The following is a 57,671-nucleotide window of genomic DNA, read 5'->3' on the forward strand; positions in this document are numbered from 1 at the left end:
CCCGACTTCATCTCACTCCAAGCGCGCGACCTCGACGCCTCGCAGGCGTTCTACGAGCAGTACCTCGGCCTCGTCCGCTCGCAAGCCGGACCTCCGCACGCCGTCGTCTTCGAGACGAAGCCGATCGCGTTCGCACTCCGCGAGGTCGTTCCCGGCACCGATCTCGCATCCGTTGCCCAGCCCGGCATCGGTGCCGCGATCTGGCTCCACGCCACGGACGTCCAGGCCATTCACGATGCTCTCGTGGCCGACGGTCACACCATCGTCTCCGCACCGATCGACGGCCCCTTCGGTCGGACATTCACCTTCGCCGACCCCGACGGCTATCAGGTCACCCTCCACGACCGCGCCTGATACGCGCCCGGACCGGTGCGGTCATCGATCAGGACCGGCTGCCCTCGGCCTGGACCGCATCGTTGGCGGTGTTCCAGGACAGCGGTGCCCGCACTCGCCGCAGCGGTAGCGGCGCACCGTGACCGGCAGAGTCGTCGGACGCGGACGGAACCGCCGACTTGGTCGAAGCAGGCGTTCAAGAAAAGGCTCTCGCCGCAGGAGCCGACCTGGCGCCAGGCTGTGGAAGTAGTCGCCCTGGGTACGTTCACCGGGTTCAAGACGACCACCGCCGAAGAGCTGCCTCACGCGACAGCGGTGATGGCCCCTCCACGTCATGCGCCTGGGCGGTGACGCTCCGGGCCGGTGCCGGCAGCGCGTCGTGCAGGTCCTGGGGCATACGCGCCCGGTCCGGTCGCTGGCCGGCAGACACCGGTCGGCACACTCTCTTACGGCAACTGCCATTCCGCGGACGGCTGTTCAAGTCGCTGCCTCGCCGCGCTCCTCAGGCGACGGTACGGACATCCGGGGCCGCATCAGAGGTTCACGCGCTTGAGGTAGACCCGGCGGCGGTGGGGGATGGTCTGGTACCAGGCCAGTAGGTGTTCGTCCTCGTACGTACGCAGCCGCATCGGGTGCGGGTCCTCGTACAGGCTGCCGTCCTTGGGGTCGATGGACATCGACGCGAGGTCGACCAGGCCGTCCATGACCGCGGCGACGAGCTGCTGCCGCTCCGCCGGCATGTCACCCAGCACCCACACCCGACTGGGATCGCACTCCCAGGCCCAGCCGGCGTCGTTCTCGACGCCCTCCCCCCTCAGGACCACTGACCGATCTCCCGCTGGGCCTCGGCGAGGATGCGGCTGCTGGTCTCCATGGCGACCCGGAACTGCTCCTCCGTCGCCTGGGGGTCACCCGCGATGCGTTCTGCTTCGTGCAGCGCCGCGGTCCGCGCCGGCCACCGGTGGATCGCCACGTGCGTGGCCCACTTGATCAGGAAGAACCGCAGGGGATTGATCGCCCCGGTCTCGGCCGCCCGGTCGAACGCTTCGTTGCACTCCCTGTCGAGCACGGCGAGGCTCGCCATGTCGATCCGGCGCACGGCGTCCCGCAGCGCTTCGCGCGTCATGGCCGGCTGGGGGATGAGGGGGCCGGGGCCTTCCACCTGCTGTGCTGTCATCGTGTCCTCCAGGGGAACGCGGCCAGGATACCCAGCCGGCCTGGAAAACTGTCCCTAAACGCAGAAAAGCCCCGCACCAGTTACCTGGTGCGGGGCTTTCCCACAATGATTGTTCGGCGGCGTCCTACTCTCCCACAGGGTCCCCCCTGCAGTACCATCGGCGCTGAAAGGCTTAGCTTCCGGGTTCGGAATGTAACCGGGCGTTTCCCTAACGCTATGACCACCGAAACACTATGAAGATATCAACCGGATGACAACACGGTCGTTACTTCAGAACTAACACAGTGGACGCGAGCAACTGAGGACAAGCCCTCGGCCTATTAGTACCAGTCAGCTCCACCCGTTACCGGGCTTCCACATCTGGCCTATCAACCCAGTCGTCTACTGGGAGCCTTACCCTCTCAAGGAGGTGGGAATACTCATCTTGAAGCAGGCTTCCCGCTTAGATGCTTTCAGCGGTTATCCCTCCCGAACGTAGCCAACCAGCCATGCCCTTGGCAGGACAACTGGCACACCAGAGGTTCGTCCGTCCCGGTCCTCTCGTACTAGGGACAGCCCTTCTCAATATTCCTACGCGCACAGCGGATAGGGACCGAACTGTCTCACGACGTTCTAAACCCAGCTCGCGTACCGCTTTAATGGGCGAACAGCCCAACCCTTGGGACCGACTCCAGCCCCAGGATGCGACGAGCCGACATCGAGGTGCCAAACCATCCCGTCGATATGGACTCTTGGGGAAGATCAGCCTGTTATCCCCGGGGTACCTTTTATCCGTTGAGCGACGGCGCTTCCACAAGCCACCGCCGGATCACTAGTCCCGACTTTCGTCCCTGCTCGACCCGTCGGTCTCACAGTCAAGCTCCCTTGTGCACTTACACTCAACACCTGATTGCCAACCAGGCTGAGGGAACCTTTGGGCGCCTCCGTTACCCTTTGGGAGGCAACCGCCCCAGTTAAACTACCCATCAGACACTGTCCCTGATCCGGATCACGGACCGAGGTTAGACATCCAGCACGACCAGAGTGGTATTTCAACGACGACTCCACAACCACTGGCGTGGCCGCTTCAAAGTCTCCCACCTATCCTACACAAGCCGAACCGAACACCAATATCAAACTGTAGTAAAGGTCCCGGGGTCTTTCCGTCCTGCTGCGCGAAACGAGCATCTTTACTCGTAGTGCAATTTCACCGGGCCTATGGTTGAGACAGTCGAGAAGTCGTTACGCCATTCGTGCAGGTCGGAACTTACCCGACAAGGAATTTCGCTACCTTAGGATGGTTATAGTTACCACCGCCGTTTACTGGCGCTTAAGTTCTCAGCTTCGCACGCCCGAAAGCGCACTAACCGGTCCCCTTAACGTTCCAGCACCGGGCAGGCGTCAGTCCGTATACATCGCCTTACGGCTTCGCACGGACCTGTGTTTTTAGTAAACAGTCGCTTCTCGCTGGTCTCTGCGGCCACCCCCAGCTCACGGAGTAAATCCGATCACCAGTGATGGCCCCCCTTCTCCCGAAGTTACGGGGGCATTTTGCCGAGTTCCTTAACCATAGTTCACCCGAACGCCTCGGTATTCTCTACCTGACCACCTGAGTCGGTTTAGGGTACGGGCCGCCATGAAACTCGCTAGAGGCTTTTCTCGACAGCATAGGATCATCCACTTCACCACAATCGGCTCGGCATCAGGTCTCAGCCTTAATGAGGGACGGATTTGCCTACCCCTCGGCCTACACCCTTACCCCGGGACTACCACCGCCCGGGCTGGACTACCTTCCTGCGTCACCCCATCGCTTACCTACTACAAGTCTGGTTCGTCGGCTCCACCACTTTCCTTTCCCCGAAGGGTCCGGAACGGCTTCACGGACTTAGCATCGCCTGATTCGATATTGGGCGTTTCAAAGCGGGTACCGGAATATCAACCGGTTGTCCATCGACTACGCCTGTCGGCCTCGCCTTAGGTCCCGACTTACCCTGGGCAGATCAGCTTGACCCAGGAACCCTTAGTCAATCGGCGCACACGTTTCTCACGTGTGTATCGCTACTCATGCCTGCATTCTCACTCGTGAACCGTCCACAACTAGCTTCCGCTGCTGCTTCACCCGGCACACGACGCTCCCCTACCCATCACAGCGGGCGTTGGCCCTATTGCTGCAATGACACGACTTCGGCGGTACGCTTGAGCCCCGCTACATTGTCGGCGCGGAATCACTTGACCAGTGAGCTATTACGCACTCTTTCAAGGGTGGCTGCTTCTAAGCCAACCTCCTGGTTGTCTCTGCGACTCCACATCCTTTCCCACTTAGCGTACGCTTAGGGGCCTTAGTCGATGCTCTGGGCTGTTTCCCTCTCGACCATGGAGCTTATCCCCCACAGTCTCACTGCCACGCTCTCACTTACCGGCATTCGGAGTTTGGCTAAGGTCAGTAACCCGGTAGGGCCCATCGCCTATCCAGTGCTCTACCTCCGGCAAGAAACACGTGACGCTGCACCTAAATGCATTTCGGGGAGAACCAGCTATCACGGAGTTTGATTGGCCTTTCACCCCTAACCACAGGTCATCCCCCAGGTTTTCAACCCTGGTGGGTTCGGTCCTCCACGAAGTCTTACCTCCGCTTCAACCTGCCCATGGCTAGATCACTCCGCTTCGGGTCTAGAGCGTGCAACTCAATCGCCCTATTCGGACTCGCTTTCGCTACGGCTTCCCCACACGGGTTAACCTCGCTACACACCGCTAACTCGCAGGCTCATTCTTCAAAAGGCACGCAGTCACGACTGTATGTGCAAGCACATACAGCGACGCTCCCACGGCTTGTAGGCACACGGTTTCAGGTACTATTTCACTCCGCTCCCGCGGTACTTTTCACCATTCCCTCACGGTACTATCCGCTATCGGTCACCAGGGAATATTTAGGCTTAGCGGGTGGTCCCGCCAGATTCACACGGGATTTCTCGGGCCCCGTGCTACTTGGGAGATTCTTAAGCAAGCCGCTGATGTTTCGTCTACGGGGGTCTTACCCTCTACGCCGGACCTTTCGCATGTCCTTCGACTACATCAACGGTTTCTGACTCGCCGACCGGCCGGCAGACCGATCAAAAGAATTCCCACAACCCCGCATGCGCAACCCCTGCCGGGTATCACACGCATACGGTTTGGCCTCATCCGGTTTCGCTCGCCACTACTCCCGGAATCACGGTTGTTTTCTCTTCCTGAGGGTACTGAGATGTTTCACTTCCCCTCGTTCCCTCCACACTGCCTATGTGTTCAGCAGTGGGTGACAGCCCATGACGACTGCCGGGTTTCCCCATTCGGACACCCCCGGATCAAAGCTCAGTTGGCAGCTCCCCGGGGCCTATCGCGGCCTCTCACGTCCTTCATCGGTTCCTGGTGCCAAGGCATCCACCGTGCGCCCTTAAAAACTTGGCCACAGATGCTCGCGTCCACTGTGTAGTTCTCAAGCAACGACCAGCCACCCATCACCCTCACTTACAAGAAGTGAAGTTCACTGGGGCCGGCATCGCGAAGATAAGACCTTACGGCCGTACCTTCAGATACCCAACAACGTGCCAGGCACGATCCCCCGTCAGTGACTCACTTTCCACGCCGAAGCAGTACTCGTGATCCATCCAGGAAACCGTGCCAAATAATCAACGTTCCACCCATGAGCTGACCGTGCAGAACATTTGTCTGCAATCGGTACTGTGCTCCTTAGAAAGGAGGTGATCCAGCCGCACCTTCCGGTACGGCTACCTTGTTACGACTTCGTCCCAATCGCCAGTCCCACCTTCGACAGCTCCCTCCCTTACGGGTTGGGCCACCGGCTTCGGGTGTTACCGACTTTCGTGACGTGACGGGCGGTGTGTACAAGGCCCGGGAACGTATTCACCGCAGCAATGCTGATCTGCGATTACTAGCAACTCCGACTTCATGGGGTCGAGTTGCAGACCCCAATCCGAACTGAGACCGGCTTTTTGAGATTCGCTCCACCTCACGGTATCGCAGCTCATTGTACCGGCCATTGTAGCACGTGTGCAGCCCAAGACATAAGGGGCATGATGACTTGACGTCGTCCCCACCTTCCTCCGAGTTGACCCCGGCGGTCTCCTGTGAGTCCCCATCACCCCGAAGGGCATGCTGGCAACACAGGACAAGGGTTGCGCTCGTTGCGGGACTTAACCCAACATCTCACGACACGAGCTGACGACAGCCATGCACCACCTGTATACCGACCACAAGGGGGCACTATCTCTAATGCTTTCCGGTATATGTCAAGCCTTGGTAAGGTTCTTCGCGTTGCGTCGAATTAAGCCACATGCTCCGCTGCTTGTGCGGGCCCCCGTCAATTCCTTTGAGTTTTAGCCTTGCGGCCGTACTCCCCAGGCGGGGAACTTAATGCGTTAGCTGCGGCACCGACGACGTGGAATGTCGCCAACACCTAGTTCCCAACGTTTACGGCGTGGACTACCAGGGTATCTAATCCTGTTCGCTCCCCACGCTTTCGCTCCTCAGCGTCAGTAATGGCCCAGAGATCCGCCTTCGCCACCGGTGTTCCTCCTGATATCTGCGCATTTCACCGCTACACCAGGAATTCCGATCTCCCCTACCACACTCTAGCTAGCCCGTATCGAATGCAGACCCGAGGTTAAGCCTCGGGCTTTCACATCCGACGTGACAAGCCGCCTACGAGCTCTTTACGCCCAATAATTCCGGACAACGCTTGCGCCCTACGTATTACCGCGGCTGCTGGCACGTAGTTAGCCGGCGCTTCTTCTGCAGGTACCGTCACTTTCGCTTCTTCCCTGCTGAAAGAGGTTTACAACCCGAAGGCCGTCATCCCTCACGCGGCGTCGCTGCATCAGGCTTTCGCCCATTGTGCAATATTCCCCACTGCTGCCTCCCGTAGGAGTCTGGGCCGTGTCTCAGTCCCAGTGTGGCCGGTCGCCCTCTCAGGCCGGCTACCCGTCGTCGCCTTGGTGGGCCATTACCCCACCAACAAGCTGATAGGCCGCGGGCTCATCCTTCACCGCCGGAGCTTTCAACCCCCACCCATGCAGGCGGGAGTGGTATCCGGTATTAGACCCCGTTTCCAGGGCTTGTCCCAGAGTGAAGGGCAGATTGCCCACGTGTTACTCACCCGTTCGCCACTAATCCACCCCGAAGGGCTTCATCGTTCGACTTGCATGTGTTAAGCACGCCGCCAGCGTTCGTCCTGAGCCAGGATCAAACTCTCCATGAATGTTTACCCGTAATCGGGTGCACACGCACTTAGAGCGGGTCAGTCATGTCGGAATAAGACCGACTGACCACTGCGTCCTCGCTGTGTAATTGCCTGCAAGCATCACCCGAAGGCGACCTCACAGGTCTTTTTCAAAGGAACCTCATCCACCGAAGTGGACGGGGTATCAACTTCTGGCGTTGATTTTTGGCACGCTGTTGAGTTCTCAAGGAACGGACGCTTCCTTTGTACTCACCCTCGCGGGCTTTCCTCCGGGCTTTCGTTCTTCGTTCTTGCGTTTCCGACTCTATCAGATCCTTTCGGGCCTGACCCCCAGTCAGCGGGGTTTGTCTTCCGGGCTGTTGGGCCCTTCCGACTCCCAGAACTCTAGTGGATTTCCCGACCGATTCATAATCGGCCTTCGGAAATCAATTCGGGCATGCCGAATTCGTTCCCGGTGGGAGATCGTGCTGAGTTGGGTGCCGCAACGAGGCGGCGGATTTTGTTGTCGCCAAAACCAGGTGGCTCAGGGACAACTCGAAGAACCTTACGGACTCGGCGGGGCGGTGTCAACCCCACCGTTGGGGCCTGCTCAGCTGGGCGACTGGAGGTCTTCCACGCGGTCCAGCAGGCGGGTCAGCATGTCGCCGAGTACCCCGCGCTCCGCCGTGGAGAGGTCCTGGAGGAGGTCCTCCTCGAAGACCGTCGCCGCGCGCATCGCGTCGAGCCACTTGCTGCGGCCCTCGTCCGTGAGCTCCACGATCACGCGGACCCGGTTCGACTCGTCCCGCTCGCGGGTGACCAGGCCCTCCGCCGTCATGCGGTCGATCCGGTGGGTCATCGCCGCCGGCGTGAGGCCGAGCTGCTTCGCGAGCTCGCTCGGGCCCATCCGGTACGGGGCTCCGGAGATGACGAGGGCCTTGAGGACCTCCCACTCCGCGTTGCTGATGCCCAGGGCCGCGGTCTGGCGTCCGTACGCGACGTTCATACGGCGGTTCAGGCGGCTCAGCGCCGAGACCACCTTCTCGACCTGGGGGTCGAGGTCCTGGAATTCGCGCTGGTAGACGGCGATCTGCTCGTCGAGGGTCGGCTCGTGGACGGGCGTAGTGCCGTCGGGGGTGTCACCCATGGGTCGAAGTATCGCATGAAGCCGTTGGCGTCTAACTCCTTCGATGTGTAGAGTTAAGCATCGAACTTTAGGTATGAAGTCTTCAGGCTTCAGCTATCAAGGCAGGTGAGAAGTGACCAAGGTGATGGGCGCCGCGATGCGGCGGATCCAGGCCGGCAACGCGCTGACCGCGTTCGGCATCGGCTTCACGGTTCCGTTCCTCTACATCTACGTGGCGCAGGTGCGAGGTCTGGGCTCCATGGCCGCCACGAGCGCGTTCGTGGCCTTCGCCCTCGGCGCTCTCGTCGCGCTGCCCTTCACCGGCCGGGTCATCGACCGGCGCGGTCCCGTCCCCGTGGTGCTGGGTGCGGCGGTCGCCGCCTCGGCGGGGGCGCTCTCCCTCGGTCTCTCCACCGGGATCCCGGCGATCCTGCTGTCCGCCCTGGCGCTCGGCGCCGGGCAGGCCGTGATGCAGCCCGCGCTCGCCACGATGATCGTGTGGTGCTCGACGCCCGCCACCCGGACGCGGTCCTTCGCCATGCAGTTCTTCATGCAGAACTTGGGTCTGGGCATCGGCGGCCTCATCGGCGGCCAGATCGTCGACGAGAACCGGCCCGGCAGCTTCACCCTGCTGTTCGGCATCGAGGCCGTGATGTTCCTGGTGCTGGCCGCCGTCATCCTCACCGTACGGATGCCGCACGCGCCGGTGATCAAGGACGCCTTGCCGCGCGACCCCGCTCAGGCGGGCGGCAGCGGCTGGCAGCGGCTGCTGCGGCACAAGGCCATGGTGAAGCTGCTGGTTCTGGGCTTCGTGATCTTCTTCGCCTGCTACGGACAGTTCGAGTCCGGTCTCGCCGCCTTCGGCACCGAGGCCGCGGGGATCTCGCCGTCCACCCTCGGGTTCGCGCTCGCCGCCAACACCGGTGCGATCGTGGTCGCGCAGTTCGTCGTGCTGAAGCTCGTCGAGAAGCGCCGCCGGTCCCGTGTGATCGCGCTGGTCGGTCTGATCTGGACCGTGGCGTGGGTCATCGCCGGGTTCTCGGGGCTGGGGCACGGCAGCGCGATGATGGCCGCCGCCGCGTTCATCTCCACGTACGCGCTCTTCGGCATCGGCGAGGCGATGCTGTCCCCGACGCTGGCCCCGCTGGTGGCCGATCTGGCTCCGGAGGGTTCGGTCGGGCAGTACAACTCGGCGTTCGCCCTGGTCAAGCAGATGGCGCTGGCGCTCGGCCCGCTCGGGGTGCCGCTGGGCGCGGGTGTGCCGATGCTCTACATCGGGACCTTCGTCGTCGTTTCGCTGGGCATCGCGGCGCTGGCGCTGCGGCTCGGCAAGCAGCTCAGCCCGGCGCAGGACAACCCGTCGCTGGTGGGCAGCCGGATCGTGGCGCAGGGCCCGGCGGCCGGCTCCAAGGTCGGCGAACCCGTCGCCGCGTAGGACGATGTACTCGCGCACGTGCTGAAGGCCCCGGTCCTGTGACCGGGGCCTTCAGCACGTGCGGGCTACTTGTCCGGGAGGGCGAACTCGCACCAGACGGCCTTGCCGCCGCCCGGGGTGCGGCGGGAGCCCCAGGAGGAGGCGATGGTCGCGACGATCGAGATGCCGCGGCCGGTCTCGTCGGCCGGTTCGGCGCGGCGGCGGCGCGGGAGGTGGTCGTCCCCGTCGGTGACCTCGATGATCAGGCGGCGGTCGGTGCGGCGCAGCCGCAGCCGCATGGGCGGGGTGCCGTGCTGGAGGGAGTTCGCGACGAGCTCGCTGGCGGCGAGGACGCCGAGGTCGCACAGCTCGACCGGGAACCGCCAGGAGGCGAGGACTCCGGACGCGAAGGCGCGGGCGCGCGGGGCGGCCTCGACCCCGCCGAGGAGTTCCAGCGCGGCGTTGTGGAAGAGCTCGGCATCGGCTCCGGTGCGGGCCGGCTGCTGGAGGACCATGACGGCGACGTCGTCGTCGTGGTCGGCATCGACCCCGAGGGCGCGCATCAGGCGGTCGCAGATGACGGCCGGGGTGCCCTGGGCGCCGGAGAGGGCGCGTTCCAGGGCGGCGACGCCCTCGTCGATGTCCTCGCCTCGGCGCTCGACCAGGCCGTCGGTGTAGAGGACGGCGGTGGAGCCGGGGCCGAGGGCGATGGTGCCGGAGGTGTGGAGCCAGCCGCCGGTGCCGAGCGGCGGGCCGGTGGGGTCGGCGGCGCGGCGGACGGTGCCGTCCTCGTCGCGGACGAGGATCGGGAGGTGGCCGGCGGAGGCGTAGGCGAGCAGTCCCTCGTTGGGGTCGTGGACGGCGTAGACGCAGGTGGCGATCTGGCTGGCGTCGATCTCGGCGGCGAGGCCGTCGAGGAGCTGCAGGACCTCGTGGGGCGGGAGGTCGAGGCGGGCGTACGCGCGGACGGCGGTGCGGAGCTGGCCCATGACGGCGGCGGCGCGCACGCCGCGCCCCATGACGTCGCCGATGACGAGGGCGGTGCGGCCGGCGCCGAGGGTGATGACGTCGTACCAGTCGCCGCCGACGGCGGCCTCGGTGCCGCCGGGCTGGTAGGTGGCGGCGATGCGGAGGTCGTCGGGCTGTTCCAGTTCCTGCGGGAGGAGGGAGCGCTGGAGGGTGACGGCGGCCTCGCGCTGGCGGCGCTCGCTGGCGCGCAGGCGCTCGACGGCTTCGGCGTGGTCGGTGACGTCGGCGAGGTGGATCAGGACCCCGGTGTGGTGGGGGTCGGGGTCGGTTCCGGGGGCGGCCTTGGGGAACTCGACGGGGGTGCAGGTGACGGTGTACGAGCTGCCGCCGGGCGCGGTGCGGTTCTTGGCGGTACGGGGCTTGCCGCTGCGCTGGACCTGGTCGAGGAGCGGGAGCAGGCCGAGCTCGCCGAGTTCGGGGAGGGACGCGTGGGCCGGGGCGCCGGTGGTGCGGGTGCCGAATCCGGCGGTGTAGGCCTCGTTGACGTAGGCGACGCGGTGGTCGGGGCCGTGCACGAGGGCGACGAGGGCCGGGAGCAGGCCGAGGACCTCCCCGAGGGAGAGTTCGTCGAGGGAGGGCACGACGGTGGGGGCCGGGGGGCTCGCTCCGGCCCCCGCCGCGGTGCCCGAGCCCGTGCCGCAGACGGTGGGGTCGGCTGGGCGCCCGTCCGGCGTGACGGCGGGCCCGGCGGCGCCGCGGGCGGCCGGGACCGAGCCCTCACCCCGCTTGGCCTGGGCGGCGGCGTGTTCGGACCGGGCGGCGGCGCGACGCTGCGTTCCGGGGAACCGGGCGCTCCAGCGCGTGAAGTTCACTGCGTTCAAGCCTCGTGGTGTCGCTCGTGGTCGCTGTGTCTCCCCCAGCGGCCTCCCCCGGCTGGCGCTGGGGTTTCCCCCGGAAGTGTCCGGGTTCGGCCGCTGGACGGTGTCACTCTGTGCAGGTGTGAGCCCACCTATGGTCACACGTCCAGTGTGGTCGACGGCACTGACAACGTCAGCCTCCGTTCTTCTTCGGGGGGTCCTTCGGCCTCCCGCCTGCGGCGAGTTCGAATTCTGCCCTGGGGTGTTCGAGGGACCCGAGGGACACGATCTCGCGTTTGAAGAGACCTGAGAGGGTCCATTCGGCGAGGACGCGCATCTTGCGGTTGAAGGTGGGGATCCGGCTGAGGTGGTAGGTGCGGTGCATCAGCCAGGCAGGGTAGCCCTTGAGCTTGTGACCGTAGACGTGCGCGACGCCCTTGTGGAAGCCGAGGGAGGCGACGGATCCGGAGTACTTGTGCGCGTACTCGGTGAGGACTTCGCCGCGCAGGGCGGCGAGGAGGTTGTCGGCGAGCACCTTGGCCTGGCGGACGGCGTGCTGCGCGTTGGGGGCGCATTCGCGGCCCTTCTCGTCCGCCGTGATGTCGGGGACGGCGGCGGCGTCACCGGCGGACCAGGCGTGTTCGACGCCTTCGACGGTGAGGAAGGCGGTGCAGGCGAGCCGGCCGCGTTCGTTCTTGGGGAGGTCGCAGGCGGCGATGACGGGGTTGGGTTTGACGCCGGCGGTCCATACGACGGTGCGGGTGGGGAAGCGGGCTCCGTCGCTGAGGACGGCGACGCGGTTCTCGCAGGATTCGAGCCGGGTCTCCAGGCGCAGGTCGATGTTGCGGCGGCGCAGTTCGCGGACCGTGTAGACGCCGAGCTCGGGGCCGACCTCGGGGAGGATGTGGTCGCTGGCCTCGACCAGCACCCACTTCATGTCCTCCGGTTTGACGTTGTGGTAGTACCGGGCCGCGTAGCGGGCCATGTCCTCCAGTTCGCCGAGGGCTTCGACGCCCGCGTAGCCGCCGCCGACGAAGACGAAGGTGAGGGCGGCGTCGCGGATGGCGGGGTCGCGGGTGGAGGAGGCGATGTCCATCTGCTCGATGACGTGGTTGCGCAGGCCGATGGCCTCTTCCACGGTCTTGAAGCCGATGGCGTAGTCGGCGAGTCCCGGGATGGGGAGGGTGCGGGAGACCGAGCCGGGGGCGAGGACGAGTTCGTCGTACTCGATCTCGGTGGGGCCGGCGCCCTCCTCCTCGGTGGCGAGGGTGGTGATGGTGGCGGTCCGTTTGGCGTGGTCGATGCTGCGGGCCTCGCCGATGACGATGCGGCACTTGTGGAGGAGCCGGCGCAGCGGGACGACGACGTGGCGGGGGGAGATCGAGCCGGCGGCGGCTTCCGGGAGGAAGGGCTGGTAGGTCATGTAGGGCTCGGGGGTGACCACCGTGACCTCGGCTTCTCCGTCTCTCAGCTTCTTCTGGAGGCGGAGAGCCGTGTACATGCCGACGTAACCGCCGCCGACGACGAGGATGCGCGTGCGGGGCGGGGTACCGGGGTCTGTGCCCCGGGAGTTAGCAGCCTTCACCATCCCATGACGCAACGTGGCCGGGAGTTTGTCCACAGGCCCGGCAAATCGTGTGACCGGTGGGGACGCCGGGACGGGGCTGCCGGTTGGCTTGGATGGGGCTTGAAGTTCGCAGGTCAGGAGCTGCGGAACGGGTGATTCCGGGGGCTTGCTGCGGAAAAGTGGGGGTGAATGCTCCGATCGGGCGGTGGTCCGTCCGGGGCTGCCTCTTCTGAATTGACTCTGGCTCAACTATGTTCGTATGCGTCGAGAAGTAGGACCGGGGCCCCATGACCGTGGCCCCCCTCGACGCGAAGGCGGGGAGTGTCTCCGGGGGGAGACAAGTGATTACCGGGGGATACACATGCATATTTCAGATTTCCATGGCTCTGCGACCGCTCTCTCGACCGAGAGCAACGGCCGCGTGATGACGAGCGCCACGACCCACGCCGTGGGCCGTTCCACGCCGCTGCGCGTGGACGCCCAGCGGAACCTCGAACACGTCCTGCGCGCGGCCCGCGAGGTCTTCGGCGAGCTGGGCTACGGGGCGCCGATGGAGGACGTGGCGCGGCGTGCGCGGGTCGGTGTCGGGACGGTGTACCGGCGCTTCCCGAGCAAGGACGTACTGGTCCGGCGGATAGCCGAGGAAGAGACCGCCCGGCTGACCGAACAGGCCGAGTCCGCCCTGGGCCAGGAGGAGGAGCCGTGGCAGGCTCTGTCGCGCTTCCTGCGCACCTCCGTGGCCTCGGGCGCGGGGCGGCTGCTGCCGCCGCAGGTGCTGCGGGTGGGCTCGGCCGGTGAGGACGGCGTCGAGGAGCCGGAGGCCGTGCGGGTTCCGCACCAGCGGCAGGCCGGCGTGACCGGGGCGCCCGACCTGCGGGTCGTGGGCGCGCGGGTGCCGGCCGCGGACGAGCCCTCGGAGGACGCGGGCGCGGGTGCGCTCCTGGAGGTGGTCGGCCGGCTGGTGGACCGCGCCCGGGAGGCGGGTGAGCTGCGGACCGATGTCACGGTGGCGGATGTGCTGCTGGTGATAGCGACCGCCGCGCCGGCTCTGCCGGATCCGGCGCAGCAGGCCGCGGCCTCGTCCCGGCTGCTCGACATCCTGCTGGAGGGGCTGCGGTCTCGGACGGCGTGAGCCGTGCGGGGGTTGCCCCGCTCTGAGGGTCGGGCGCGCCGGTGGGCTCGTGTGGCTCGCCTCCGCCTGCTTCGAGTGGTGGCCGTGACCGGATCTGCCTGGTCACGGCCGCGCTCGCCCAACACCGCCGCGACGAACGGCTGCTCGCTCGAACGAGTGAGGATCAGTACGGCGATTCGCCGCATTGTGCCCGGATGAGTGGTTGGTGCGGAGAGGGCTTCGGCGTGCGTCCGCCGTGTGACACGCTGGATTGGTGTACCGGTCTGAGTGTGTCGTGCGGGGGCTCCCTCGATGAGCGTTGACGGGCTGGACGAGTCACTCGGCGGCGCCGGCGGTGAGACCGGGGCCGGGACCGGAACCACGGGCGGCGCGACCACGGGCACTGGGAACACGGGCACTGGGAACACGGGTACCGGGACGACGGGTACCGGGAACACCGGTACCGGGGCCGGGAGCCTGTCCGCGCGGCAGGTGCCCGCGCAGCGTGGCCGGGGCGGACGGCGTGCTGATTCCGGGGCTTCCGGGGGCGAGGTGCCGGGTTCCGACGCCGACTTGGTCGTCCGGACGCGCGGTGGGGACGACGCGGCGTACGAGGAGCTGTTCCGCCGCCACGCCGATGCCGTGCGGCGCTACGCGCGCGGTTGCTGCCGGGACCGGCACACCGCCGACGACCTGACCGCCGAGGTGTTCGCGCGGACGCTCCAGGCGGTACGGGGCGGGGCCGGGCCGGACCAGTCGGTACGGGCCTACCTGCTGACCACCGTGCGCCGGGTCGCGGCCGCCTGGGCGAAGACGGCCAGGCGGGAGCAGCTGGTCGAGGACTTCGCGGTGTTCGCGGAGCAGGCCGCCGCCGGTGCCGACAGCAGGGGCGGGCTGTCCGGGGACGACACCCTGGAACTGGGCGCCGACGTACGGGCGATGCACGAGGCGGAGCGGTCGCTGGCGATGCAGGCGTTCCGGAGCCTGCCCGAGCGGTGGCAGGCCGTGCTGTGGCACACCACCGTCGAGGAGGCCTCGCCGAGTGCGGTCGCCCCGCTGTTCGGGCTGAGCGCCAACGCGACCGCCGTGCTGGCCAGCCGGGCCCGGGAGGGCCTCAAGCAGGCCTACCTCCAGGCACACGTCAGCTCCGCGCTGAGCGAGGGCGGCGACTGCGCGCGGTACACGGACCGGCTGGGCGCGTATGCCCGGGGCGGGCTGCGGATGCGGGCGGAGCGGGGGCTGCGGGGGCACCTGGAGGAGTGCGTGAAGTGCCGGCTGGCGGCCGGGGAGCTCAAGGACGTCAACGCCGGGATCCCCGCGCTGCTGCCGGTCGCGGTCATCGGGTGGTTCGCCGCCGGGTACACGGCGAAGGCCGCCGGGGTGGTGGCCGGTGGGGCCGTCGCCGCGGGCGGGGCGGGGGCCGCGGCCGCCGCTTCCGGCGGGTCGACGGCCGGTGCGGGGGCCGGGGCGGGCGCTGGCGCGGGGGCCGCCGGAGCTGCCGGGGGCTCGGGCGCCGGTGGGGGCGGGGCCGGGGGAGCGGTGGTTTCCGAGGGGCTGGGGTTGCCGGCCAAGGCCGCGCTGGCCGCCGGGATCGCCATCGCGGCGGCGGCCGGGGTGGTGTTCGCGCTGGCCGGGGACGACCCCGACGCTCCGGTGCGGGAGCGGCCCGCGCCGGCTGTGGCCGCGCCCGTGGTGCCGGCTCCGGAGGTTTCCGCCCCGCCCGCGCCGAAGGCTCGGCCGTCCGCCGCGAAGACACCGGCCGCGCGGGAATCCGTACGGCCTTCGCCGAGCACTCCCCCGCCGACGCCGACTCCCTCACCCTCGCGTCCCCGGCCGGCGCCGGCCGCGCCGCAGCCCTCACCGAGCAGGGCGAAGCCCTCGCCGGCTCCGACTCCGACTCCCACGCCGAGTGCGGCGCGGCCGGCCCCGGCGCGGGGGTTCCCGCTGGCCCGGATCCCTCAGTCGGCCCTCGGTGACCACAGCGGGCCCGAGGTGCAGACCTGGCGCAGCGGCTGGGTGTGGCAGCGCGGCGGGCTGGAGATCGGCGGCCGGTGGTACGGGCAGGGGATCACGGTGAACTCCCGTTCCTCGGTGGAGATCGCCCTGAACCGGCAGTGCACGGCCTTCTCGGCGCGGGCCGGGGTGGACGGGCTGTCGAGGTTCACCGACGGTTCGGTGCGGTTCTCGGTGTACGCGGACGGGCAGCGGCTGTGGCAGTCGGGCGCCCTCGGGTACGAGGATCCGGCGGCCGCGGTGGAGGTCCCGCTGACCGGGCGCGGCACGCTGCGGCTGGTGGTGGAGCGGGCCGGGGGCGGCGCCCTGCCGACGCTGGCGAGCTGGGCCGACGCCGTGATCAGCTGCCGTTGACCAGGCGGACGACATCGGCGGGGGTGAGCTTCGCGCCCGCCGCCTCCGCCTCGGTGTAGCGGTCCGGTCCGAGGGCGGCGCGGTTGCGGTCCGGGAGGTCGCGCAGGACGGTCCGTTCCGGGACGGAGCGGGGGTAGCCGGCGCGCCAGGCGGTGGCCGCGGTGAAGGCCCGTACGGAGTCGGCGGGGCGGCCGGCGGCGGCGAGCAGGCCGGCGGCGGTCTCGGCGAGGGTGGCCACGATGCGTTCGGCGCAGCGGGCGGTGACGGCGGCGTCCAGTGCCGGTCCGACCAGGGCCAGGCCGGCCGCCGGGCCCTGTTCGCGGGCGGTGAGGACGGCGTCCACGTTGGCGATCCCGGCGGTGAGCTGTGGGGGCACGGTGACCAGGGCGGCCTCGGCCCGGGCCAGGTCGCACGCGGTGCGGGAGCGGTCGAGGTCGCCGCGGAAGAGGGCGATCAGCGCGGCGACGAGCCGGCCGTAGGCGCGGACGTCGAACACCCCGCCGAGCCGGTCGGCTTCGCGCTCCGCCTCGGCGAGGACGCGGTCGGCGGTGTCGAAGTCCCCGGCGCACAGGGCGGCCTCCGCGATGCGGACGAGTGCGAAGGGCGCCTCGACGTGGGCGCCGATCTCGTGCGCGAGGCGCAGGCACTCCTCGTACTCGGCGCGGGCGGCGTCGTACTGGCCCCGGGAGAGGGCGAACTCGCCGGTGGCGCTGGCGACCTGGGCGCGGGTCCAGCGGTCGCCGACGCGGTGGGCGATCTCGTGGAGCTCGGCGAGGTCGGCCTCGACGGCGGGGAGGCCGCCGGTGAGGTCGATGGCGACGTGGGCGCGGAGCATGAGGGCGACGCCGAGTTCCCAGTCCTCGGCGTGGCGGCGGCAGTTCTCGACGGCTTCGTCGAGGTGGACGTGGAGGTCGACGGCATCGCCGGTGAGGAACCCGGTCATGGGCCAGAGCATGCCGGGGAAGCGGGCGGACTGGGGACCGCTGTGGCGGAAGGCCTGCCGGATCCGGGCGGCGAGTTCGACGTACTCGGGGGTGCGGAACTCCTCCATCGAGCGGCCTTCGGCGAGGAGGAAGACGTGGAGGACCTGGAGGCGCATGAAGCGCCAGTACGCGGGTGAGCCCTCGGGCGGGTCCTCGGGGGTGACGGCGAGGACCCTGGCGGTCCATTCGGCGCCCTGGAGGCGGTAGTTGCGCAGCCACCAGAACCAGCCGAGGGCGAAGGCGAGGCGCTGGGCGGTCTCGGGGTCGGGGGTGGGGGCGGGGTCGGGGGCGTCGCCGGGTCCCGCCGGGGCGGTGCCGGTGGCGGTTTCCAGGGCGGCGCGGAGGTTGTCGTACTCGGTCTCGACGCGGCTGATCCAGGGGAGCTGCGCGGCGGACCGGAGGAGGGGTTCCGCCTCCTCGGCGAAGGCCAGGTAGTGGGCGGTGTGGCGGCGGACGGTCCCGGCGCGGTCGCGCGGGTCCGCGGCGGCGCGGTCCGCGGCGTACTCGTGGATGGTTTCGAGCATGCGGTAGCGCATGCCGGTGGGGGTCGGGTCGGCGAGTACGAGGGATTTGTCGACGAGGGAGCCGAGGGTGTCGGCGACGTCCAGGGCGCCGGTGGCGCCGGTGGCGTCGGTGGCGTCAGCGCAGACGGCCTCGGCCGCGGCGAGGTCGCAGCCGCCGGCGAAGACGGAGAGGCGGCGCAGGACGGTGCGTTCGGGCGCGTCCAGCAGCTCCCAGGACCAGTCGACGACGGCCCGCAGGGTCTGCTGGCGGGGCAGGACGGTCCGGGAGCCGCTGGTCAGGAGCCGGAACCGGTCGTCGAGGCGGTCGGCGATCTGGCGCGGGGTCAGCAGCCGCAGCCGGGCCGCGGCCAGCTCGATGGCGAGCGGGAGACCGTCCAGGCGGGCGCAGATCTCGGCGACGGCGTCCGGGTCGTCGGCGGAGGCGAAGCCGGGGCGGGCGGCGGCGCCGCGGTCGGCGAAGAGGCGGTGCGCGGGGGCGGGCGGCAGCGGCTCGACGGGGCGGACGCTTTCGCCGGGGACGCCGAGGGGTTCGCGGCTGGTGGCGAGGATCCGGATGCCGGGGCAGTGGGTGAGGAGGCGCTCGGCGAGTTCGGCGGCGGCGCCGATGACGTGCTCGCAGTTGTCCAGGACGAGGAGCGTGGGGGCGCGGTGCGCGCAGTGCTCCAAGAGCAGGGCGGTGGGGTCCTCGGGGACGGCCTTCTCGCGGGCGACGAGGACGGTCTCGCGCAGGCCGAGGGCGCTCAGGACGGCGTCGGGGACGGCGTCGGGGTGGTCGAGGCGGGCGAGTTCGACGAGCCAGGCGGGTTCGGGGTGGGCGGCCGCGGCGTGCTCGGCGAGGCGGGTCTTTCCGGAACCGCCGGGCCCGGTGAGGGTGATGAGGCGGTGGCGGGGCAGGTCGGCGCGGAGGGAGCCCAGTTCGGGCTCGCGGCCGACGAAGGAGGTGAGGCGGGGACGGAGGTTGCCCTCCGGGGCGCGGGGCGGCGGCGGCCGCAGGAGCTCCGCGTGCAGGGCGGCGAGTTCGGGCCCGGGATCGGTCCCGAGGCCTTCGGCGAGGGCGCGGCGGGTGCGGTCGTACGCGTCGAGGGCGTCGGCGGGGCGGCCGGCGGCGCGCAGGGCGCGCAGCTGCTGGGCGCGGAGGGGTTCGTCGTACGGGTGTTGCCGGATCAGGATGTCGATCTCGTGGAGCAGCGCCGCCGGGTCGGCGGCGCCGCCGCGCAACTCGGCCTCGATGCGGTCGCGGAGGGCGGTGGCGCGGTGGGCCTCGGCGGCGGCGGCGTGGGCGGTGCGGGCGGGCTCGGGGAGGTCGGCGAGGGCGGGTCCGCGCCAGAGGTCGAGGGCGGTACGGAGGGTGGTGGCGGCGGCGGGGTCACCGGCGGCCAGCTCCCGGGCGCCGGTGCGGGCGAGCCGGGTGAAGCGGTGGAGGTCGACATCGTCGCGGTCGGCGACGGCGAGGCGGTAGCCGCCGACGGGGTCGGCCTGGATGCTGTCGCGGGCGCCGAGGGCGCGGCGGAGCCGGGCCACGAGGGCCTGGAGGGCGGCGGGGGCGTCCCGGGGCGGATCGTCGCCCCAGACCTCGTCGACCAGGTCGGGCACGGACGCCGCCGCAGGACCCCCGGCGCGCAGCGCGAGCGCGACGAGGAGCGCGCGCAGGCGGGCGCCGCCGATGGGAAGGGGGGCGCCGGTCTCGTCGCGCGCCTGGGTGACGCCAAGGATGAGGTACCGCACCGGGCAATTCTGCCTTGCCTTCGCCCGGGGCGTACGGGAGTTAATCCGCGGGGGCGCGGCGCGGCCGCATCGCGGGGTGCGGCACGGCGGCATCGCGATGCGCGGCACGGCGGCATCGCGGTGCGCGGCGCGGCGGGCCGGAGCGGCCTCGGGCGGCGCGGCGGGCCGCCCGGGCGCGCCGGGTCAGGAGAGGGCTGGGCGGCGGTGGGGGATGCCGCTGGGGACGGCGCGGCGGCGCGGGGCGGAGGTGCCCGTCCAGCAGGTGCCGCGCCGGGCGAGCAGGCGTTGCAGCCACAGCTCCATCGACACCAGCTCCGCGAGCCCGTCCAGCGGCACCGGCCGCCCGTCCGCCGCGTCGAGCAGCGCCTGTTGGACGACCCGGGCCTCGATCAGCCCGGCGTCGGCCAGCAGCGGGGCGGCGAACAAGGCCAGCAGCCCCTCCAGGGCCGTCCGCAGGCCCAGCCGGGTAGCCGTCTCGTTCGGGGCGTGCGCGCTCGCGCCCCAGCCCGGCGGGAGGTCGCGGACGCCGGCCGAGGACAGGACTCCGCGCAGGATCGCGGCCCGCGCCCCGGGCTGGACCCGCAGGGATTCGGGGAGCGCGCGGGCCGCCCGTAGGACCTGGTTGTCGAGGAACGGGGCGTGCAGCCGCTGGCTGCGGACCTCGACGGCCTGTTCGAAGACGCGGTGGTCGGCGGCGTGCCGGGTCAGGACGGCGCGGGCGCGCGCCTCGCCCGGCCGCAGCGACAGCGGGGGCCGGCCGGCGGCGGCCGACAGCCGGATCGACACCTCCGCCAGGGCCTCTCCGGTCAGCCAGCCGGCCGCCGGCCCGGGCCGGGACCAGGTCAGCGCCGCGAGGGAGGCGTCGACCGGGGTGCGGACGCCGCCCGCGACGGCGCCTTCGCGCAGCCGGGCCGCAGCGGCTTCCATGCCCGCGCGGTACGGCGTACGGGCGAGCCGGCGGGCAGCGGAGTAGACGGAGAACGGGACCAGCAGGGAGTCCCCGGGCGTCGCGCGGGCGAGGGCCGCGACCGGGCGCAGCAGGTGGCGTCTGCGGCGGTCCATCAGGAGGTCGGCCATCCGGGCGGGGTGGGCGTCCAGGACCTGGCGGGCGCCGTGGCCGACGAAGTGGTCGGCCGAGCCGGCGGCGAGCCGGCGCCGCTCGCGGGCGGCGAAGACGAGCGAGGGGCCGGGTTCGTCGGTCAGCGGGCCGTCGAGTTCGGCGTACGGGAGGGCTTCCTCGGCGGCGGCCACGACGACGTGGTGCAGGCGCGGGTTGGAGGCGATGGCGTGGGCGCGTTCCAGTTCGCCCTCGCGGCCCTGCGGGGTGGCGAGGTCGTTGAAGGTGACGGCCAGCAGCCGTTCGCCGGACTGCTTCAGGACGGTGCCGGGCGCTCCCGGCAGTCCGGCGGCGAGCAGCGCGAGGGTCGCGGAGGCGCTGCCGCCGGAGAGGTCGGCGCCCACTCCGGGGGCGGGGGCCGGGGCGCCGCGGGCCGCGCGCCGGTCGGCGGGTCCCATTCCGGGCACGGGACCGGGATCGGGTACCAGCATGTCGGGGGCATGCCGGGGTGCCGTGAGCCGGGCGCGCACCGCGTCCACCAATGCTTCCCGTACGCCCTCCACCGCACGCTCGGCGTCGGCCTCGGGCGCGGCCACGGCGAGCGAGGCCACCGGCTCGTACCCGGTGATCTCCCGGGAGCCCTCGCGCAGGATCAGGGTGTGCCCGGGCGGGATGCGGCGGACGCCGACGTACGGTGTGCCGTCGCCCAGTGCCTCGGGGCTGTCGGGGCAGGCCAGCAGGGCGGCGAGGTGGCCGATGTCGAGCTGCGCCTCGATGAGGTCGGCGAGGGGCAGCGCGGCGGTGGCGTAGGCGGTGCCGCCGGCCCAGGGGGTGTAGAACACGGGCCGGGCGCCGGCGAGGTCGCCGAGGACGGTGATGCGGCGGCCCGCCTGGACGACGGCGGTGTAGCTGCCGGACCACTCGGTGAGGTGGCGCAGGGCCCCGCCGCGGGCGGCGTACAGGGCGCGGCGCAGCTGGGCGTCGGTGGCGCCGCAGCAGCCGAGGACGGCGAGGCGGGTGAAGGGGTCGGCGGGGTCGGCGGTGACGGTGCGGATCTCGTCGGGGCGCCAGTCGCCGACGGCCCACAGGGGGTCGGGGTCTCCCCAGAGGAGCTGGGCGCCGACGGGGTGGACGGTGCGTTCGGCGCCGGGGGAGAGGTCGTCGGGGTGGTCGGCGTCGGCGATGCCGCCGTGGGGGGAGTCGCCGTAGGGAGGGACGTCGTACGGGTGCCCGTGTCCGCCCTGTCCGGGGCCTCGTCCGGGGCCCTGTCCCGGGCCATGGCCGGAGACCCGTCCCGCCGTGCCGAAGCTCGCGGCGATACTGCTCCAGCCCACCAACCAGCGCACCGCCGCCTCCCCAGCCCGTGGGCAAATGACCGGGGCACGAACGGCATGGTCAGCGCTGAGGGCGCGGCCGGCCGGACCCCGGGTGGCTCCGGGACCATGCTGCCACGAGACAGGCGTACGAGAGGGGGTATGGGGGGCGCACATGCAAACGAACACGCCCCCGCCACGCGGTATTTGGCGTTCCGTGCCCACCGCCCGATAGGTCGGTTTCAGCCATTCTTCGTCCCCGCCGCAGCCACACCCGGGCCACACCGGAGCCACACCCGGGCCGCACCCGGGACGCACCCGGCCTGCGCCGCACCCGCGGCGCGCGGGCCGCGCGGCTGCGGTCCGGGAGACGGGATCCGCCCCCCGGACCGTTCCGCCACCCGCGGGGATTGAGGCGGCGGCATCCCCCGACCCGCCGATCAACGCGAACGGGCCGACCCACGCACCGCACATCGAATCGCCGGGCCCCCGGAGCGGCCAGAGCGCACGGCCGGGCGCACGGCCACACGGGCGGAGCACGCCCGAAGGAGTGCGCCCCGGGCGCGGGCCCGGCCCCGACTGTGCATACGGACAACAATCCCGCCATACGGAACAGGAGGCCTTAACGCTTGGGAGGCGGGGAACTACGCTGGGTTTACGAAATGCCGGGCGCCTATGCCCCGGCGGCGTCTGCGTTCCGCGTGTGACGAGGGGTGGCGCATGTCCAGGGAGCTCCGCGAGCCCAACGAGAAGCTCGGCGCCGTCCTCGCCCTGGCGGGCATCAGCAACGCCGGGCTGGCCCGGCGCGTCAACGATCTCGGCGCACAGCGCGGCCTGACGCTTCGGTACGACAAGACGTCGGTGGCGCGGTGGGTGTCGAAGGGGATGGTTCCGCAGGGCGCCGCCCCGCATCTGATCGCCGCCGCCATCGGGGCGAAGCTGGGCCGGCCGGTACCGCTGCACGAGATCGGCCTGGCGGACGCGGATCCGGCGCCCGAGGTGGGTCTGGCCTTCCCGCGCGATGTGGGCGCGGCCGTGCGCTCGGCCACCGATCTGTACCGCCTCGACCTCGCGGGCCGGCGCGGTGGTGGCGGGATCTGGCAGTCGCTGGCGGGCTCCTTCGCCGTCTCGGCGTACGCCACTCCTGCCTCGCGCTGGCTGATATCGCCCGCCGACAGCTCGGTGGCGCGCGAACCCGCTCCCGCACGGGCGGCCTCGGCTCCCGGAACCCCGCCGGAAGGCCTGGGGGCGGGACCGCCGTCCTCGGTTGTGCCCGCGCAGCCGGGAGCCGAAACTCCGCAGGCGCCGCGCGAGCAGGGCCTCGTACCGGCGGTGGCGCCGGCGGCCGTCACGCCGTCCGACCTGAGCCCGCAGCGCGTGGGCCACAGCGATGTGACGAAGCTGCGCGAGGCCGCCGAGGACGCGCGCCGCTGGGACTCCAAGTACGGCGGCGGGGACTGGCGTTCGTCGATGGTGCCGGAGTGCCTCCGGGTGGACGCGGCGCCGCTGCTGCTGGGTTCGTACTCCGACGAGGTGGGCCGGGCGCTGTTCGGGGCGACCGCCGAACTGACGCGGCTGGCGGGCTGGATGGCCTTCGACACCGGTCAGCAGGAGGCCGCGCAGCGCTACTACATCCAGGCGCTGCGCCTGGCCCGCGCCGCCGCCGACGTCCCGCTCGGCGGGTACGTCCTCGCCTCGATGTCCCTCCAGGCGACGTACCGGGACTTCCCGGACGAGGGCGTGGACCTGGCGCAGGCGGCCGTCGAGCGCAACCGGGGGCTGGCGACGGCGCGCACCATGAGCTTCTTCCGGCTGGTCGAGGCCCGGGCGCACGCGAAGGCGGGCGACTCGGCGGCCGCCGGGGCGGCGCTGCGGGCGGCGGAGGGCTGGCTGGAGCGGGCGCGGGAGGGCGACGCGGATCCGACCTGGCTGGGTTTCTACTCGCACGACCGGTTCGCGGCGGATGCGGCGGAATGCTACCGGGATCTGAAATTGCCCCGTCAGGTACGGCGGTTCACCGAGCAGGCCCTGTCGCGGCCGACGGAGGAGTACGCGCGCTCGCACGGGCTGCGGCTGGTGGTGAGCGCGGTCGCCGAGCTGGAGTCGGGCAATCTCGACGCGGCCTGCGCGGCGGGCACCCGGGCGGTGGAGGTCGCGGGGCGGATCTCCTCGGCGCGGACGAACGAGTACGTACGGGACCTGCTGCACCGGCTGGAACCGTACGGGGACGAGCCGCGCGTCGCGGAGCTGCGCGAGCGGGCGCGACCGCTGCTCGTGGCGCCCGCGTAGCCCCGCGTCACCCCTTTGTCAGTGGCGGGGTGCAGTATGCAGGGGTGGGAGGTGGCAGCGTGGGCGGCGGGCGCGGCGTGGACTGCGATGTGCTGGTGATCGGTGGCGGGATCGTCGGTCTGTCGACGGCGCATGCCCTCTCGCGCCTCGCCCCGGGGACGCGGGTGGTCGTCCTGGAGAAGGAACCCGGCCCGGCCCGGCACCAGACGGGCCGCAACAGCGGCGTGATCCACAGCGGCATCTACTACCGGCCGGGCTCGCTGAAGGCGCGGTTCGCGGTGCGCGGGGCCGCCGAGATGGTCAAGTTCTGCGCGGAGCACGGCATCGCCCACGAGGTGACGGGCAAGCTGATCGTCGCGACGGAGCGGGCCGAGCTGCCGCGGCTGCACGCGCTGGTCCAGCGCGGCCGGGAGAACGGCATTCCGGTGCGCGAGCTGGGCCCGGCGCAGATCGCGGAGTACGAGCCGGAGGTGCGCGGGCTGGCCGCGATCCATGTCGGCTCGACCGGGATCGTGGACTACGGGCGGGTCGCGGAGCAGCTGGCGGAGTCCTCGGGCGCGGAGATCGTCTACGGCGGCGCGGCGGATCTGATCTCGCGGCGCGCGGACCGGGTCGCGGCGCGCACGACGGCCGGGGTGGTCGTGCGCGCGCGGGTCCTGGTGAACTGCGCGGGCCTGCAGTGCGACCGCGTCGCGCGGCTCGCCGGGGACGAGCCCGGAATGCGGATCGTCCCCTTCCGGGGCGAGTACTACGACCTGGCGCGGCCCTCGTTGGTGCGGGGTCTGGTCTACCCGGTGCCGGATCCGGCGTTTCCCTTCCTCGGCGTCCATCTGACCCGGGGAATCGGCGGCGGCGTCCATGTCGGGCCGAACGCGGTGCCGGCGCTGGCGCGGGAGGGGTACGGCTGGGGGGTCGTGCGGCCGCGGGACGTCGCGGACGAGCTGGCCTGGCCGGGATCCTGGCGGATGGCCGCCCGGCACTGGCGGTACGGGGCGGGCGAGATCCACCGCTCGCTGTCGAAGCATGCCTTCACCGAGGCGGTGCGGCGGCTGCTGCCGGCCGTGTCCCCGCGGGACCTGGTCCCGGCGGCGGCCGGGGTCCGCGCCCAGGCCGTCCTGCGGGACGGGACGCTGGTGGACGACTTCCTGATCCGGGACGCCCCGCGCACGGTCCACGTGCTGAACGCGCCCTCACCGGCGGCGACCGCCTCGCTCCCGATCGGGCGCGAGATCGCGGGCCGCGCCCTGTCGGTGCTGCGCACGGCCTGACGGACCGGGGCTCGGGCCGAGGCCACCGCGGTGCGGGCGCGGGGGCTGCGCCGAGGGGACGGCGAGGGGGTGGGGTCGTAGAATCTGGGCATTGTGTCTGAGTCCCTGAATCCCCAGCCCAGCGCCCCGGCGGCGAACTCCTACGTCCCCCCGAAGTGGCGGACCGAGCCCCGGTTCCCCGAGGGCCCGTCGCCCGATCCGGCCGGCTCGCACCACGAGCGCCGGATCCGCAGCTTCCAGCCGCGGCGCAGCCGTGTGACCACCGGCCAGGGCGAGGCCCTGAAGCGGCTCTGGGGCACCTGGGGCCTGGACATCGACGGCCACCGGATCCTCGACCTCAAGAAGATGTTCGACGGCCTCCCCGTCGTCCTGGAGATCGGCTTCGGCATGGGCGAGGCAACCGCCCAGATGGCAGCCGCCGACCCCGGCACCGGAATCCTCGCCGCCGACGTGCACACCCCCGGCCAGGGCAACCTGCTCGCCCTCGCCGAGCGGGGCGGGCTCGACAACATCCGGGTCGCGAACGGCGACGCGATCATCCTGCTCCGCGAGATGCTGCCGCCGGACTCCCTCGCGGGCCTGCGCGTGTACTTCCCGGACCCGTGGCCCAAGGCCCGCCACCACAAGCGGCGGCTGATCCAGCCCGAGTTCCTCACCCTGGCCGCGACCCGGCTCGCGCCCGGCGGGGTGCTGCACTGCGCGACCGACTGGGAGCCGTACGCCGAGCAGATGCTCGAAGTGCTCACCGCGCACCCCGACTTCGAGAACACCCAGGCCGACGGGGGCTACGCGCCGCGTCCCGACTTCCGGCCGCTCACCCGGTTCGAGGGCCAGGGCCTCGACAAGGGCCACGTCGTACACGACTTGCTCTTCCGGCGCGTGGCGAACACCGAGAACTGACGCGGAGGGCTGACGGGGAGGCGTAGGTAACTCCCCGTGTCAGACCCGCTCGCTAGAGTCATCGTGTGTTCCGAGCGCTGCCTTCCGTGCTCGCACGCCCGTCGGGCGCGGTCCGTACGTGCGTGCTCCTCGCCCTGCTCGCCGTCCTGACCCTGTCGGGGCTGGCGATCCTGGAGCTGGTCCGGGAGCAGACGGGCACGCCCGGGTTCTTCGTCGGGCTGGGCCTGGCCGTACTGCCGGTGCCGCCGCTGCTCGCGGCGTTCGGCTGGGTGGGCCGGGCCGCGCCGCGGCCCCGGGCGGAGCTGCTGTTCTGCTTCGGCTGGGGCGCCGGCGCCGCCGCGCTGATCGCCATACTGGCCAACAGTTTCGCCACCGAGTGGATAGCGAGGACCACCGCCGACGCCTCGGCGGCGGACCGGCTCGGGTCGGTCGCGATCGCCCCGGTGGTCGAGGAACTCGCCAAGGCGGCGCCCGTCCTGCTGGTGTTCGCGGTCCGAAGACGGCAGTCCGCCGGCCCCGCCGACGGACTGGTGGCGGCCGGGTTCACCGCGACCGGCTTCGCCTTCACCGAGAACATCCTCTACCTCGGCAATGCCTACGGGCAGGACCTGGCCAGCGGTACCGGGGTGCTGGAGTCGATGACGGCCGCGACCTTCTTCGTACGGGTCATGGTCTCGCCGTTCGCGCACCCGCTGTTCACGGTGCTCAGCGGGCTCGGCTTCGGTGCGGCCGCGCTCGGCGCCGGCCGGGCGCGCCGGGTCGGGCTGCCGGCGGCGGGCCTGGCGCTGGCCATGGGGACGCACGCGCTGTGGAACAGCTCCTCGCGGTTCGGGGAGTACGGGTTCGCCGTGGTGTACGGCTCGGTGATGGTCCCGGTGTTCGGGGTGCTGCTGTGGCTCGCGGTGCGGATGCGGCGGCGCCGGCTGCGGGCGGTCGCGGCCGAGCTGGCGGTGTACGCCTCCGCGGGCTGGCTCGCACCGGCCGAGGTACCGGCCCTGGCGTCCATGCCGGCCCGGTCGCTGGCCTGCGCCCTGGCGCGGCACAGCGGAGGCCGGGCGGCGGGGCGGGCGGTGTCCCGGTACGCGGCGGACGCGGCCGCGCTGGCGCTGCTGCGCCGGGGTGCCAGGCGGGGCGGTCCCGCGTGGGAGCCGGAGTTCACGCGCCGGGAGGGGGAGTTGCTGCGGGGGCTGTGGCTGCGCCGGGCGACGGCGGGGCCGGCGCTGTCCCGGGCGGCGGTCCTGGAGGAGCTGCTGCCGCCGCGCGCAGCGGACGATCCGGCCTGGTGGGCCGGCCCCGGCGCGCCGGCCGGCGTACCGGCTCCTAGACGTTCAGACCCTTCGAGGTCAGCCACGCCAGGGGATCCGTCGTCGAGCCACCCTTGCGCACTTCCAGGTGGAGGTGGGCGCCGGTGACGTTGCCGGTGGCGCCGACGCGGCCGATGGTCTCGCCCGCGCCGACCGCGCCGGAGGTCACCGACATCGAGGACAGGTGGCAGTACCAGATCTCCGTACCGTCATCGAGCTGGAGCACGATCCGGTAGCCGTACGCGCCGGACCAGCCCGCCGAGGTGATCTTGCCGCTGCCGACGGCCTTGACCGGGGTGCCGGTGGGGGCGGCGAAGTCGAGGCCGGTGTGGTGGCCGGAGGACCACATGGAGCCGGAGTCGCCGAAGTGCGAGGTGAGGGTGTAGGCGGAGGTGGGCAGGGAGTACCCGCCGGACGCCTTCGCCTCCCGCACCTGTTCGGCCGCCGCGTCCGCCTTGGCCTTGGCGTCGGCTGCCACCTTCTCCGCGGCCACCCGGGCGTCGTCGGCCTCCTTGTCGGCGGCCCGGCGGGCCGCTTCCGCCTGCTCCTTGGCCTCCTTGGCGGCGGCTTCCTTCGCGGCCAGCTCGGCCTGGGCGCGGTCCTGTGCGGAGGCCGCGTCCTGCTGGGACTCGGCCTGCTGGAGGATCCGGTTGAGCAGTACCTCGCCGGCGCCGGAGCCGGACTGGGCGTGCTGCGCGAGGAGTCCGGCCCGCGCGGCGGGGGCGCCGGAGCGGGAGCCGGCCGCGGTGTCCGCTCCGTCGGAGGTACCCGGGCCGTTCGCGGCGTCGCGGCCGGAGTCGGCCGAATCGCCGGAGTCGTCGGAGTCGTCGGTCAGGCCGGGGAACGACGGCATGGATATGGCCACTTGGGGGCGGTCCTGCGCGGTGGCGATACCGCCCGCGCCGACCGCCGCGATGACGCCGACGCCCAGCACGGTGGAGCTGCGGGCGAGCCCGCCGCGCTGCTTGGCCACCCGGTGCTTGCCCCTGACCGGCCGGACCGAGTCCTCGGTGGGGTTCCACTCGCCCCAGGCCCCCGCGGTGGGCTGGTCCTGGATGTCCATGCCTTCGGGGGCAGGCGAGTTGGAGGCCACCGGGGCACACTCCTCATTGAGCGCACGCGCACGGCGCCATCTCTTACGACGGCTGGGACGACCGCGCTGCGTTATCGAACGGTAATAGACGTGGGGGAGTGATTCCAAGCTGTTGTGCTGGAACATTCACACAATCCAGCCACTCAACGCGCAGCTCTGGCCAGGACTTTTACCGCATTACTGGGTCAACCCGGGCAAAAATCGGCCGAAAGCCATATCACTCCAGCCACAGGCGACACTTGACGGACCGTCATATATCTTGCGCAGCGCACCCGTTCGCTCACACCCGGTCACCACCTCGTTACGCCTCCTCGCGCCGCACCACCGGAACGGTCCGCCGCCGCTCCGGCTCCCCCTCCCCCGGCCGGCCGACCGCCAGCAGCGCCATGTCATCCGTCGCCCCACCGCCCGTGTGCCGGCGCACATCGCTGCTGAGCGCGCTGAGCAGCGCTTCCGGCCCGGAGAACACGCTGCCGCTCAGCCGGTGCGCCGGATCGTAGAACTCCCCCGCCCCGGAACGGGCCTCGGTCAGCCCGTCGGTGTACAGGAGCAGGGTGGAGCCCTCCGGGAACGGCCACTCCTCCACCCGGTCCGGCCAGAGCGCCAGGTCCCCCATGCCGAGCGGCAGCGCCGGCTGCGCCGGGGCCAGCGCCACGAGGCTCCCGTCGGCGGACAGCAGCAGCGGCTCCGGGTGCCCCCGGTTCACCAGCCGCAGCGCCCCGCCCTCGGGCGGGATCTCCCCGAGCACGCACGTCGTGAACCCCTCGACCGCGTCCAGGCTGTCGCGCCGGCTGCCCTCCCGGGCCAGCGCCCGCTCCAGCCGCCGCGCGACACCCTCCAGGGTCGGCTCGGTCTCGGCGGCCTCCCGGAAGGCCCCCAGGACCACCGCGACGGTCTCCACCGCGCCCAGCCCCTTGCCCCGGACGTCACCGACCGCCAGCCGCACCCCGTACGGGGTGTCCTGGACGGCGTAGAGGTCCCCGCCGATGAACGCGTCCGCCTGGGCCGCCTCGTACCGCGCGGCGACGTGCAGGCCCCCGATCCGCTCGGCGGGCTTCGGCAGCACCGCGCGCTGGGCGGCCTCGGCGATGTCGCGCGCGGAGGCGAGCCGCTCGCCGCTGCGGCGCACGACCCGGTTGATCAGGATGGCGAGCCCGGACACGGTGAGGACGGTGGCCAGATCGGTCAGCGCCTCCACCCGCCAGAAGGTGCTGCTGAAGAGGTGCAGCACGACCACCGCGAGGGAGGCCAGGGCCCCGGTCACGACGGTCGCCGCCAGAGAGAACACCGACGCGGCGATCAGCGGACCCGCGGTGAAGAAGGGGGACCCGGTGAACTTGGGCGGGGTCAGCAGGTCGAAGAGGAACCCGAGCGCGATCAGCACGAGGGGCATCAGCCGCGCCACGCGCCGGGACGCACCGCCCGCGCCCCTGCCGTGCTCCTGCTGCGCCAGCCCCACCACGCTGCTCTCCTGCCCGGTCCCTCGCACGGGGGCCGCTGCCCGCCTCGCCCTCAAGGCTGGCCGCAAGGCCGCCCGTACGGCGACCCGGCCGGGCCGACCGGGTGACGGAACGTCGGGAGGAGGCAGGAGGGGGGCGGAACCACCCAGGGAACGACGAAGGCCCGGCTCCCCTGAGGGAACCGGGCCTTCGTACTGAGTAGCGGGGGCAGGATTTGAACCTACGACCTCTGGGTTATGAGCCCAGCGAGCTACCGAGCTGCTCCACCCCGCGTCGGTAAACACAACTCTACGCCATCTGTGGGAGGGCTTGCGCCAATTAGCCCCCGGGGCACCTCCCACACGTACATCACCGCAGGTCAGGGCGTTCCAAGGCGGCGAAAGCCGGGCCTCCCGAGGCCCCTGCGGCAGCCGCCGGGAGCCGAGCGGCCGCGGCCACCGCAGCACCGGACGCGGCCAACTCCCCACGGCGACCGGCCTTGGCGGGAAACCGCCGGAGCCACTCCGGTCGATACCCGATCGGTCATCCGCCCCTCTCCGGCTATGCTCTGGGGTGAGCACGCCGAGGGCCATTAGCTCAATTGGCAGAGCAGCGGACTTTTAATCCGTTGGTTGTCGGTTCGAGTCCGACATGGCCTACTGCTCACGAAGCGCCCCGTCCGGTTTTCACCGGGCGGGGCGCTTCGTCGTGTCCGGGGCCGTGCCGGGGCGCCGGGAGGTGTGGGGAACGGGCTCGGCCCCCACCGCACCGGAGTGCTGTGGGGGCCGAGTCTCGATCAGTTGGCGCTCAGGCGTCAGCCGTTGCGCTTCCAGCGCGGCTTGTCGTCACGACGGCCGCCACCGAAGGAACCGGTGGAACCGGAACCGGAGGGGCGGTGGTCGTCACGACGGCCGTACGGGCGGTCGCCGGCGCCGCCGGAGCGGAAGCCACCGGAGGGACGGTCGTCGCGGCGGAAGCCACCACGGTCGCCACCACGGTCGTCACGGTTGAAGCCACCGGACGGACGGTCACCGCCGGAGCGGAAGCCACCGGACGGACGGTCGTCGCGGCGGAAGCCACCACGGTCGCCACCACGGTCGTCACGGTTGAAGCCACCGGACGGACGGTCGCCACCGGAGCGGAAGCCGCCACGGTCGCCACCACGGTCGTCACGACGGTCACCACCGGAACGGAAACCACCCGACGGACGGTCGTCGCGGCGGAAGCCACCACGGTCGCCACCACGGTCGTCACGGTTGAAGCCACCGGACGGACGGTCGCCACCGGAGCGGAAGCCGCCACGGTCGCCACCACGGTCGTCACGACGGTCACCACCGGAACGGAAACCACCCGACGGACGGTCGTCGCGGCGGAAGCCACCACGGTCACCGCCACGGTCGCCACCGCGGTCGCCACCGCGGTTGTCGCGGCGCTCGTAGTTGCCACGGTCGTCACGGCTCTGGAACGCGGGGCGCTCCTCGGCGACCGGCGCGGCCGCGACGGCAGCCGCGACCTCGGCCTCGGCGGCCTCGGCCACCTCGGCGACAGCGGCCTCCGGGTCCTCGCCGCGCTCACGCGCGGAGCGGGCGACCAGGCGGTCGGCCTCCTCGCGCAGCTCGACGGCACGGCGCGACAGGCGCTCCAGCTGCTTGGTCAGGTCGGCGACCTCGCGCTCGGCCTGCTTCGCGGCGTTGTTCGCGGAGTCGGCCTGGACCTGGGTGAGCGAACGCGCACCGGTGATCTCGGCGACCTCGGGGTCGAACGCGCCGACGCCCTGGACGATGTGGCGCGAGGCGTCGACGCCCGCGTCCTCCATCAGGCGGAAGATCTGACGGCGCTGGTGCGGGAGCGCCAGCGAGACCACGACGCCCGACTTGCCGGCGCGGGCGGTACGGCCCGAGCGGTGCAGGTAGTCCTTGTGGTCACCGGCCGGGTCCACGTTCAGGACCAGGTCGATGCCGTCGACGTGGATACCGCGGGCGGCGACGTCGGTCGCGACGAGCGCGTTGACGTAGCCGTCCTTGAAGTCCGCGAGGACGCGGGTGCGGGCACCCTGCGTCATGCCGCCGTGCAGCGCGTCGGCCTTCACGCCGGACTCGATGAGCTGCTCGGCGATGCGGTCGGCGCCCAGCTGGGTGCGGACGAAGATGATGGTGCGGCCCTTGCGGGCGGCGATGGCGGCCGTGACCGGCGCCTTGTCCTTCGGCTTCACGACGAGGACGTGGTGCGTCATGGTCGTGACGTTGCCCTGCGCGCTGTCGACCTCGTGCGTGACGGGGTTGGTCAGGTAGCGCTTGACCAGGGTGCCGATCTCGTTCTCCATGGTGGCGGAGAAGAGCATGCGCTGGCCGCCGCCGGGGATCTGGTCGAGCAGCTCGGTGACCTCGGGCAGGAAGCCCAGGTCCGCCATCTGGTCGGCCTCGTCGAGGACCGCGATCTTGACGTTCTCCAGGGAGCAGGCGCCGCGGTTGATGATGTCGCGCAGACGGCCGGGAGTGGCGACGAGGACGTCGACACCGCGCTCCAGGGCGTAGATCTGGTTGCCCATGGAGGTACCGCCGCAGACGACCTTCATCTTGAGGCCGAGCACGTCGCCGTAGGGCTGGAGGGCGTCCGCGACCTGCATCGCGAGCTCACGCGTCGGCGTGAGGATGATCGCGCGGGGCTTCTTCTTCTCGGTGTGACCGCCGGCCAGCGAGGCCAGGGTCGGCAGACCGAAGGAGAGGGTCTTGCCGGAGCCGGTGCGGCCACGGCCGAGGATGTCCTTGCCGGCCAGGGCGTCCGGGATGGTCGCGGCCTGGATCGGGAAGGGGGAGGTGACGCCGTTCTGGGCGAGCTTGCGCACGATCCCCTCGGGCAGACCGAGGTCGCCGAAGGTGATGGTGGGCTCCGCGTCGGCGGCGCCGTCCTCGAAGTCGTCGGTGGACTGGTCGGTCGTCACGTCGGCCTCAAGAGCCTCGATGATCTCGTCCGCCTCAGCGGCCTCAATGGCCTCGGTGACCGCAAGGGTCTCGGCATCGGCGACGAGCTCGTTCGAGTCGTTCTCGGGCATGACGGCACGGTCAGAACTGGAAATGGACATGCGAAATGCGAAACCTTCCGGAGTCTCGGCACGCGCCCAAACTCCGTGAATCGCAAATCGACCGCCTCAATGCGGTCAGCCACGGCTAGGGAGAGTACGCGCCACACGGCGCTCTTCGGATTCGGCGCCGGGCAATGGGATCAAACGATCTATAACCATACGCACCCTCCTGGGGGTCTGGCAAGTCACCCTGGCCACAATGGCCCTGACCTGCGAAGACGTCTCCCGCCGGAGAGCTCGGGGCTGAGCCCAGAGAGCGCTCAGAGGGCACGGAGTGCCTGCGGCGGGCCTCCCGGGTCGGTGCTCGGCTTCGTCTCCGGAGGCGTCGGAACCGGCGTGGGTTCCGTCACAGGAGGAGGGTCCTGGGTCGGGGGCGCCGTGGGCGGAGTGGGAGCGGTACCACCCGGCCCGCCCGACCCGCCGGAGCCCCCCGAACCACCCGCGCCGCCGGAGCCGCCTCCGGCGGAGGCCCCGCCGCCCGACGAGGGCTGCTGGTGACCCTGGCCGCCCGCCCCGCCGCCCGGACCGGCCGTCGGCGAGGGGGCCCCGGGCAGACCGGCGGGCGCGCCCGGGCTGGGAGAGGCCCCGACCGCCCCGGAGGCCTTGCCCTCCTCGCCGGGCTTCCCGCCGGGCTTGCCCGTACCGTCCTTCACGCCGTGGCCGTTGCCGTGGATCCCGGAGCCCCGGCCCGCGGCGGCGCCCCCGCCGGAGTCGGCGGCCGCGCCCTTGCGGTCGACGGGTGAGGAGGGCCCGGGCTTCGCGGCGTCCGCGCCGACACTCATGCAGCCCGCCGTCGCCGCGACCGCGAGCGCGGTGACGGCCAGTCGGAGGGAAGCGGAAAACTGGCGCACGGGAGGCACCTCCGGAACTACGGGGGTCCGCGATGAGCGGGTCAATGTGCCCAACTCCCTTTACCCCGTAAGAGACACGCCCTCAGCCGAACAGCTCCCCCGCCAGCCACCAGCCCAGGCGCACGGCACCCAGCCCGACCAGCACCGACGCCACCACGTTGACCGCCGCGAGGAACCGCCAGCCGCGTTCGGCCAGCCGCAGCGTCTCGTACGAGAAGGTCGAGTAGGTGCTCAGCGCCCCGCACAGCCCCGTCCCGAGCAGCAGTTGGAGCCGCGAGGCGTCCGCCCCGGCCAGGACGGCCCCGGTCAGCGCCCCCAACAGCAGGCAGGCGGCCGCGTTCACGGCGAAGGTGCCGAACGGGAACACCGAGCCGTGCCACGTCTGCACCGCCCGGTCGGTCAGGTAGCGCAGCGGCGCGCCGACGACCGCACCCGCCACCACGAGCAGCCAGTTCATCCGTGCCGCCCGCGCACCGCGCGCCGGGTCACCGAGGCCGACGCCCACACGGCGCCGAGCGCGCCGGCCAGCGTGAGTCCCGCGTAGGCCAGCGCCGTCCCGGCCTCGCCCTCGTCCAGCAGCCGCGAGAAGTCCACCGCGTACGTGGAGAAGGTGGTGAAGCCGCCCAGCACCCCGACGCCGACGAAGGGCCGCACCAGCGGATGCGGGGCGGTGCGCCCGCCCTCGCTGATCAGCACCATGAGTACGCCGATCAGGGCGCTGCCGCTCACGTTGATCCAGAACGTCGCCCAGGGGAACGCCCCCGGGGCGGCCGGCCACGCCAGCGCCACCCCGTACCGCGCCGAGGCCCCGAGGGCGCCGCCCGCCGCCACCGCCGCGAGCACCCGGCCCTGCGGTTCGGCGCGTTGCGCGGGCACCCGGAGGTCGATGTCGGGGTCGATGGCCTCGGAGCCGCCGGAGGGGTCAATGCCGGAAGGGTCGCCGGAGGGGTCACTGCCGGAAGAGTCTTCGCGAGAGCCGTCGGCCGGGCCGGTCATCCGTAACCCAGCGCGTGCAGCCGGTCGTCGTCGATCCCGAAGTGGTGGGCGATCTCGTGCACGACGGTGACCTCCGTCTCCGCGACCACGCTCTCCCGGTCCTCGCACATGCGCAGCGTGGGGTTGCGGTAGATCGTGATCCGGTCCGGCAGCACCCCGGCGTACCACTCGCCCCGGTCCGTCAGCGGGGTCCCCTCGTAGAGGCCGAGCAGCTCGGGGTCGTCGGCGGGCGGCTCGTCCTCGACGAACACCGCGACGTTGTCCATCAGCCGCGTGAGCTCCGGCGGGATCCGGTCCAGGGCCTCTGCGACGAGCTCTTCGAACTCCTCGCGCGTCATCTCCAGCACCCGGCCATTGTCCCTCCGGTGGGGGCGCCTCCCGCTTGCCGGGGAGAAACCGTTTTGGCGATAGCTCCCCGGATCCCATATGCTTCTCACGTCCCCGACGCGCTGGAAAGTGCCCGGCGGGCCTTTAGCCCTCATCGTCTAGTGGCCCAGGACGCCGCCCTTTCAAGGCGGTAGCACGGGTTCGAATCCCGTTGGGGGTACGCATTACCGTGTGCAAGACTTGGTCTCGCACACTGCAAGGACCTGTGGAGCAGTTGGTTAGCTCGCCACCCTGTCAAGGTGGAGGTCGCGGGTTCAAGTCCCGTCAGGTTCGCTGAGGCCGGAAACGGTCTCGTGGCTGGGTAGCTCAGTTGGTACGAGCGATCGCCTGAAAAGCGATAGGTCGCCGGTTCGACCCCGGCCCCAGCCACCACAGGAAGGCCCCCGTCCTCGGACGGGGGCCTTCCGCGTTCCTCCCCTATTCCTTCTCCGCCGTCTCGCGGACGCGGCCGCGGCCGCGCCACTGCGTCAGGCCCACGGCCACCGCCGCCGCCGCGACCAGCGCGAGCAGCGCCCAGTCCGGGACTCCGCCGGTGAGGGAGCGGACCCGCTGCTCCACCGCGTACGAGTCGTCCACGTCCAGCAGTCCGGGCAGCGCGCTCGCCCCGTCGTAGACGAGGAACAGGGCGCCCAGGGTGATGAAGAACAGCCCGGACAGCAGCGAGGTCGTGTGCAGTTCGAGGCGGCCGACGCGCAGGGGCCGGCCGCGCAGCCAGCGCCGCTTGCCGAGCTCGAACCGCTCCCAGAGCAGGGCCAGCACGAACAGCGGTACGGCCATCCCCAGCGCGTACACCGCCAGCAGCAGGCCTCCGTAGACGGGGCTGCCGCTGACGGCCGCCACCGTGAGGACGCTGCCCAGGATCGGGCCGGCGCAGAACCCGGCCAGCCCGTAGACCGCGCCGAGGGCGTACACCGACAGGGCGGTGGTCGGCCGGATCCGTCCCGACAGCTCCGCGAGCCGCCGGGAGGCGAAGCCGAGGCCGAGGATCTGCGCGACCCCGAGCACGATGATCAGCCAGCCGCCGGCCAGGACGAGCGCGTCCCGGTGGGAGTGGAAGAACCGTCCGGCGTACGAACCGGCCGCCCCGAGGGGTACGAGGGTGCTCGCGAGACCGGCGTAGAAGATCCCGGTGCGCGCCAGCAGCCGTGAGGCGGAGTCGATCGAGTACGCGAAGAAGGCCGGCAGCAGCAGCGCGCTGCACGGGCTGAGCAGGGCCAGGAGGCCGCCCAGCAGGGCGGCCAGGTATCCGATGTCGGTCACCGCTTCGCCGCCCCGGGGGCCTCGGCCCGCGCCTTGGCCTCGGCGATCGCCGACTCGAAGGCGTCGAGGGGCTGGGCGCCCGCGATGGGCCGGCCGCCCACGAGGAAGGAGGGGGTGGAGCTGACGCCGATGCGGTAGCCCTCCTCCTGGTCCTTGCGCAGCGCCTCGGCGGCGGCCTCGCCGGCCATGTCCTTCTTGAAGCGCTCCAGGTCGGGGACCCCGGCCTGCCGGGCCAGCTCGACGAGGCGGGCCTCGCCGAAGCCCTTCTCCTTGGAGCCCTCGGCGTACGCGGCCGCGTGGAACGCCGCGAACCGGTCCTGCTGCCCGGCGGCCCAGGCGGCCTTGGCGGCGGCCTCGGAGTCGGCGCCGAAGATGGGGAAGTTGCGCCACTCGATGCGGAGGGTGCCGTCCTCGACGTACTTCTTCATCAGTTCGGGTTCGGTGTCGCGCGCGAACTTGCCGCAGTAGCCGCACTTGAAGTCGGAGTACTCGATCAGCACGACGGGTGCGTCGGCCCGGCCGACGGCCAGCTTGTCGCCGGATTCCCGGCGGGCGAGCTTCAGCAGCTCGCCGGTGCCCGCGTCGGCCTTGGGCGCGGACGCGGAGGAGGGCTTGGCGGGGGTGTCCTCGGGCGCGGTGGCCTGCCAGGACACGACCCCGAAGGCGACGGAGGCGAGGGCGACCCCGGCGCAGATCAGCAGGGGCTTACGGGAGGAGGAAGGGGAGGAAGGGGACATACGGGTGCTCCAGGGCTACGGATGAGGACGGACCAGTCGGACGACCGGCCCTCCTAGACCCGCATCACCGAGAGCTCCACCGGCCCCGGCGCCGGCTGGTCCGGCCCGCGTACGGGGACCCGCGCGGGCAGCGCCCGGCCGCCCCAATCCGGCTCCACGACGGCCCGGGCCACGGGGGTGTGCGCGTGCTCCGCGCTTCCGCGCACGGGCGCCGCCGGCGGTATCCCGCCCTCCGCCCCGCCGGGCCCGCAGGCGGGCCCCGAACCCTCCACCGCCCCGGCGACCGCCGCCCCGTCCGGCACGGTGCCGGCCGTGGCGGCGTGCGCCGGGCCCGCGTGCGCCGGCCCCGCGTGCGCCGGGCCCGCGTGCGCCACACCGGCCGGCATCGCCTGCCCCAGACCGGCCGCGCGCGCCACACCGGCCGGGGCCGCAGGGGCCGCAGGGGCCGCCGAAGCCGCAGGGGCCGCCGAGGCCGCCGACGCCGCGCCGCAGAGCAGGGCCGCCAGCGCCGCGATCAGGCAGCACAGGGCGCGGGCGGCGCGGGACATGGCGGGCCTCTCACGTCGGTTCTGGTGATCTCGTCCCGAAATGGTACGGGGACGGTACACAAATGCGTTCGCCACCCGACGCTCCCGGGTGAGATCCTCGACCAGGTATGTCTACTTCCTTCGCCGCCCTGCAGACGCTTCTCGGTGAGATCTCCCTCCGTGACGCGCACCGCCTCGGCCGCCGCCTCGAAGGCGCCCGCCGTATCCGCAAGCCCGAGGCCAAGCAGGCCGTGCTCGACGAGATCGCCGCGGAGGCCGGGAAAGCCGCCGCGCGACTGGCCGGCCGTGCCTCGCGGATGCCGGAGGTCACGTATCCCGAGAACCTGCCCGTCAGCCAGAAGAAGGACGAGATCGCCGAGGCGATACGCGACCACCAGGTCGTGATCGTCGCGGGCGAGACCGGCTCCGGCAAGACCACGCAGATCCCCAAGATCTGCATGGAGCTGGGCCGCGGCGTCCGGGGCATGATCGGGCACACCCAGCCCCGCCGGATCGCGGCGCGCACCGTCGCGGAGCGCATCGCGGAGGAGCTGAAGTCCGAGATCGGCCAGACGGTCGGCTGGAAGGTCCGGTTCACCGACCAGGTGGACCAGGACGCGACCTTCGTGAAGCTGATGACGGACGGCATCCTGCTCGCCGAGATCCAGACGGACCGCGAGCTGCGCGCGTACGACACGATCATCATCGACGAGGCCCACGAGCGGTCCCTCAACATCGACTTCCTGCTCGGCTACCTCGCCACGCTGCTGCCCAAGCGCCCCGACCTCAAGGTGATCATCACCTCCGCGACGATCGATCCGGAGCGTTTCTCCCGGCACTTCGGCGAGGCCCCGATCGTCGAGGTCAGCGGGCGTACCTACCCCGTCGAGGTGCGGTACCGGCCGCTGCTCGAAGAGGATTCCGAGGACTCCGACCGGGACCAGATCACCGCGATCTGCGAGGCCGTCGACGAGCTCCAGGGCGAGGGCCCCGGCGACGTCCTCGTCTTCCTGTCGGGCGAGCGCGAGATCCGCGACACGGCGGACGCGCTCAACAAGCGGAACCTCCGCTTCACCGAGGTCCTGCCCCTCTACGCACGCCTCTCGCACGCCGAGCAGCACCGTGTGTTCCAGCGGCCCCCCACAGGGACGACACGCCGGATCGTCCTCGCGACCAACGTCGCCGAGACCTCCCTGACCGTCCCCGGCATCAAGTACGTGATCGACCCGGGCACCGCCCGGATCTCCCGCTACAGCCACCGCACCAAGGTGCAGCGGCTGCCCATCGAGCGGATCAGCCAGGCGAGCGCCAACCAGCGCAAGGGCCGCTGCGGCCGCACCAGCGACGGCATCTGCATCCGGCTGTACTCCGAGGACGACTTCCTCTCCCGTCCGGAGTTCACGGACGCCGAGATCCTGCGCACCAACCTGGCCTCCGTCATCCTCCAGATGACCGCGGCCGGTCTCGGCGAGATCGAGAAGTTCCCCTTCATCGACCCGCCGGACCACCGCAACATCCGCGACGGCGTCCAGCTGCTCCAGGAGCTCGGCGCGCTGGACCCCTCCGAGAAGGACGCCCACAAGCGGCTCACGCCGATGGGCCGGCAGCTCTCGCAGCTCCCGGTGGACCCGCGGCTCGCCCGCATGGTCGTGGAGGCGGACAAGAACAACTGCGTCCGCGAGGTCATGGTCATCGCGGCGGCCCTGTCCATCCAGGACCCGCGCGAACGCCCGTCGGACAAGCAGACGCAGGCGGACCAGAACCACGCCCGCTTCAAGGACGAGACCAGCGACTTCCTCTCGTTCCTGAACATGTGGCGCTACGTCCGTGAGCAGCAGAAGGAGCGCGGCTCGTCCTCCTTCCGCCGGATGTGCAAGCAGGAGTACCTGAACTTCCTGCGGATCCGCGAGTGGCAGGACATCTACTCGCAGCTGCGTACGGTCGCCAAGTCCATGGGGATCCACGTCAACGAGGCCGATGCCCCGGAGCAGCACATCCACGTGTCGCTGCTGGCGGGTCTGCTCTCGCACATCGGCCTGAAGGACACCGACAAGAACGAGTACCTGGGGGCCCGGTCCGCCAAGTTCGCGGTCTTCCCGGGCTCCGCGCTGTTCAAGAAGCAGCCGAAGTTCGTGATGTCGGCGGAGCTGGTGGAGACCTCGCGGCTGTGGGCCCGGGTCAACGCCAAGGTGGAGCCCGAGTGGGTCGAGCCGCTGGCCCAGCACCTGATCAAGCGCACGTACAGCGAGCCGCACTGGGAGAAGGACCAGGCGGCGGTGATGGCGTACGAGAAGGTCACGCTGTACGGCGTGCCGATCGTGGCCCAGCGGAAGATCAACTACGGCCGGATCGACGCCGAGGTCTCGCGCGAGCTGTTCATCCGCAACGCGCTCGTCGAGGGCGACTGGCGGACCCACCACAAGTTCTACGCCGACAACCGCAAGCTCCTCACCGAGGTGGAGGAGCTGGAGAACCGGGCCCGGCGCCGCGACATCGTCGTGGACGACGAGACCCTGTTCGACTTCTACGACCAGCGGATCCCCGAGCACGTGGTGTCCGGGGCGCACTTCGACTCGTGGTGGAAGCACAAGAAGCGGGACGAGCCCGAACTGCTCGACTTCGAGCGCGAGATGCTGCTGACCGAGAAGGCGGCCGGGGTCACCAAGGCCGACTACCCGGACTCCTGGCGGCAGGGGCAGCTGAAGTTCCGGGTGACCTACCAGTTCGAGCCGGGCGCCGACGCGGACGGTGTGACCGTGCACGTTCCGCTCCAGGTGCTGAACCAGGTCACCGACGAGGGCTTCGACTGGCAGATCCCGGGTCTGCGGGAAGAGGTCGTCACCGAGCTGATCCGGTCGCTGCCGAAGCCGATCCGCCGGCACTACGTGCCCGCGCCGAACTTCGCCTCGCGCTTCCTGGACACGGCCGCGCCCCTCCAGGAGCCGTTGCCGGTGACGCTGGCGCGGGAGCTCCAGCGGATGGTGGGGGTCCCGGTGTCCGCCGAGGACTTCGACCTGTCCCGGATCCCGGACCACCTGAAGATCACTTTCCGGATCGTTGACGAGCGGCGCAAGAACCTCGCCGAGGACAAGGACCTGGAGGCCCTGCGGCTCCGGCTGAAGCCGAAGGCCCGCCAGGCCCTGTCCAAGGCCGCCGCGGCCACCGCCGAGCGGGCGGGCGGGGAGTCGGTGGAGCGCACCGGGCTGACCGACTGGACGATCGGCACGCTGAGCCGGGTCTTCGAGACCCGGCGGGCCGGCCAGCCGGTGAAGGCCTACCCGGCGCTGGTGGACCAGGGCGCGAGCGTCTCCGTACGGCTCTTCGACACCGAGGCCGAGCAGCAGCGGGCGATGTGGCTGGGCACCCGGCGGCTGATCCTGCTGGGCATCCCGGTGAACCCGGCGAAGTTCGCCTCGGACAAGCTGACCAACCAGCAGAAGCTGGCCCTCTCGCGCAATCCGCACGGCTCCGTCCAGGCGCTGTTCGAGGACTGCGCGACGGCGGCCACCGACAGGCTGATCGCCGCGCACGGCGGTCCGGCCTGGGACGAGGCCTCCTTCCGGAAGCTCTTCGACGCGGTCCGGGCCGACCTGGTGGACACGACGGTGCGGACGGTGGATCAGGTCCAGCAGGTGCTGGCGGCCTGGCAGGCCTGCGAGCGGCGCCTGAAGGCCACCAACAGCCTGGCCCTGATGGCGAACGTGCAGGACGCGAAGGCGCAGCTGGCGGCGCTGATGCCGGCCGGCTTCGTGACCCTGACCGGGCTGAAGCGGCTGCCGGACCTGATGCGCTACCTGGTGGCGGTCGACCGCCGGCTCCAGCAGATGCCGACGGGCGTCCAACGCGACACCACGCGCATGGAGAAGGTCCACGAGATGCGGGACGAGTACCTGTGGCTGCTGGAGCAGCTGCCGAAGGGCCGGCCCGTGCCGGAGGCGGTCACCGAGATCCGCTGGATGATCGAGGAACTGCGGGTCAGTTACTTCGCGCACGCGCTCGGGACGGCGTACCCGATCTCCGACAAGCGGATCGTGAAGGCGGTGGACGCGGCGGCCCCGTGAGGGCTCCCGGGAGGGGTCCCGGAAGGCCGGAGGGCGGGCCGCGCAGGCGGTTCGACTGCACCCCCTGAGCTGCTGTATAGTCTGATTCGCAGCCACCCAGTGGCCGCAAATCGAGGACCTGTGGAGCAGTTGGTTAGCTCGCCACCCTGTCAAGGTGGAGGTCGCGGGTTCAAGTCCCGTCAGGTTCGCAATAACATCAGGGCCCGTATCCCCCAGGGATACGGGCCCTGATGCGTTGCCAGACGAACAGGCGACAGGAAGCGGAGGACCCAGGTGACGAGCCGGGGCGAGCTCAGAGCGCTCCTGAAGGCCCATCTGAGGGCCGCCGGGGGTCGCCGCCACCTTCACCGCCACTGCCCGGCCTGCCATCGTCTCCAGCGCCTCGCGCCGAACCTCGGCCGCGAGGGGAAGAATCCCCCTTCCGCATGAAGCGGTCTGCGACGCACATCCCCTTACGGGTGCATTGCGCGTAGTACAAGAGTGATCATCTGTGACGGGTGTCACCACATGAGTTTTCGGGACATGCGCATTTATCGCACCCCTACGCGAGCTCGATTTAATATGTGCAATGGCACCTACCCCTCCAGCACCTTCACCCCTTCCCGGTTCGGCCGGGATCCGGGCATAAAAAAAGATCGCGCTGGACCCGGCGGAGTCCAGCGCGATCGAACGACCAGAACCTGTTGGGGCAGGTTCAGCCGTTTGAAGCCATGTGGGTTTCATCGGATTGGGGGACCCGATACGAACCCTTCAAAACGGGGTGCTACGTACCTCAGGCCTCGCTGCGCTGCTGCGGAATTCCCGCGAGCAGTGCGCGAACCTCGGCCTCGCGGTAACGGCGGTGTCCACCCAGGGTGCGGATGGACGTGAGCTTGCCAGCCTTGGCCCAGCGGGTGACCGTCTTCGGGTCCACGCGGAACATCGTGGCAACCTCAGCCGGGGTCAGCAGCGGCTCGGCATCAGGGGTGCGAGCGGTCATGAGCGGCCTCCTCGGGAGAACCGAACCATCTCGGTTCTTTCCTCTAAATTCTGCACCTTGGCCCGCGTTGCCCGAAATGGACATACGCAGGCCGAGTCGGTTATAGGACGAACGGCTTGTCCTCGGCACTACAACTACACCATCCGTCCAGCCCCAAGGGCCAAACCGATGGAATTGCCCTCCGAGGTGTTCATCAGCGGCGGAAGCCGATGGACCGCCCCATAACGGACAGTCACCCCACTGTGACGATCAGTCACAGAGCGATCAGGAGTCGTCAGACCCCCCGTAGAGTGCAATACCGAGCATTCCGCCCTTAGTTGGGCGGAAGGAACCCTCCCCGGACTCCTTGTCCTATTTTGGCACGAGGGTAGGGGAAGGGCGCAAGGGTGTAGATAGTGCGGTCCGTCACGCTTGGGCCAATGGCCCGTATCGGGACGTAGGTCCTGGCCCTAAGGCCCAAATGTAGCGATCAAGGCCTTGATCTGCGCTTTATGCCCGATCAGCCGATACGGGCGGTACGTACGATCCTCCCGGACCCCGGCGCTCCGCGCGCCGGGTGTGTCGGGCGCGTCACACCCGGCGCGAGCCCCTAATTGGCGAACAGCCTCTCCCGCACCGCCCGCCAGCGCTCCGCCAGCTCCCCGTACTTCCCCGCCGCCACCGACATGTCGCCCGCCCGGAGCGCCGCGATCCCCGCCGCCAGGTCCCGGGCCGAGCGGTCGGCCGCCAGCCGCTCGGCCGGCAGCGCGTGCAGCAGTCCCCCGTAATCGAGTTCGACCATCGAGCGCGGGTGGAACTCCTCCAGCCAGCTCCCGACCTCGACCAGCCCCTGCACCAGCCCCCCGTACCCCTCCGCCTCCCGCAGCGTCCGCAGCCCCCGCGCGAGCCGCCGCCGGGCCTGCACCATCGGGGTCCGGTAGCGCAGCCGTTCGCCCGGAAGGTACTCCCGCTCCTCGTCGGACACCAGCACGAACCAGCGCAGCGGCACCTGCCACACCCCGGTCCGGATCCACGGCCGCGCGTCCGGGTTCCGCTCGCGCCAGGCCGCGAACTCCTCCGCCGCCCGCCGGCGCTCGCCCGGCGGGAGCGCCGCGTCGAGCACCGGGCCCGGGAAGTCGGCCACCAGGTCCTGGAGCGCGAGCCAGCCGCGCAGCCTGGTCCGCCACGGGCAGACCAGCAGCACCCCGTCCACCTCCGCCGTGAAGGCGTCGGCGCTCTCGTGCGCCGGGACCCCGACCACCGGGACCCGGACCAAATCCGTGAGGGACCTGCGCAGTTCGTCCTGGGCGGTCGGGGCCGCCCCGCGCCGGGCGTAGTCGGCCCAGTGGGCGCGCTCCGGCTCGGGGAAGGCCGCCAAGGGCTCGTAGACGCGCAGGTAGGACGCGTACGGGACGGACGGCACCGGGCGCGCTGCGGGCAGTCGGCGGTCGGGGGATTCGCTCACGCTCTCGTACTCCCCCGCACCGCCCGCGGGTACTCCGCCCGGCCGCCCCCGGCCCGGTGCCGGGGCCCGCGCAGCACGGGACGATTCCGATCCTCGGACAGATCGCCTGGAGTCGCCCCACAGGTCTTACGCTGCTCCCAGCACGCCCTCCCCCACCCGCAGGGCGGGCGTCTTTCCGCCGCATCTCTTCCATGGGAGTCACCACCGTGACCGAAATGACCGACGGCGTCCTGCACACCCTGTTCCGCACGGAGCAGGGTGGCCACGAGCAAGTCGTGCTGTGCCAGGACCGAGCCTCCGGCCTCAAGGCCGTCATCGCGATCCACTCCACCGCCCTGGGCCCCGCCCTCGGTGGCACGCGCTTCCACGCGTACGCCTCGGACGAGGAGGCCGTCCTCGACGCGCTGAACCTCGCGCGCGGCATGTCGTACAAGAACGCCCTCGCCGGTCTCGACCTGGGCGGCGGCAAGGCCGTCATCATCGGTGACCCCGATGTCCTGAAGTCCGAGGAACTGCTCCTGGCGTACGGCCGGTTCGTGGAGTCCCTCGGCGGCCGCTACGTCACCGCCTGCGACGTCGGCACGTACGTCGCGGACATGGACGTCGTGTCCCGCGCGACGCGCTGGGCCACCGGCCGCTCCCCCGAGAACGGCGGCGCCGGCGACTCCTCGGTCCTCACCGCCTACGGCGTGTTCCAGGGCATGCGGGCCAGCGCCCAGCACCTGTGGGGCGACCCGACGCTGCGCGGCCGCAAGGTCGGTGTCGCCGGTGTCGGCAAGGTCGGCCACTACCTGGTCGAGCACCTGCTGGAGGACGGCGCCGAGGTCGTCATCACGGACGTACGGGAAGAGTCCCTGCGCCGGGTCCTCGACAAGCACCCGCAGGTCACCGCGGTCGCGGACACCGACGCGCTGATCCGCACCGAGGGCCTGGACATCTACGCCCCGTGCGCGCTCGGCGGCGCGCTGAACGACGAGACCGTGCCCGCGCTGACCGCCAGGGTCGTGTGCGGCGCCGCGAACAACCAGCTCGCGCACCAGGGTGTGGAGAAGGACCTCGCGGACCGCGGGATCCTCTACGCCCCCGACTACGTGGTCAACGCGGGCGGGGTCATCCAGGTCGCCGACGAGCTGCACGGCTTCGACTTCGACCGGTGCAAGAAGAAGGCCACGAAGATCTTCGACACCACCCTGGAGATCTTCACTCGTGCGAAGGCGGACGGCATTCCGCCGGCCGCCGCGGCGGACCGGATCGCCGAGCAGCGGATGGCCGAGGCCCGCGCCGCGCGCACGGCCTGACCCTCTTCGGGGCCCCTCGGGGACCCTGCGGGTGCGCCCGCCGGGGTGCGGCGAGACGGAACTCACTGCACTTCGGCGGGTCGCCCGTCAGGATCAGGTTAAAATCGCAGCTGACCAGCGAGGACGGGGTGCTTCTCTGGTTCTGCACCGGGGCGCGTCATGCGGGCGGCGTACCGTATGGCCGCGGAAGCAGGTACCGTTAAACCCCTACGGACGGTCTCTCCACGGAGAGCCCGCTCCGAACCATGAACGCGTGTCAGACTCTGGGGCCGTCGAGCCCCGTCACCGAGGGGGTCGAGCCATGGGGCGCGGCCGGGCCAAGGCCAAGCAGACAAAGGTCGCCCGCCAGCTGAAGTACAACAGCGGCGGGACTGACCTCTCGCGTCTGGCCAATGAGCTGGGCGCATCGCCGACGGATCCGCTGCTGCCTGTCAGCGAGCCGGTCGAAGTCGATGACGATCAGGATGACGACGACGACCCGTACGCCAAGTACGCGGATCTGTACAACAGCGATGACGACGACGAGGACGAAGAGTCCGGTCCGTCGGCTCAGCGTCGCGGCGCTTGACGCTTCTCAGCGTCTGCACGACATCTCAAAACACTGAACCCGGTCCAGGGCATTCGCCCCGGACCGGGTTCAGTGCTGCTCAGCTCGCGTAGGTACCGGTCAGGGTCGCGCCCTCGCCGTGGTCGCCCCGGTCCAGGATCTCGCCCGCGACCCAGGCGTCAACGCCCCGGTCGGCCAGTGCGGTCAGGGCCACGTCCACCGATTCCTGCGGGACCACGGCCATCATGCCGACGCCCATGTTCAGGGTCTTCTCCAGCTCCAGCTGCTCGACCTGCCCGGCCTTGCCGACCAGGTCGAAGATCGCGCCGGGGGCCCAGGTCGTACGGTCGACCGTGGCGTGCAGGTGGTCCGGGATCACCCGGGCCAGGTTGGCGGCGAGGCCGCCGCCGGTGATGTGCGAGTACGCGTGCACCTCGGCCGTACGGGTGAGGGCCATGCAGTCCAGCGAGTAGATCTTGGTCGGCTCCAGGAGCTCCTCGCCGAGGGTCCGGCCGAGTTCCTCGACGTGGCTCTCCAGCGACATCTTGGCGCGGTCGAAGAGGACGTGCCGGACCAGCGAGTACCCGTTCGAGTGAAGCCCGGAGGACGCCATGGCGATGACGGCGTCACCCGTACGGATGCGATCCGCGCCGAGCAGCCGGTCGTACTCGACGACACCGGTGCCGGCGCCCGCCACGTCGAAGTCGTCCGGGCCCAGCAGGCCCGGGTGCTCGGCGGTCTCGCCGCCGACCAGGGCGCAGCCGGCGAGGACACAGCCCTCGGCGATGCCCTTGACGATCGCCGCGACACGCTCGGGGTGAACCTTGCCGACGCAGATGTAGTCGGTCATGAAGAGCGGCTCGGCACCGCAGACGACGATGTCGTCCATGACCATCGCGACCAGGTCGTGGCCGATGGTGTCGTACACGCCGAGCTGGCGGGCGATGTCGACCTTGGTGCCGACCCCGTCGGTGGCGGAGGCCAGCAGCGGGCGCTCGTAGCGCTTGAGGGCGGAGGCGTCGAAGAGGCCGGCGAATCCGCCGAGGCCGCCGAGGACCTCGGGGCGCTGCGTCTTCTTCACCCACTCCTTCATCAGCTCGACCGCGCGGTCTCCGGCTTCGATGTCGACGCCCGCGGCTGCGTAGCTGGCACCGGTGGTCTTCTCTGTCATGACAGGAGAGAGCTTTCGTGTCGTTGCTGCGTGTGGTGCTGGGCCCTGGGAGAAGCTGGAAAGGCAGGGCCCAGCGCAGGTTGAGCCAGGGTTACGGGCTGCCGGCTACGGGCGCCGGAGCGCGTCGGCGGCGTCGGTACCGCCCGCCAGCTCGCTCTCCAGAAGCTGCTTGCCCAGCAGCTGCGGGTCGGGCAGCTCCATGGGGTACTCGCCGTCGAAGCAGGCACGGCAGAGGTTGGGCTTCTGGATCGTCGTCGCCTCGATCATCGAGTCGAGCGAGATGTACGAGAGCGAGTCCGCGCCGAGTGACGTGGCGATCTCGTCGACCGTCATGCCGTTGGCGATCAGCTCGGCCCGGGTGGCGAAGTCGATGCCGAAGAAGCACGGCCACTTCACCGGCGGCGAGGAGATCCGGATGTGGACCTCGGCCGCGCCGGCCTCGCGGAGCATCTTGACGAGGGCGCGCTGGGTGTTGCCGCGGACGATCGAGTCGTCGACGACCACCAGCCGCTTGCCGCGGATGACTTCCTTGAGCGGGTTGAGCTTCAGACGGATGCCGAGCTGGCGGATCGTCTGCGAGGGCTGGATGAAGGTCCGGCCGACGTAGGCGTTCTTGACCAGGCCGGATCCGTACGGGATCCCGCTGGCTTCGGCGTATCCGACGGCGGCGGGCGTGCCGGATTCCGGCGTCGCTATCACCAGGTCGGCGTCCACCGGGGCTTCCTTGGCCAGGCGCCGGCCCATCTCGACACGCGAGAGGTAGACGTTCCGGCCGGCGATGTCGGTGTCCGGGCGCGCCAGGTAGACGTACTCGAAGACACAGCCCTTGGGCTTTGCTTCCGCGAAACGAGAGGTGCGCAGACCGTTCTCGTCGATCGCGATGAGCTCGCCCGGCTCGACCTCGCGGACGAAGCTGGCGCCGCAGATGTCGAGGGCGGCGGTCTCGCTCGCGACCACCCAGCCGCGCTCCAGGCGGCCGAGGACCAGCGGGCGGATGCCCTGCGGGTCACGGGCGGTGTAGAGGGTCCCCTCGTCCATGAACACGAGCGAGAAGGCACCCTTGACCTGAGGCAGGACCTTGGCGGCCGACTCCTCGATGGTCAGGGGCTTGCCCTCGTCGTCGGTCTGGCCGGCGAGCAGGGCCGTCACGAGGTCGGTGTCGTTGGTGGCCGCCACCTGGGTGGCACGGCCGTCCTGACGGGGGAGGTCGGCGACCATCTCGGCAAGCTCGGCGGTGTTCACCAGGTTGCCGTTGTGACCCAGGGCAATGGAGCCGTGGGCGGTCGCACGGAAGGTCGGCTGGGCGTTCTCCCAGACGGAGGCTCCGGTGGTCGAGTAGCGGGCGTGACCGACCGCGATATGACCTTGGAGCGAGCCGAGAGAGGTTTCGTCGAAGACCTGGGAAACGAGGCCCATGTCCTTGAAGACGAGGATCTGGGAACCGTTGCTCACAGCGATGCCCGCGGACTCTTGTCCGCGGTGCTGCAATGCATACAGTCCGAAGTAGGTGAGCTTGGCGACCTCTTCACCCGGAGCCCAGACACCGAAGACGCCGCAAGCGTCCTGGGGGCCCTTTTCGCCGGGGAGCAGGTCGTGGTTGAGTCGTCCATCACCACGAGGCACGCCTCCGAGTGTAGGCGAGATCGACCACCGGTCCGAATTGGGGATGGCCGGGAAATGTCACAGCACAGAGGGTGACGACAGACCCCCGTCTCGGTATTCGGATCCTTTGTTGACATCTACAAGCGGATTCGTACAGGCTCTCGCCCCATGCAGCCTCTCGGTGACGGATCAGTCACCCTCGTTGAGCGCCGCCACGTAGACCTGGTCCGTGTCGCGAGCGCCATCTGTCGCTGTTCCGCGTAGCCACAACTCTTTCTCCCCCTTTCCCTTTTCGCTCCGCCGAGCCCCGCCCCGCCGTGCCGCGCGCCGTCCCCGCGCCCGCCCGGGGCGGGGCGGCCGAGCCGCGCCTTGGAGTCCTTGTGTCTTCGTACAACAGCAATGTGTCCCGTCGTACGTTCGGGGGTGCCGTCGGAGTGGGTGCGGCGGCCGCCGCGGTGGGGCTCGGGGGCGGTCCGGCCGCCGCTTCCGAGGCCCCTCAGGAGGGCCCTTCGGAGCGTCCGTTCCGGGCCGCGCGGGAGCGTCGCTCGCGCCGTCCGAACATCCTGTTCATCCTCGGGGACGACCTCGGCTGGGCCGACCTGTCCTCCTACGGCTCCCCGCACATCAAGACCCCGAACCTGGACCGGCTCGCCCGGCAGGGCGTCCGGTTCACCGACGCCTACGCCGGCTCGGCGACCTGCTCCCCGACCCGGTTCAGCCTGTACACCGGGCGCTACCCGGGCCGCACCGAGGGCGGTCTGGCCGAGCCCATCGCCGACAGGTCCGCCGGCCTGGAGCCCACCCACCCGACGCTGGCCTCGCTGCTGCGGGACGCCGGGTACGCGACCGCGCTGATCGGCAAGTGGCACGCGGGCTACCTGCCCGACTACAGCCCCACCCGCTCCGGGTGGGAGGAGTTCTTCGGCAACTTCGGCGGCGCGCTGGAGTACTACTCGAAGCTGGGCCTGGGCGGCGAGTACGACCTCTACGAGGGCGACGCCGAGTACAAGGACCTGCGCTACTACACCCGGATCATCACCGAGCGGGCGAGCGAGTACGTCTCCCGCGACCACGGCGGCAGGCCCTGGCTGCTGAACCTCAACTTCACCACCCCGCACTGGCCGTGGATCGCGGACGGGGACACCGAACAGAGCGCCGAGATCGTCCGCCGGATCAAGGCGGGCGACGGCCGTGCGCTGTGGCACCAGGACGGCGGATCGGTCGAGAAGTACCAGCAGATGGTGGAGGACCTCGACCGCTCGGTCGGCGAGGTGCTGAAGGCGCTGAAGCGCTCCGGGCAGGAGGACGACACCCTGGTCGTCTTCTCCAGCGACAACGGCGGCGAGCGCTTCTCGTACAACTGGCCGCTCTCCGGCAACAAGGCCTCGCTCCAGGAGGGCGGCATCCGGGTGCCGAACATCCTGCGCTGGCCCTCCCGGATCGACGGCGGCCAGGTCAGCCACGTCCCGGTGTTCAGCCCGGACTGGACGGCGACGCTGCTGGAGCTGGCCGGGACCCGGCCCGACCGGGCGTACCCGCTGGACGGGGCGAGCCTGGCCGGGTACCTGCTGCGCGGCGAGAAGGCGGCGGAGCGGGACCTGTTCTGGCGGGTGCGCGGGGAGCGGGCGCTGCGCCGTGGGGACTGGAAGTACTACCGGGGCAAGACGGGCCGGGACCAGCTGTTCAACCTGGCCGGGGACCTCCGCGAACAGGCCGACCGGGCGGCGGCGGAGCCGGACCGGCTGGCGCGGCTGCGGGCGGCGTGGGAGAAGACCGACGCGGGCCTGCTCCCGTACCCGGCCTGACCCGGCCGCCGGCCGCGGCGGCTCGGCGGCTCGGCGGCTCGGCGGCTCGGCGGCTCGGCGGCTCGGCGGCTCGGCGGCTCGGCGGCTCGGCGGCTCGGCGGCAGGGGCTTACTCGGCCCCGGCTGCTCGGCCGCTAACCGGCCGCGGGGACGGCCCGGGCGGTCAGGCCCGTCCCGTCGGGCGTCGTGAGCGTCAGGGTCCGGTCCCGGATCCGCCAGCTGAGCGGGCCGCTGCCGAACAGCCCGGTCAGGGTCCGCTCGACCTCGCCGGGGCCGCCCTCGCAGGCCATCCGGGTCGTGGTGAGCGGGCCGACGGTGAGGGAGGCGCCGGAGACGGTGACCGGGGCGCGGAACCGGTTGCAGCCGAGGCTGCCGCTCACGGCCCCGTCGGCGGCGATCGTGAACCGGGCCCGGCCGGCGGCGTCGGCCGGGAGGGACGCCGCGGTGGCCCCGCCGAGCAGGGAGTCCACGGTCCATTCGGTGGCGGTCAGCGGGGTGGCGGGGGCCGGTGCGGTGAGCGTGACCGTGCCGGTCGCGGGGTGCGGGTCCTGCGCCATCAGGGCGGCGCCGCCGTCACCGCACGCGGTGGCGGCGGCGGCCACGACGAGGGCGGCGGCCAGGGCGACGGGGACGTGCCGGAAGGTACGCATGCCCCTGGGACGGATGCCCGGCCGCGCCGGTTCCGCCCGCTCGGCCGTCCGGGGCCGGTCAGCCCAGCAGGGGGAGGTGCGCCGACAGGTCCGCCCGCTCCCCGCTGGCGCTGACCCGCGCCGCGGACACCGCCTCGGCCCAGCCCGTACGGCCCGTCGCGAGCCGGATCCAGGTCAGCGGGTCGGTCTCCACCACGTTCGGCGGGGTGCCGCGGGTGTGCCGGGGCCCCGCCACGCACTGGACCACCGCGAACGGCGGGACCCGCACCTCCACCGAGGCGCCCGGCGCGCTGACCGCGAGCGCGTCGGCGAGCAGCCGGGTGCAGGCGGCGAGGGCCTGCCGCTCGATCGGGATGTCCAGGCCCGCGGCCCGGTTCAGGTCGTCGGTGTGCACCACCAGTTCCACGGCCCGGGTGACCATGAAGTCGGCCAGCGTCATGGCCCCGATCCACAGGCTCAGCACCCGGTCGCCCCGGTTCGCGGCGAGCCCGGCCGCCAGCCGTTCGCCGGCCCGCGCGAACAGCTCGGGCAGCGGTCCGGCGTCCAGGGTCTCCTTGGCCGCCTCGGCGATCCGCCCGGCGAGGGAGGCGGTGGCGGAGGGCCATTCGGTGACCGACAGCTCGGCGACCGCGGCGGGCGGCCGTTCCAGACCGGCGCCCAGCGAGTCCGCGATCCACGCGATGTGAGCGGCCAGATCGCCCACGGTCCAGTCCCCGAGTCCGCTGGGCCGCGCCAGCTGCCCGGGGGTCAGCTCCGCGACGGCGTCGGCGACATGGCCGAACTGCGCCGTCACGGCCGCCCTGATCTTCGCGGCGTCGTACCTGCGGGTCTTGGGTGCCATGCCGGGAGTCTGCCCGATCAGTCGCCGCCCCCGCAGCCACCGCCGCGGCTGCTCGCCAGTGCCGTCACAGCACTAGGTCCTGTCGTCAAAGTGGCGCCTGGCCCGCGGACGGGAACGCCGAAGCCCCGCACGGCGGTCCGTGCGGGGCTTCGGTCCGGCTTCGTCGGCCGTCGCCGGGGCTCAGGCCAGCAGCGCCGGGATCGTCGCCTCGTGGGCCTCGCGGAGCTCGGCCAGCGGGAGCGTGAACTCGCCCTGGATCTCGATCTCCTCGCCGTCCACCACGCCGATGCGGGTGGCCGGCAGGCCCCGCGCACCGCACATGTCGGTGAAGCGGAGCTCCTCGCTGCGCGGTACGGACACGATGGCCCGGCCCGCCGACTCGGAGAACAGGAAGGTGAACGCGTCCAGACCCTCCGGCACCACGATCCGCGCGCCGTTGCCGCCGCGCAGGCAGGACTCGGTCAGCGCCTGGATGACGCCGCCGTCCGAGAGGTCGTGCGCGGCGTCGATCATGCCGTCGCGGGAGCCCGAGATCAGGATCTCGCCGAGCAGCTTCTCCCGGCCCAGGTCCACCTTCGGGGGCATACCGCCGAGGTGGTCGTGGACGACCTGCGACCAGGCCGAGCCACCGAACTCCGCGGCCGTGTCGCCCAGCAGGTACAGCAGCTGGCCGGCCTCCGCGAACGCCATCGGCGTACGGCGGTTGACGTCGTCGATCACACCGAGGACCGCCACGACCGGGGTCGGGTGGATCGCGATGTCACCGGTCTGGTTGTACAGGGAGACGTTGCCGCCGGTCACCGGGGTGCCCAGCTCCAGGCAGCCGTCCGCGAGACCGCGGGTGGCCTCGGCGAACTGCCACATGACGCCCGGGTCCTCGGGCGAGCCGAAGTTCAGGCAGTCGGAGATCGCGAGCGGCTTGGCGCCGGTCGCGGCGACGTTGCGGTACGCCTCGGCCAGCGCGAGCTGCGCGCCCGTGTACGGGTCGAGCTTCGCGAAGCGGCCGTTGCCGTCCGTCGCCATGGCCACGCCGAGGTTGGTGTCCTCGTCGATGCGGACCATGCCGGCGTCCTCGGGCTGCGACAGCACCGTGTTGCCCTGGACGAAGCGGTCGTACTGGTCGGTGACCCAGGACTTCGAGGCCTGGTTCGGGGAGGAGACCAGCGCCAGGACCTGCGCGCGGAGCTCCTCGGAGGTCTGCGGGCGGGGCAGCTCGCCCGCGTCGTCGGCCTGGAGGGCGTCCTGCCACTCGGGGCGGGCGTACGGGCGGTTGTAGACGGGACCCTCGTGGGCGACGGTGCCGGGCGGCACGTCCACGATCTGCTCGCCGTGCCAGAAGATCTCCAGGCGCTCGCCCTCGGTCACCTCACCGATGACGGTGGCGATGACGTCCCACTTCTCGCAGATCTCCATGAAGCGGTCGACGTGCTGCGGCTCGACGATCGCGCACATGCGTTCCTGCGACTCGCTCATGAGGATTTCCTCGGGCGAGAGGGTCGCGTCGCGCAGCGGCACGGTGTCCAGCTCGACGCGCATGCCGCCGGAACCGGCGGAGGCCAGCTCGCTCGTGGCGCAGGAGAGCCCGGCGCCGCCGAGGTCCTGGATGCCCGCGACCAGCTTCTCCTTGAAGATCTCCAGGGTGCACTCGATGAGGAGCTTCTCCTGGAAGGGGTCGCCGACCTGGACGGCGGGGCGCTTGGTCGGCTTGGAGTCGTCGAACGTCTCCGAGGCCAGCACGGACACGCCGCCGATGCCGTCGCCGCCCGTGCGGGCGCCGTAGAGGATGACCTTGTTGCCGGGGCCGGAGGCCTTGGCCAGGTGGATGTCCTCGTGCTTCATCACGCCGATGCAGCCGGCGTTGACGAGCGGGTTGCCCTGGTAGCAGGCGTCGAAGACGACCTCGCCGCCGATGTTCGGCAGGCCCAGGCAGTTGCCGTAGCCGCCGATGCCCGCGACCACGCCCGGCAGGACGCGCTTGGTGTCGGGGTGGTCGGCCGCGCCGAAGCGCAGCGGGTCCACGACGGCGACCGGGCGGGCGCCCATGGCGAGGATGTCGCGGACGATGCCGCCGATGCCGGTGGCCGCGCCCTGGTAGGGCTCGATGTACGAGGGGTGGTTGTGCGACTCCACCTTGAAGGTGACCGCGTACCCCTGGCCGACGTCGACGACGCCGGCGTTCTCGCCGATGCCGACGAGCATGGCCGTGTTCTCGGGGGCCTTCTCGCCGAACTGCTTCAGGTGGACCTTGCTGCTCTTGTAGGAGCAGTGCTCGGACCACATGACGGAGTACATGGCGAGCTCGGCGCCGGTCGGGCGGCGGCCGAGGATCTCGCGGATCCGGGCGTACTCGTCCTCCTTGAGGCCGAGTTCCTTCCAGGGCTGGGAGGCGTCCGGGGTTTCGGTGGCGTTCTTGACCGTGTCGAGGCTCATGCGGAGACCAGCTTCTTCAGGACCGACGTGAAGAACGGGAGGCCGTCGGTGCGGCCCGTCCCGATCAGCGGCTCGACCGCGTGCTCGGGGTGCGGCATCAGGCCGACGACGTTGCCGGCGGCGTTGGTGATGCCGGCGATGTCGCGGAGCGACCCGTTCGGGTTCATGTCGACGTACCGGAAGGCCACTCGGCCTTCGGCCTCCAGTTCGTCGAGCACACGCTCGTCGGCGACGTAGCGGCCGTCCATGTTCTTGAGCGGTACGGAGATCTCCTGGCCGGCGGTGTAGTCACCGGTCCACGCGGTCTCCGCGTTCTCCACCCGCAGCTTCTGGTCGCGGCAGATGAAGTGCAGGTGGTTGTTCCGGAGCATCGCCCCCGGCAGCAGGTGCGCCTCGGTGAGGACCTGGAAGCCGTTGCAGATGCCGAGGACGGGCATGCCGCCCTTGGCCTGCTCGATGATGGTCTCCATCACCGGCGAGAAGCGGGAGATGGCTCCGGCGCGCAGGTAGTCCCCGTAGGAGAAGCCGCCCGCGAGGACGACCGCGTCGACCTGGTGCAGGTCCTTGTCGCGGTGCCACAGCGAGACCGGCTCGGCCCCCGCGAGGCGGACGGCGCGCAGCGAGTCACGGTCGTCGAGCGTTCCGGGGAACGTGACGACTCCGATGCGAGTGGTCACCGTCAGGCCTCGACCTTCACGGTGAAGTCTTCGATGACGGTGTTGGCGAGGAACGTTTCGGCCATCTTGTGGATGCGGTCGAGGGCGGCCTGGTCGACCGGTCCCTCCACCTCCAGTTCGAAGCGCTTCCCCTGGCGGACGTCGGCGATCCCCTCGAAGCCCAGGCGCGGCAGTGCACGCTGCACCGCCTGGCCCTGAGGGTCGAGGATCTCCGGCTTGAGCATGACGTCGACTACGACGCGTGCCACTGGCACTCCCGTTGGGTGGTTGGTGCGAAGGCGGTTCCATCAGCGTACCCGGCCGAAATTTCTACGCGGGTAGATATGCGTTCACCTTGATCCCCGGGCGGTTTCGGCTTCACCAACGCTTCGCAAAATCCACCGGAAAACCACGCCCCCGGGATTGCGGCGGGACACGCGGAGACAATTAACTGGGCTTCGCAATTCAAAGGGAATCACGGTACAAAGGAATCCCTCGGCACCGCGGGTTTTGCCGCTTCACAACGGGCGGCGAAAGTCGCATTGCTCCGAAACATCCACACAGTCGACATCACCGCACGTCAGCACGTGGCGCGAGGTCGCACGAAGGGACCGATATCCGTGGCGCAGCGCGTAGTAGTCACGATCTCCGACGACATCGACGGCGGAGACGCGACGGAAACGGTCGTGTTCGCTCTGGACGGTAAGTCGTACGAGATCGACCTCAATGAGGCCAACGCAAAGAAACTGCGGAAGAACCTGGCCCCCTTCGTGGCCGCCGGCCGCCGCCAGTCGCGCTCGGGGAAGGCCTTCAAGCACACCGCGATCGCGCCGGACCCGGCCGTCGTCCGCGCCTGGGCCCGGTCCAACCAGCTCGACGTGCCGCCGCGCGGGCGCATCCCGAAGCGGGTCTACGAGGCCTACAACGAGGCCCACTGAGCCGCCCCCGGGGCGGGGCCGACCCCGGATTTGCCATCCACCCCCTCTGATCCGCTAGTGTGTGGATCACGCCGAGGGGCGAGGCCGCAGGTCAAAGCCCCAAAGGTCGTGCGGGTGTAGTTCAGTAGCAGAACATCCTCCTTCCAGGGGGAAGGCGCAGTGTGCGATCCCTGTCACCCGCTCTGCACGCTTTACGGACCACGGTTGTGGATCAGGTAGAGTGATGCACGCATCGCAGCGACATTCGTGTCGCCGCAAGCATGCGGACGTAGCTCAGTTGGTAGAGCACCACCTTGCCAAGGTGGATGTCGCGCGTTCGAGTCGCGTCGTCCGCTCAGAAGACAAAGGCCCCGATCATTGATCGGGGCCTTTGTCGTATGCGCCGCCGTATGCCGCAGATCACATATTCGGGGAACCCCGATGACAAATGTCATCGGGGGCCGTGACAGCGCGCACTGCCGCCGTCACGGGGCCGCCGCGAGGCTTGAGCCATGACTGACAGCGACCGCCGGACGGTGATCCGGGCCGAGGGACTGCGCCGCGGCTACGCCGGGGGGTTCGAAGCCGTCCGAGGCGTCTCCTTCTCCGTGGAGCGCGGCGAGGTCTTCGCGCTGCTCGGCACCAACGGAGCGGGCAAGACCTCCACCGTCGAGCTCCTGGAGGGGCTGGCCGCGCCCAGCGGCGGCCAGGTGCGCGTCTTCGGGCTCGACCCGTACAGACAGCGCGCCAGGGTCCGCCCGCGCACCGGGGTGATGCTCCAGGAGGGCGGGTTCCCCTCCGACCTGTCGGTCGCCGAGACCGTCGGCATGTGGGGCGGGGTCACCTCCGGCGCCCGCCCGGCGGCGGAGGTGCTGGAACTGGTCGGCCTGGCCGCGCGGTCCTCCGTACGCGTCAAGCAGCTGTCCGGCGGTGAGCGGCGGCGCCTGGACCTGGCGCTGGCCCTGCTGGGGCGGCCCGAGGTGCTGTTCCTCGACGAGCCCACCACCGGAATGGACCCGGAAGGCCGCCGCGACACCTGGGCGTTGGTACGGGAGCTGCGGGCGCGGGGCACCACGGTGCTGCTGACCACGCACTACCTGGAGGAGGCGGAGGAACTCGCCGACCGGCTGGCGATCCTCCACGAGGGCGAGCTGGTCCTGACCGGCACCCCGGCCGAGGTGACCGGGGCACGGCCCGCCCGGATCCGCTTCACGCTGCCGCAGGGGGTGCCCGCGGCCCGGCTCCCGCTGGCGCTGTGCGCGGCGGCCGAGGGGCGGCGGGTGGAGATCCGTACCGAACGGCTCCAGGCCGACCTCGGGACGCTGCTGCGCTGGGCCGGGGAGTCCGGGGTCGAACTGGCCGGGCTCGACGCCCGCGCCGCCTCCCTGGAAGAGGCCTTCCTGGAGATCGCGGAGAACCGC

At 71.0% G+C, this 57,671-nt stretch carries 40 protein-coding genes, 8 tRNA genes, 3 rRNA genes, 2 pseudogenes and 1 CRISPR repeat array (2 of these 54 cut by a window edge); of the genes and pseudogenes, 24 read left to right on the plus strand and 29 right to left on the minus strand.

Going from position 1 to position 57,671, the window contains the following annotated elements; all coding sequences use genetic code 11:
• Positions 1 to 354: the 3' portion of a VOC family protein gene (locus tag EES41_RS17615; RefSeq protein WP_123079429.1), read on the plus strand. It extends 15 nt beyond the left edge of the window; only the last 354 of its 369 coding nucleotides appear in the window; the start codon falls outside the window, past its left edge; the stop codon is at positions 352 to 354.
• Positions 355 to 516: 162 nt separating this feature from the next.
• Positions 517 to 721 (plus strand): annotated as a pseudogene (locus tag EES41_RS43025) (transposase); the annotation flags it as partial.
• A gap of 145 nt (positions 722 to 866) precedes the next feature.
• On the opposite strand, the gene EES41_RS17620 reads toward EES41_RS43025, so the two are convergent.
• From EES41_RS17620 to EES41_RS17645, 6 genes are all read right to left on the minus strand, one after another.
• A complete protein-coding gene (locus EES41_RS17620; RefSeq protein ID WP_123079430.1) occupies positions 867 to 1,157 on the minus strand; it encodes a hypothetical protein in 291 nt (96 codons plus the stop codon).
• Positions 1,148 to 1,510 carry a hypothetical protein gene (locus tag EES41_RS17625; RefSeq protein ID WP_123079431.1) on the minus strand — a complete coding sequence of 121 codons (363 nt, stop codon included), beginning with the start codon at positions 1,508 to 1,510 and terminating at the stop codon, positions 1,148 to 1,150. Before EES41_RS17625 ends, EES41_RS17620 begins: the two co-directional genes overlap by 10 nt.
• 111 nt (positions 1,511 to 1,621) lie before the next feature.
• Positions 1,622 to 1,738 (minus strand): 5S ribosomal RNA (gene rrf, locus EES41_RS17630).
• A gap of 72 nt (positions 1,739 to 1,810) precedes the next feature.
• A 23S ribosomal RNA gene (locus EES41_RS17635) occupies positions 1,811 to 4,933 on the minus strand.
• A 286-nt stretch (positions 4,934 to 5,219) separates the two neighbouring features.
• Positions 5,220 to 6,743: ribosomal RNA gene (locus EES41_RS17640) — 16S ribosomal RNA — on the minus strand.
• The 16S, 23S and 5S rRNA genes sit together here, the layout of an rRNA operon.
• Positions 6,744 to 7,314: 571 nt before the next feature.
• Positions 7,315 to 7,851, minus strand: a complete 537-nt coding sequence (locus EES41_RS17645; RefSeq protein WP_008738578.1) for a MarR family winged helix-turn-helix transcriptional regulator — start codon at positions 7,849 to 7,851, stop codon at positions 7,315 to 7,317.
• Between the two features lie 124 nt (positions 7,852 to 7,975).
• Between EES41_RS17645 and EES41_RS17650 the strand changes: the two genes are divergently transcribed.
• Positions 7,976 to 9,265, plus strand: coding sequence for an MFS transporter (locus EES41_RS17650; protein WP_123082538.1), 1,290 nt, complete (start codon positions 7,976 to 7,978; stop codon positions 9,263 to 9,265).
• A 65-nt stretch (positions 9,266 to 9,330) separates the two neighbouring features.
• Here the strand turns inward: EES41_RS17650 and EES41_RS17655 are convergent, their stop codons facing one another.
• Together EES41_RS17655 and EES41_RS17660 are read right to left on the minus strand one after the other, a co-directional pair.
• Positions 9,331 to 11,085: an ATP-binding SpoIIE family protein phosphatase gene (locus tag EES41_RS17655; protein ID WP_123079432.1), complete on the minus strand. Its 1,755-nt coding sequence runs from the start codon at positions 11,083 to 11,085 to the stop codon at positions 9,331 to 9,333.
• Between the two features lie 178 nt (positions 11,086 to 11,263).
• On the minus strand, positions 11,264 to 12,658 hold the full coding sequence (locus tag EES41_RS17660) for an NAD(P)/FAD-dependent oxidoreductase (RefSeq protein ID WP_123079433.1): 1,395 nt from the start codon (positions 12,656 to 12,658) through the stop codon (positions 11,264 to 11,266).
• Between the two features lie 340 nt (positions 12,659 to 12,998).
• Here EES41_RS17660 and EES41_RS17665 point away from each other — a divergent pair, with 340 nt between their 5' ends.
• Together EES41_RS17665 and EES41_RS17670 are read left to right on the plus strand one after the other, a co-directional pair.
• Positions 12,999 to 13,769, plus strand: a complete 771-nt coding sequence (locus EES41_RS17665; RefSeq protein ID WP_123079434.1) for a TetR/AcrR family transcriptional regulator — start codon at positions 12,999 to 13,001, stop codon at positions 13,767 to 13,769.
• A 291-nt stretch (positions 13,770 to 14,060) separates the two neighbouring features.
• Positions 14,061 to 16,115: a sigma-70 family RNA polymerase sigma factor gene (locus EES41_RS17670; RefSeq protein ID WP_254211485.1), complete on the plus strand. Its 2,055-nt coding sequence runs from the start codon at positions 14,061 to 14,063 to the stop codon at positions 16,113 to 16,115.
• Here EES41_RS17670 and EES41_RS17675 read toward each other — a convergent pair.
• Complete coding sequence (locus EES41_RS17675) at positions 16,102 to 19,347, minus strand: BTAD domain-containing putative transcriptional regulator (RefSeq protein WP_123079436.1); 3,246 nt, start codon at positions 19,345 to 19,347, stop codon at positions 16,102 to 16,104. The two genes, EES41_RS17670 and EES41_RS17675, sit on opposite strands and share 14 nt — an antisense overlap.
• A 183-nt stretch (positions 19,348 to 19,530) precedes the next feature.
• Complete coding sequence (locus tag EES41_RS17680) at positions 19,531 to 21,750, minus strand: asparagine synthase-related protein (RefSeq protein WP_254211486.1); 2,220 nt, start codon at positions 21,748 to 21,750, stop codon at positions 19,531 to 19,533.
• A 687-nt stretch (positions 21,751 to 22,437) separates the two neighbouring features.
• Between EES41_RS17680 and EES41_RS17685 the strand changes: the two genes are divergently transcribed.
• The 4 genes from EES41_RS17685 to EES41_RS17700 all read left to right on the plus strand — a co-directional run bounded on the left by EES41_RS17685 (position 22,438) and on the right by EES41_RS17700 (position 27,586).
• Positions 22,438 to 24,006 (plus strand): hypothetical protein, encoded by a 1,569-nt coding sequence (locus EES41_RS17685; protein WP_008738588.1) that lies wholly within the window; start codon positions 22,438 to 22,440, stop codon positions 24,004 to 24,006.
• Positions 24,007 to 24,035: 29 nt separating this feature from the next.
• Entirely contained in the window at positions 24,036 to 25,274 is a 1,239-nt protein-coding gene (gene lhgO / locus EES41_RS17690) for an L-2-hydroxyglutarate oxidase (RefSeq protein WP_123079438.1), read from the plus strand.
• Between the two features lie 93 nt (positions 25,275 to 25,367).
• On the plus strand, positions 25,368 to 26,174 hold the full coding sequence (gene trmB, locus EES41_RS17695) for a tRNA (guanosine(46)-N7)-methyltransferase TrmB (RefSeq protein ID WP_123079439.1): 807 nt from the start codon (positions 25,368 to 25,370) through the stop codon (positions 26,172 to 26,174).
• A gap of 86 nt (positions 26,175 to 26,260) precedes the next feature.
• Entirely contained in the window at positions 26,261 to 27,586 is a 1,326-nt protein-coding gene (locus EES41_RS17700) for a PrsW family intramembrane metalloprotease (RefSeq protein ID WP_254211768.1), read from the plus strand.
• On the opposite strand, the gene EES41_RS17705 is transcribed toward EES41_RS17700, so the two are convergent.
• The 3 genes from EES41_RS17705 to EES41_RS17715 form a co-directional block, all read right to left on the minus strand.
• Positions 27,495 to 28,541 (minus strand): M23 family metallopeptidase, encoded by a 1,047-nt coding sequence (locus EES41_RS17705; protein ID WP_254211769.1) that lies wholly within the window; start codon positions 28,539 to 28,541, stop codon positions 27,495 to 27,497. The two genes, EES41_RS17700 and EES41_RS17705, sit on opposite strands and share 92 nt — an antisense overlap.
• Before the next feature lie 331 nt (positions 28,542 to 28,872).
• A complete protein-coding gene (locus EES41_RS17710; protein ID WP_123079442.1) occupies positions 28,873 to 30,033 on the minus strand; it encodes a PP2C family protein-serine/threonine phosphatase in 1,161 nt (386 codons plus the stop codon).
• Positions 30,034 to 30,230: 197 nt separating this feature from the next.
• A tRNA-Met gene (locus EES41_RS17715) sits at positions 30,231 to 30,304 on the minus strand.
• A gap of 292 nt (positions 30,305 to 30,596) precedes the next feature.
• Between EES41_RS17715 and EES41_RS17720 the strand changes: the two genes are divergently transcribed.
• A tRNA-Lys gene (locus tag EES41_RS17720) sits at positions 30,597 to 30,669 on the plus strand.
• 321 nt (positions 30,670 to 30,990) lie between these two features.
• Positions 30,991 to 31,427: direct repeats of the CRISPR family, unit length 26 nt; unit sequence CCACGGTCGCCACCACGGTCGTCACG.
• A 519-nt stretch (positions 31,428 to 31,946) separates the two neighbouring features.
• Here EES41_RS17720 and EES41_RS44200 read toward each other — a convergent pair.
• The 4 genes and pseudogenes from EES41_RS44200 to EES41_RS17740 form a co-directional block, all read right to left on the minus strand.
• A pseudogene (locus tag EES41_RS44200) lies at positions 31,947 to 33,092 on the minus strand (DEAD/DEAH box helicase); the annotation flags it as partial.
• A 933-nt stretch (positions 33,093 to 34,025) separates the two neighbouring features.
• Positions 34,026 to 34,400 carry a fluoride efflux transporter CrcB gene (crcB, locus tag EES41_RS17730; protein ID WP_123082539.1) on the minus strand — a complete coding sequence of 125 codons (375 nt, stop codon included), beginning with the start codon at positions 34,398 to 34,400 and terminating at the stop codon, positions 34,026 to 34,028.
• Positions 34,397 to 34,939 carry a CrcB family protein gene (locus EES41_RS17735; RefSeq protein WP_123079443.1) on the minus strand — a complete coding sequence of 181 codons (543 nt, stop codon included), beginning with the start codon at positions 34,937 to 34,939 and terminating at the stop codon, positions 34,397 to 34,399. The genes crcB and EES41_RS17735 overlap by 4 nt, the downstream gene beginning before the upstream one ends.
• Complete coding sequence (locus EES41_RS17740; protein WP_030726307.1) at positions 34,936 to 35,286, minus strand: metallopeptidase family protein; 351 nt, start codon at positions 35,284 to 35,286, stop codon at positions 34,936 to 34,938. Before EES41_RS17740 ends, EES41_RS17735 begins: the two co-directional genes overlap by 4 nt.
• A 127-nt stretch (positions 35,287 to 35,413) precedes the next feature.
• Here EES41_RS17740 and EES41_RS17745 point away from each other — a divergent pair.
• The 3 genes from EES41_RS17745 to EES41_RS17755 all read left to right on the plus strand — a co-directional run bounded on the left by EES41_RS17745 (position 35,414) and on the right by EES41_RS17755 (position 35,698).
• A tRNA-Glu gene (locus tag EES41_RS17745) sits at positions 35,414 to 35,486 on the plus strand.
• Between the two features lie 39 nt (positions 35,487 to 35,525).
• Positions 35,526 to 35,599: transfer RNA gene (locus EES41_RS17750), tRNA-Asp, on the plus strand.
• A gap of 22 nt (positions 35,600 to 35,621) precedes the next feature.
• Positions 35,622 to 35,698 (plus strand) — tRNA-Phe (locus EES41_RS17755).
• 45 nt (positions 35,699 to 35,743) lie between these two features.
• On the opposite strand, the gene EES41_RS17760 is transcribed toward EES41_RS17755, so the two are convergent.
• From EES41_RS17760 to EES41_RS17770, 3 genes are read right to left on the minus strand one after another with little or no spacing between them, the layout of a single operon-like run.
• Positions 35,744 to 36,586, minus strand: coding sequence for a cytochrome c biogenesis CcdA family protein (locus EES41_RS17760; protein ID WP_123079444.1), 843 nt, complete (start codon positions 36,584 to 36,586; stop codon positions 35,744 to 35,746).
• Positions 36,583 to 37,323, minus strand: coding sequence for a thioredoxin domain-containing protein (locus tag EES41_RS17765; protein ID WP_123079445.1), 741 nt, complete (start codon positions 37,321 to 37,323; stop codon positions 36,583 to 36,585). Before EES41_RS17765 ends, EES41_RS17760 begins: the two co-directional genes overlap by 4 nt.
• A 53-nt stretch (positions 37,324 to 37,376) precedes the next feature.
• Positions 37,377 to 37,871 carry a hypothetical protein gene (locus EES41_RS17770; RefSeq protein WP_123079446.1) on the minus strand — a complete coding sequence of 165 codons (495 nt, stop codon included), beginning with the start codon at positions 37,869 to 37,871 and terminating at the stop codon, positions 37,377 to 37,379.
• A 107-nt stretch (positions 37,872 to 37,978) separates the two neighbouring features.
• Here EES41_RS17770 and hrpA point away from each other — a divergent pair, with 107 nt between their 5' ends.
• The 3 genes from hrpA (at position 37,979) to EES41_RS43035 (ending at position 42,340) form a co-directional block, all read left to right on the plus strand.
• The gene (gene hrpA / locus EES41_RS17775; RefSeq protein WP_123079447.1) at positions 37,979 to 41,911 is read left to right on the plus strand and encodes an ATP-dependent RNA helicase HrpA; all 3,933 of its coding nucleotides are present in this window, start codon (positions 37,979 to 37,981) and stop codon (positions 41,909 to 41,911) included.
• A gap of 114 nt (positions 41,912 to 42,025) precedes the next feature.
• Positions 42,026 to 42,099, plus strand: a tRNA-Asp gene (locus EES41_RS17780).
• An 85-nt stretch (positions 42,100 to 42,184) separates the two neighbouring features.
• A complete protein-coding gene (locus EES41_RS43035; RefSeq protein ID WP_254211488.1) occupies positions 42,185 to 42,340 on the plus strand; it encodes a DUF6274 family protein in 156 nt (51 codons plus the stop codon).
• Between the two features lie 343 nt (positions 42,341 to 42,683).
• Here EES41_RS43035 and bldC read toward each other — a convergent pair whose 3' ends face one another.
• Positions 42,684 to 42,890 (minus strand): developmental transcriptional regulator BldC, encoded by a 207-nt coding sequence (gene bldC / locus EES41_RS17785; RefSeq protein ID WP_003949541.1) that lies wholly within the window; start codon positions 42,888 to 42,890, stop codon positions 42,684 to 42,686.
• 589 nt (positions 42,891 to 43,479) lie between these two features.
• Positions 43,480 to 44,292, minus strand: a complete 813-nt coding sequence (locus EES41_RS17790; protein WP_164496112.1) for a hypothetical protein — start codon at positions 44,290 to 44,292, stop codon at positions 43,480 to 43,482.
• A gap of 233 nt (positions 44,293 to 44,525) precedes the next feature.
• Here EES41_RS17790 and EES41_RS17795 point away from each other — a divergent pair, with 233 nt between their 5' ends.
• Positions 44,526 to 45,632: a Glu/Leu/Phe/Val dehydrogenase dimerization domain-containing protein gene (locus tag EES41_RS17795; protein WP_284681779.1), complete on the plus strand. Its 1,107-nt coding sequence runs from the start codon at positions 44,526 to 44,528 to the stop codon at positions 45,630 to 45,632.
• A 301-nt stretch (positions 45,633 to 45,933) separates the two neighbouring features.
• Positions 45,934 to 46,200, plus strand: a complete 267-nt coding sequence (locus EES41_RS17800; RefSeq protein ID WP_008740942.1) for a DUF3073 domain-containing protein — start codon at positions 45,934 to 45,936, stop codon at positions 46,198 to 46,200.
• 79 nt (positions 46,201 to 46,279) lie between these two features.
• Here EES41_RS17800 and purM read toward each other — a convergent pair whose 3' ends face one another.
• Both purM and purF read right to left on the minus strand, forming a co-directional pair.
• Complete coding sequence (gene purM / locus EES41_RS17805; protein WP_123079450.1) at positions 46,280 to 47,350, minus strand: phosphoribosylformylglycinamidine cyclo-ligase; 1,071 nt, start codon at positions 47,348 to 47,350, stop codon at positions 46,280 to 46,282.
• Between the two features lie 105 nt (positions 47,351 to 47,455).
• Entirely contained in the window at positions 47,456 to 48,973 is a 1,518-nt protein-coding gene (purF, locus tag EES41_RS17810) for an amidophosphoribosyltransferase (RefSeq protein ID WP_073774111.1), read from the minus strand.
• Between the two features lie 147 nt (positions 48,974 to 49,120).
• Between purF and EES41_RS44205 the strand changes: the two genes are divergently transcribed.
• A complete protein-coding gene (locus tag EES41_RS44205) occupies positions 49,121 to 49,216 on the plus strand; it encodes a putative leader peptide (protein WP_355800570.1) in 96 nt (31 codons plus the stop codon).
• 137 nt (positions 49,217 to 49,353) lie between these two features.
• On the plus strand, positions 49,354 to 50,757 hold the full coding sequence (locus EES41_RS17815; RefSeq protein WP_254211489.1) for a sulfatase-like hydrolase/transferase: 1,404 nt from the start codon (positions 49,354 to 49,356) through the stop codon (positions 50,755 to 50,757).
• Positions 50,758 to 50,890: 133 nt separating this feature from the next.
• Here the strand turns inward: EES41_RS17815 and EES41_RS17820 are convergent, their stop codons facing one another.
• The 5 genes from EES41_RS17820 to purS all read right to left on the minus strand — a co-directional run bounded on the left by EES41_RS17820 (position 50,891) and on the right by purS (position 55,608).
• On the minus strand, positions 50,891 to 51,406 hold the full coding sequence (locus EES41_RS17820) for an META domain-containing protein (protein ID WP_123079452.1): 516 nt from the start codon (positions 51,404 to 51,406) through the stop codon (positions 50,891 to 50,893).
• A 58-nt stretch (positions 51,407 to 51,464) separates the two neighbouring features.
• Complete coding sequence (locus EES41_RS17825) at positions 51,465 to 52,247, minus strand: maleylpyruvate isomerase family mycothiol-dependent enzyme (protein WP_123079453.1); 783 nt, start codon at positions 52,245 to 52,247, stop codon at positions 51,465 to 51,467.
• Between the two features lie 180 nt (positions 52,248 to 52,427).
• The gene (purL, locus tag EES41_RS17830; RefSeq protein ID WP_123079454.1) at positions 52,428 to 54,677 is read right to left on the minus strand and encodes a phosphoribosylformylglycinamidine synthase subunit PurL; all 2,250 of its coding nucleotides are present in this window, start codon (positions 54,675 to 54,677) and stop codon (positions 52,428 to 52,430) included.
• Positions 54,674 to 55,354 carry a phosphoribosylformylglycinamidine synthase subunit PurQ gene (gene purQ, locus EES41_RS17835; RefSeq protein WP_073774107.1) on the minus strand — a complete coding sequence of 227 codons (681 nt, stop codon included), beginning with the start codon at positions 55,352 to 55,354 and terminating at the stop codon, positions 54,674 to 54,676. The genes purL and purQ overlap by 4 nt, the downstream gene beginning before the upstream one ends.
• 2 nt (positions 55,355 to 55,356) lie before the next feature.
• A complete protein-coding gene (gene purS / locus EES41_RS17840) occupies positions 55,357 to 55,608 on the minus strand; it encodes a phosphoribosylformylglycinamidine synthase subunit PurS (RefSeq protein WP_008740952.1) in 252 nt (83 codons plus the stop codon).
• Between the two features lie 345 nt (positions 55,609 to 55,953).
• Between purS and EES41_RS17845 the strand changes: the two genes are divergently transcribed.
• The 4 genes from EES41_RS17845 to EES41_RS17860 form a co-directional block, all read left to right on the plus strand.
• Positions 55,954 to 56,271: an Lsr2 family protein gene (locus EES41_RS17845; RefSeq protein ID WP_123079455.1), complete on the plus strand. Its 318-nt coding sequence runs from the start codon at positions 55,954 to 55,956 to the stop codon at positions 56,269 to 56,271.
• 110 nt (positions 56,272 to 56,381) lie between these two features.
• A tRNA-Gly gene (locus tag EES41_RS17850) sits at positions 56,382 to 56,453 on the plus strand.
• 80 nt (positions 56,454 to 56,533) lie between these two features.
• Positions 56,534 to 56,606: transfer RNA gene (locus tag EES41_RS17855), tRNA-Gly, on the plus strand.
• Between the two features lie 156 nt (positions 56,607 to 56,762).
• Positions 56,763 to 57,671, plus strand: the 5' portion of a protein-coding gene (locus EES41_RS17860) for an ABC transporter ATP-binding protein (RefSeq protein WP_123079456.1). It continues 45 nt past the right edge of the window; the window shows 909 of its 954 coding nt (coding positions 1-909); its start codon is at positions 56,763 to 56,765; the stop codon falls past the right edge of the window.

The organism is Streptomyces sp. ADI95-16, assembly GCF_003721495.1.
Lineage (GTDB): Bacteria > Actinomycetota > Actinomycetes > Streptomycetales > Streptomycetaceae > Streptomyces > Streptomyces goshikiensis.

Coding starts and splice junctions, on each gene's coding strand:
- EES41_RS17625 (WP_123079431.1), bottom strand. CDS start 1,510: ATGACAGCACAGCAGGTGGAAGGCCCCGGCCCCCTCATCCCCCAGCCG.
- EES41_RS17645 (WP_008738578.1), bottom strand. CDS start 7,851: ATGGGTGACACCCCCGACGGCACTACGCCCGTCCACGAGCCGACCCTC.
- EES41_RS17650 (WP_123082538.1), top strand. CDS start 7,976: ATGGGCGCCGCGATGCGGCGGATCCAGGCCGGCAACGCGCTGACCGCG.
- EES41_RS17660 (WP_123079433.1), bottom strand. CDS start 12,658: ATGGTGAAGGCTGCTAACTCCCGGGGCACAGACCCCGGTACCCCGCCC.
- EES41_RS17665 (WP_123079434.1), top strand. CDS start 12,999: ATGCATATTTCAGATTTCCATGGCTCTGCGACCGCTCTCTCGACCGAG.
- EES41_RS17670 (WP_254211485.1), top strand. CDS start 14,061: ATGAGCGTTGACGGGCTGGACGAGTCACTCGGCGGCGCCGGCGGTGAG.
- EES41_RS17685 (WP_008738588.1), top strand. CDS start 22,438: ATGTCCAGGGAGCTCCGCGAGCCCAACGAGAAGCTCGGCGCCGTCCTC.
- EES41_RS17705 (WP_254211769.1), bottom strand. CDS start 28,541: ATGGACATCCAGGACCAGCCCACCGCGGGGGCCTGGGGCGAGTGGAAC.
- crcB (WP_123082539.1), bottom strand. CDS start 34,400: ATGAACTGGCTGCTCGTGGTGGCGGGTGCGGTCGTCGGCGCGCCGCTG.
- EES41_RS17735 (WP_123079443.1), bottom strand. CDS start 34,939: ATGACCGGCCCGGCCGACGGCTCTCGCGAAGACTCTTCCGGCAGTGAC.
- EES41_RS17765 (WP_123079445.1), bottom strand. CDS start 37,323: ATGTCCCCTTCCTCCCCTTCCTCCTCCCGTAAGCCCCTGCTGATCTGC.
- EES41_RS17770 (WP_123079446.1), bottom strand. CDS start 37,871: ATGTCCCGCGCCGCCCGCGCCCTGTGCTGCCTGATCGCGGCGCTGGCG.
- hrpA (WP_123079447.1), top strand. CDS start 37,979: ATGTCTACTTCCTTCGCCGCCCTGCAGACGCTTCTCGGTGAGATCTCC.
- bldC (WP_003949541.1), bottom strand. CDS start 42,890: ATGACCGCTCGCACCCCTGATGCCGAGCCGCTGCTGACCCCGGCTGAG.
- EES41_RS17795 (WP_284681779.1), top strand. CDS start 44,526: ATGGGAGTCACCACCGTGACCGAAATGACCGACGGCGTCCTGCACACC.
- EES41_RS17800 (WP_008740942.1), top strand. CDS start 45,934: ATGGGGCGCGGCCGGGCCAAGGCCAAGCAGACAAAGGTCGCCCGCCAG.
- purM (WP_123079450.1), bottom strand. CDS start 47,350: ATGACAGAGAAGACCACCGGTGCCAGCTACGCAGCCGCGGGCGTCGAC.
- EES41_RS44205 (WP_355800570.1), top strand. CDS start 49,121: ATGCAGCCTCTCGGTGACGGATCAGTCACCCTCGTTGAGCGCCGCCAC.
- EES41_RS17820 (WP_123079452.1), bottom strand. CDS start 51,406: ATGCGTACCTTCCGGCACGTCCCCGTCGCCCTGGCCGCCGCCCTCGTC.
- EES41_RS17825 (WP_123079453.1), bottom strand. CDS start 52,247: ATGGCACCCAAGACCCGCAGGTACGACGCCGCGAAGATCAGGGCGGCC.
- purL (WP_123079454.1), bottom strand. CDS start 54,677: ATGAGCCTCGACACGGTCAAGAACGCCACCGAAACCCCGGACGCCTCC.